42 protein-coding genes are annotated in these 49,032 nt (G+C 61.5%); 18 read left to right on the plus strand and 24 right to left on the minus strand.

Annotated features, from left to right (window positions below; translation table 11 throughout):
• The 7 genes from PMI16_RS05260 to PMI16_RS05290 form a co-directional block, all read left to right on the plus strand.
• The coding region (locus PMI16_RS05260; protein ID WP_007877152.1) for an ABC transporter substrate-binding protein at positions 1-865 on the plus strand (865 nt) is incomplete at its 5' end.
• Positions 866-1,022: 157 nt separating this feature from the next.
• Complete coding sequence (locus PMI16_RS05265) at positions 1,023-2,063, plus strand: branched-chain amino acid ABC transporter permease (RefSeq protein ID WP_007877154.1); 1,041 nt, start codon at positions 1,023-1,025, stop codon at positions 2,061-2,063.
• A 7-nt stretch (positions 2,064-2,070) separates the two neighbouring features.
• Entirely contained in the window at positions 2,071-3,873 is a 1,803-nt protein-coding gene (locus tag PMI16_RS05270) for a branched-chain amino acid ABC transporter ATP-binding protein/permease (protein WP_007877156.1), read from the plus strand.
• On the plus strand, positions 3,870-4,622 hold the full coding sequence (locus tag PMI16_RS05275; protein ID WP_007877157.1) for an ABC transporter ATP-binding protein: 753 nt from the start codon (positions 3,870-3,872) through the stop codon (positions 4,620-4,622). The genes PMI16_RS05270 and PMI16_RS05275 overlap by 4 nt, the downstream gene beginning before the upstream one ends.
• A 22-nt stretch (positions 4,623-4,644) precedes the next feature.
• On the plus strand, positions 4,645-5,220 hold the full coding sequence (locus PMI16_RS05280) for a DUF3237 domain-containing protein (protein ID WP_007877160.1): 576 nt from the start codon (positions 4,645-4,647) through the stop codon (positions 5,218-5,220).
• Between the two features lie 27 nt (positions 5,221-5,247).
• Entirely contained in the window at positions 5,248-7,032 is a 1,785-nt protein-coding gene (locus PMI16_RS05285) for an acyl-CoA dehydrogenase (RefSeq protein ID WP_007877161.1), read from the plus strand.
• The gene (locus tag PMI16_RS05290) at positions 7,022-7,516 is read left to right on the plus strand and encodes a MarR family winged helix-turn-helix transcriptional regulator (protein ID WP_007877162.1); all 495 of its coding nucleotides are present in this window, start codon (positions 7,022-7,024) and stop codon (positions 7,514-7,516) included. Before PMI16_RS05285 ends, PMI16_RS05290 begins: the two co-directional genes overlap by 11 nt.
• A 226-nt stretch (positions 7,517-7,742) precedes the next feature.
• On the opposite strand, the gene PMI16_RS05295 is transcribed toward PMI16_RS05290, so the two are convergent.
• From PMI16_RS05295 to PMI16_RS05320, 6 genes are all read right to left on the minus strand, one after another.
• Positions 7,743-8,162, minus strand: coding sequence for a DUF4148 domain-containing protein (locus tag PMI16_RS05295; protein ID WP_007877163.1), 420 nt, complete (start codon positions 8,160-8,162; stop codon positions 7,743-7,745).
• Positions 8,163-8,567: 405 nt separating this feature from the next.
• Positions 8,568-9,716, minus strand: coding sequence for a branched-chain amino acid ABC transporter substrate-binding protein (locus PMI16_RS05300; RefSeq protein WP_007877164.1), 1,149 nt, complete (start codon positions 9,714-9,716; stop codon positions 8,568-8,570).
• Between the two features lie 196 nt (positions 9,717-9,912).
• Positions 9,913-10,791, minus strand: coding sequence for an alpha/beta fold hydrolase (locus PMI16_RS05305; protein WP_007877166.1), 879 nt, complete (start codon positions 10,789-10,791; stop codon positions 9,913-9,915).
• 170 nt (positions 10,792-10,961) lie between these two features.
• Positions 10,962-11,438, minus strand: coding sequence for a hypothetical protein (locus PMI16_RS24950; RefSeq protein ID WP_051994591.1), 477 nt, complete (start codon positions 11,436-11,438; stop codon positions 10,962-10,964).
• A 93-nt stretch (positions 11,439-11,531) separates the two neighbouring features.
• Positions 11,532-11,858 carry a hypothetical protein gene (locus PMI16_RS05315; protein ID WP_007877175.1) on the minus strand — a complete coding sequence of 109 codons (327 nt, stop codon included), beginning with the start codon at positions 11,856-11,858 and terminating at the stop codon, positions 11,532-11,534.
• A gap of 7 nt (positions 11,859-11,865) precedes the next feature.
• Positions 11,866-12,804, minus strand: coding sequence for a DMT family transporter (locus PMI16_RS05320; RefSeq protein WP_007877177.1), 939 nt, complete (start codon positions 12,802-12,804; stop codon positions 11,866-11,868).
• Positions 12,805-13,023: 219 nt separating this feature from the next.
• Here PMI16_RS05320 and PMI16_RS05325 point away from each other — a divergent pair, with 219 nt between their 5' ends.
• The 3 genes from PMI16_RS05325 (at position 13,024) to PMI16_RS05335 (ending at position 14,951) form a co-directional block, all read left to right on the plus strand.
• Positions 13,024-13,395, plus strand: a complete 372-nt coding sequence (locus PMI16_RS05325) for a hypothetical protein (protein WP_007877179.1) — start codon at positions 13,024-13,026, stop codon at positions 13,393-13,395.
• A gap of 197 nt (positions 13,396-13,592) precedes the next feature.
• The gene (locus PMI16_RS05330) at positions 13,593-14,255 is read left to right on the plus strand and encodes an NAD(P)H-binding protein (protein WP_007877181.1); all 663 of its coding nucleotides are present in this window, start codon (positions 13,593-13,595) and stop codon (positions 14,253-14,255) included.
• Positions 14,256-14,399: 144 nt separating this feature from the next.
• On the plus strand, positions 14,400-14,951 hold the full coding sequence (locus tag PMI16_RS05335) for a flavin reductase family protein (RefSeq protein ID WP_007877183.1): 552 nt from the start codon (positions 14,400-14,402) through the stop codon (positions 14,949-14,951).
• A 91-nt stretch (positions 14,952-15,042) separates the two neighbouring features.
• Here PMI16_RS05335 and PMI16_RS05340 read toward each other — a convergent pair whose 3' ends face one another.
• Both PMI16_RS05340 and PMI16_RS05345 read right to left on the minus strand, forming a co-directional pair.
• A complete protein-coding gene (locus PMI16_RS05340) occupies positions 15,043-16,707 on the minus strand; it encodes a methyl-accepting chemotaxis protein (RefSeq protein WP_007877185.1) in 1,665 nt (554 codons plus the stop codon).
• A 222-nt stretch (positions 16,708-16,929) separates the two neighbouring features.
• Positions 16,930-18,099 (minus strand): patatin-like phospholipase family protein, encoded by a 1,170-nt coding sequence (locus tag PMI16_RS05345; protein ID WP_007877186.1) that lies wholly within the window; start codon positions 18,097-18,099, stop codon positions 16,930-16,932.
• 470 nt (positions 18,100-18,569) lie between these two features.
• Between PMI16_RS05345 and PMI16_RS05350 the strand changes: the two genes are divergently transcribed.
• Positions 18,570-19,517, plus strand: a complete 948-nt coding sequence (locus PMI16_RS05350; RefSeq protein ID WP_034379327.1) for a TIGR03571 family LLM class oxidoreductase — start codon at positions 18,570-18,572, stop codon at positions 19,515-19,517.
• 12 nt (positions 19,518-19,529) lie between these two features.
• On the opposite strand, the gene PMI16_RS05355 is transcribed toward PMI16_RS05350, so the two are convergent.
• The 4 genes from PMI16_RS05355 to PMI16_RS05370 all read right to left on the minus strand — a co-directional run bounded on the left by PMI16_RS05355 (position 19,530) and on the right by PMI16_RS05370 (position 25,829).
• On the minus strand, positions 19,530-20,468 hold the full coding sequence (locus tag PMI16_RS05355) for a dihydrodipicolinate synthase family protein (RefSeq protein ID WP_007877190.1): 939 nt from the start codon (positions 20,466-20,468) through the stop codon (positions 19,530-19,532).
• Between the two features lie 101 nt (positions 20,469-20,569).
• Positions 20,570-22,819, minus strand: a complete 2,250-nt coding sequence (locus PMI16_RS05360; RefSeq protein ID WP_007877191.1) for a putative bifunctional diguanylate cyclase/phosphodiesterase — start codon at positions 22,817-22,819, stop codon at positions 20,570-20,572.
• A 525-nt stretch (positions 22,820-23,344) separates the two neighbouring features.
• Positions 23,345-24,898: a methyl-accepting chemotaxis protein gene (locus tag PMI16_RS05365; RefSeq protein WP_007877194.1), complete on the minus strand. Its 1,554-nt coding sequence runs from the start codon at positions 24,896-24,898 to the stop codon at positions 23,345-23,347.
• A gap of 310 nt (positions 24,899-25,208) precedes the next feature.
• Positions 25,209-25,829 carry a TetR/AcrR family transcriptional regulator gene (locus tag PMI16_RS05370; protein WP_007877196.1) on the minus strand — a complete coding sequence of 207 codons (621 nt, stop codon included), beginning with the start codon at positions 25,827-25,829 and terminating at the stop codon, positions 25,209-25,211.
• Between the two features lie 203 nt (positions 25,830-26,032).
• Here PMI16_RS05370 and PMI16_RS05375 point away from each other — a divergent pair, with 203 nt between their 5' ends.
• The 3 genes from PMI16_RS05375 to PMI16_RS05385 are packed head-to-tail and all read left to right on the plus strand — an operon-like array spanning position 26,033 to position 30,307.
• Positions 26,033-27,490, plus strand: a complete 1,458-nt coding sequence (locus PMI16_RS05375) for an efflux transporter outer membrane subunit (RefSeq protein WP_007877198.1) — start codon at positions 26,033-26,035, stop codon at positions 27,488-27,490.
• A gap of 29 nt (positions 27,491-27,519) precedes the next feature.
• The gene (locus PMI16_RS05380; RefSeq protein ID WP_007877201.1) at positions 27,520-28,755 is read left to right on the plus strand and encodes an HlyD family efflux transporter periplasmic adaptor subunit; all 1,236 of its coding nucleotides are present in this window, start codon (positions 27,520-27,522) and stop codon (positions 28,753-28,755) included.
• A 13-nt stretch (positions 28,756-28,768) separates the two neighbouring features.
• Complete coding sequence (locus tag PMI16_RS05385) at positions 28,769-30,307, plus strand: DHA2 family efflux MFS transporter permease subunit (protein ID WP_007877202.1); 1,539 nt, start codon at positions 28,769-28,771, stop codon at positions 30,305-30,307.
• Positions 30,308-30,380: 73 nt separating this feature from the next.
• Here PMI16_RS05385 and PMI16_RS05390 read toward each other — a convergent pair whose 3' ends face one another.
• From PMI16_RS05390 to PMI16_RS05400, 3 genes are read right to left on the minus strand one after another with little or no spacing between them, the layout of a single operon-like run.
• A complete protein-coding gene (locus PMI16_RS05390; protein WP_007877203.1) occupies positions 30,381-31,829 on the minus strand; it encodes an efflux transporter outer membrane subunit in 1,449 nt (482 codons plus the stop codon).
• Positions 31,829-33,097 (minus strand): efflux RND transporter periplasmic adaptor subunit, encoded by a 1,269-nt coding sequence (locus PMI16_RS05395; protein WP_007877204.1) that lies wholly within the window; start codon positions 33,095-33,097, stop codon positions 31,829-31,831. Before PMI16_RS05395 ends, PMI16_RS05390 begins: the two co-directional genes overlap by 1 nt.
• A 16-nt stretch (positions 33,098-33,113) precedes the next feature.
• The gene (locus PMI16_RS05400) at positions 33,114-36,365 is read right to left on the minus strand and encodes an efflux RND transporter permease subunit (RefSeq protein WP_007877212.1); all 3,252 of its coding nucleotides are present in this window, start codon (positions 36,363-36,365) and stop codon (positions 33,114-33,116) included.
• A gap of 212 nt (positions 36,366-36,577) precedes the next feature.
• Here PMI16_RS05400 and PMI16_RS05405 point away from each other — a divergent pair, with 212 nt between their 5' ends.
• Positions 36,578-37,465: an oxygenase MpaB family protein gene (locus tag PMI16_RS05405; RefSeq protein WP_007877213.1), complete on the plus strand. Its 888-nt coding sequence runs from the start codon at positions 36,578-36,580 to the stop codon at positions 37,463-37,465.
• Between the two features lie 3 nt (positions 37,466-37,468).
• On the opposite strand, the gene PMI16_RS05410 is transcribed toward PMI16_RS05405, so the two are convergent.
• Positions 37,469-39,085 carry a DHA2 family efflux MFS transporter permease subunit gene (locus PMI16_RS05410; protein ID WP_007877214.1) on the minus strand — a complete coding sequence of 539 codons (1,617 nt, stop codon included), beginning with the start codon at positions 39,083-39,085 and terminating at the stop codon, positions 37,469-37,471.
• Between the two features lie 2 nt (positions 39,086-39,087).
• Positions 39,088-40,221 carry an HlyD family secretion protein gene (locus PMI16_RS05415; protein WP_034379317.1) on the minus strand — a complete coding sequence of 378 codons (1,134 nt, stop codon included), beginning with the start codon at positions 40,219-40,221 and terminating at the stop codon, positions 39,088-39,090.
• A 226-nt stretch (positions 40,222-40,447) separates the two neighbouring features.
• Here PMI16_RS05415 and PMI16_RS05420 point away from each other — a divergent pair, with 226 nt between their 5' ends.
• Positions 40,448-41,896 carry an efflux transporter outer membrane subunit gene (locus PMI16_RS05420; RefSeq protein WP_007877216.1) on the plus strand — a complete coding sequence of 483 codons (1,449 nt, stop codon included), beginning with the start codon at positions 40,448-40,450 and terminating at the stop codon, positions 41,894-41,896.
• Between the two features lie 138 nt (positions 41,897-42,034).
• Here the strand turns inward: PMI16_RS05420 and panE are convergent, their stop codons facing one another.
• The 4 genes from panE to PMI16_RS05440 form a co-directional block, all read right to left on the minus strand.
• A complete protein-coding gene (gene panE, locus PMI16_RS05425; protein WP_007877217.1) occupies positions 42,035-42,964 on the minus strand; it encodes a 2-dehydropantoate 2-reductase in 930 nt (309 codons plus the stop codon).
• A 2-nt stretch (positions 42,965-42,966) separates the two neighbouring features.
• Entirely contained in the window at positions 42,967-43,362 is a 396-nt protein-coding gene (locus PMI16_RS05430) for a winged helix-turn-helix transcriptional regulator (protein WP_007877219.1), read from the minus strand.
• Between the two features lie 25 nt (positions 43,363-43,387).
• Positions 43,388-44,197, minus strand: coding sequence for an SDR family NAD(P)-dependent oxidoreductase (locus PMI16_RS05435; protein WP_007877221.1), 810 nt, complete (start codon positions 44,195-44,197; stop codon positions 43,388-43,390).
• Between the two features lie 242 nt (positions 44,198-44,439).
• Entirely contained in the window at positions 44,440-45,000 is a 561-nt protein-coding gene (locus PMI16_RS05440; RefSeq protein WP_007877223.1) for a TetR/AcrR family transcriptional regulator, read from the minus strand.
• 215 nt (positions 45,001-45,215) lie between these two features.
• Here PMI16_RS05440 and PMI16_RS05445 point away from each other — a divergent pair, with 215 nt between their 5' ends.
• Together PMI16_RS05445 and PMI16_RS05450 are read left to right on the plus strand one after the other, a co-directional pair.
• Positions 45,216-45,842, plus strand: coding sequence for a glutathione S-transferase family protein (locus tag PMI16_RS05445; protein WP_007877225.1), 627 nt, complete (start codon positions 45,216-45,218; stop codon positions 45,840-45,842).
• A gap of 56 nt (positions 45,843-45,898) precedes the next feature.
• Entirely contained in the window at positions 45,899-46,873 is a 975-nt protein-coding gene (locus PMI16_RS05450) for a pyridoxamine 5'-phosphate oxidase family protein (protein WP_007877227.1), read from the plus strand.
• A gap of 56 nt (positions 46,874-46,929) precedes the next feature.
• Here the strand turns inward: PMI16_RS05450 and PMI16_RS05455 are convergent, their stop codons facing one another.
• From PMI16_RS05455 to PMI16_RS05470, 3 genes are all read right to left on the minus strand, one after another.
• Positions 46,930-47,265 carry an STAS domain-containing protein gene (locus PMI16_RS05455; protein WP_007877229.1) on the minus strand — a complete coding sequence of 112 codons (336 nt, stop codon included), beginning with the start codon at positions 47,263-47,265 and terminating at the stop codon, positions 46,930-46,932.
• A 405-nt stretch (positions 47,266-47,670) separates the two neighbouring features.
• Complete coding sequence (locus tag PMI16_RS05465) at positions 47,671-48,321, minus strand: 3-oxoacid CoA-transferase subunit B (RefSeq protein ID WP_007877231.1); 651 nt, start codon at positions 48,319-48,321, stop codon at positions 47,671-47,673.
• Between the two features lie 12 nt (positions 48,322-48,333).
• On the minus strand, positions 48,334-49,032 hold a 699-nt coding region (locus tag PMI16_RS05470; protein ID WP_007877233.1), incomplete at its 5' end, for a CoA transferase subunit A.

A 49,032-nucleotide genomic window follows, 5' to 3' on the forward strand; every position in this document is an offset into this window, starting at 1 on the left:
GGCTGCCGTACCGCCGACGCTGGCGATCGCCGACGTCGCCATGGAAACGCAAACCGTGCAGCTCGCCATCTCGCCGATCGAAACGCCCGAAGGCAAGGACGCCTGGACCTTCCGCCTGCCGCAGTCGACCGCCGTCATGGCCGGCGGGGTGGTCGATCATATGAAGAAGCACGGCGTGAAGACCTTCGCCTTCCTCGGTTACTCCGACTCCTACGGCGAAAACTGGCTCAAGGAAACCGTCCGCCTGACCAAGCAGGCCGGCATCAACATGACCGTCGCCGAACGCTTCGGCCGCGCCGACACCAGCGTCACGGCGCAGGCGCTGCGCGTGGTCAGCTCCAATCCTGACGCGGTGCTGGTGGTGGCTTCCGGCAGCGGCGCGGCGATGCCGCACAAGGCGCTGATAGAGCGCGGTTACAAGGGCAAGATTTACCAGACCCACAGCGCCGCCTCGCGCGACCTGATCCGTCTCGGCGGCAAGGACGTCGAAGGCTCGTTCGTGGTGTCCGGCCCGGCCGTGGTGCCGGAAGCGCTGCCCGACAGCAATCCGTCGAAGAAGCTGGCGGCAGATTTCGTGACGCGCTATGAAAAGCAATACGGCGTCGGCACGCGCAACCTGTTCGCCGCGCACATCTACGACGCGCAACTGGTGCTGCAACGCGTGGTGCCGGAAGCGCTGAAGAAGGCCAAGCCGGGTACGCCCGCCTTCCGCGCCGCGCTGAAGGACGCGCTGGAAAACTCCGGCAACATCCAGATCTCGCAAGGCACGATGCATTACACCGCCAAGGATCACTTCGGCCTGGGCGACGACGCCCGCATCATGCTGACGATCCAGAACGGCAACTGGAAAGCGGCAGCGCCTTAAGCGAGTTTGTCGTTCCCGCGCAGGCGGGAATCCGCTGCCGTTTTCTGCCGTTCTGCGAGACACAAGACGACACTGGATCCCGGCTTTCGCCGGGACGACGCTGCCGGTAATTACGCCGACAAGATTTTCTGACCGTTCTCTCTTTGACTGTCTATTCATGGATTCTTCTATTGCCGCCATCCTGCTGCTCGATGGCCTGACCAACGGCATCGTCTACGGGCTCATTGCGATTGCCCTGGTGCTGGTGTTTGCGGTGACGCGCATCCTGTTCATTCCGCAGGGCGAGTTCGTCGCCTTCGGCGCGCTGACGCTGGCGATGCTGCAGCAAGGCATGGTGCCGGGTCCGGTATGGCTGCTGCTGTTGCTGGCCGTTTGCGCAACCGGCATGCAGGTTGCGGCGCTGCTGCGCAGCGGACAACGCGCCGGCATCGTGCGCTGTATCGTTAAAAATTTGTTCTTGCCCGTGTTGATTTCCGCGCTGGTGGCATGGGCTGCGCCGCAGCAGTTTGCGCTGCCGGTGCAGGTGGCGTTGACGCTGCTGCTGATCACCGCGCTCGGACCGCTGATGTATCAGGTGGTCTACGAATCGCTGGCCGACGCCAGCGTGCTGGTGCTGCTGATCGTCTCGGTCGGCATCCACCTGGCGATGACAGGACTGGGCCTGGTGTTCTTCGGCGCCGAAGGCTTCCGCACGCCGGCGTTCTGGGATAGCCGCTGGTCCTTCGGCGCGGTGACCTTGAGCGCGCAGACTGTCGTCGTGGTGCTTGCGGCGCTGGCGTTGCTGGTGGCGCTGTGGCTGTTCTCCGACCGCACGCTGTACGGCAAGGCCTTGCGCGCGACCGCCGTGAACCGGCTCGGCGCGCGTCTCATGGGAATCTCGACCACGCTCGCGGGCAAACTCAGCTTTGGCGTGGCCGCCTTCATCGGCGCATTGTCGGGCGTGCTGATCGGACCGATGAGCACCATCTTTTACGACTCCGGATTCCTGATCGGCCTCAAGGGCTTTGTCGCCGCCACCATCGGCGGGCTGGCGAGTTTTCCGCTGGCCGCCTGCGGCGCGCTGTTCGTCGGCTTGCTGGAATCCTTCAGCTCCTTCTGGGCCAGCGACTACAAGGAAGTGATCGTCTTCATGTCCCTGCTGCCGGTGCTGTTGTGGCGCTCGTTCGTCGCGCCGGCACATGACGAAGATGAGGAATAGGCCGGCCATGAACATCATGCAATCACAGAAAAAAATCCTCTCCCTCATTCTGTTGCTGGCGGTGGTACTGTTTCCGCTGTTGCCGACGCCGCAGTTCTGGATCATCCAGGCCAATTACATCGGACTGTATGCACTGGTCGCCATCGGCCTGGTGCTGCTGACCGGCATCGGCGGCATGACCTCGTTCGGCCAGGCGGCCTTCGTCGGCATCGGCGCTTACACCACCTCCTACCTGACCACCGCCTGCGCCGTGTCGCCCTGGCTGACGCTGCCGATCGGCTTGCTGATCACCGGCGTGTCAGCCTACGTGCTGGGACGCATCACGCTGCGCATGTCGGGCCACTACCTGCCGCTGGCGACGATCGCCTGGGGCATCAGCCTGTACTTCCTGTTCGGCAAGGTGGAGTGGCTGGGCAAATACGACGGCATCGCCGGCATCCCGGCCCTGCAATTGTTCGGCTTCGATCTCGCGCAGGAGCGCCATCTGTATTTCCTGATCTGGGCCATCGTGCTCGGCGCGACCTGGCTGGCGCTGAACCTGCTCGATTCGCGCGCGGGCCGCGCCATCCGCGCGCTCAAGGGCGGCCGCACCATGGCCGAAGCGATGGGTGTCGACACCGGCCGCTACAAGATCCTGATCTTCGTGCTGGCGGCTTTGCTGGCGTCGGTGTCGGGGTGGCTGTTCGCGCACATGCAGCGCACCGTCAATCCGTCGCCGTTCAGTTTATCGATGGGGATCGAGTATCTGTTCATCGTGGTGGTCGGCGGCATTGCGCATGTGTGGGGCGCATTGCTGGGCGCAGGCGTACTGAAATTGCTCGCCGATCAATTACAGGTGCTGTTGCCGGCCTTGCTCGGCAGCGGCGGCAACTATGAGAGCATCGTCTTCGGCGTGATCCTGATCCTGTTGCTGAAATATGCGCGCGGCGGATTGTGGCCGTGGCTCTGTTCGCTGGCTGCGCGCGTCATGCCGGCGACGAAGAAGCCCGTGCTGCAACCGTCGGCATCCGCCATCGGCCGACGCGATGTACCGGCGAGAGGAAGCCCGCTGTTGCAGGTCGAACAGATTTCCAAACGCTTCGGCGGACTGGTGGCGGTCAACGATGTCTCCTTCGGCGTCAAGGCGGGCGAGATCGTCGGCCTGATCGGTCCCAACGGCGCCGGCAAGTCGACCACCTTTAATCTCGTGACCGGCTTGCTGCACGCGTCCGGCGGCAGCGTGAGCTTCAACGCGGAGAACATCACCGGCCTGCAGTCGCGCGCCATCGCCATGCGCGGCATCGCCCGCACCTTCCAGCACGTCAAACTGTTGCCGAGCATGTCGGTGCTGGAGAACGTCGCCCTCGGCGCGCACCTGCGCAGCGAACAGGGCTTCGTGCGCAATACCCTCAACGCCATGCTGCATCTGGAACGCAAGGAAGAACAGGAACTGCTCAACGAAGCGGCGCGCGCCCTCACCCGTGTCGGCCTGCAGCATCTGATGCACGAACAAGCCGGCAATCTGGCGCTGGGCCAGCAACGCATCCTTGAGATCGCCCGCGCGCTGTGCTGCGATCCCCTGCTGCTGTTGCTCGATGAACCCGCCGCCGGCCTGCGCCATCTGGAAAAACAGGCACTCAGCAAGGTCCTGCAAGAACTGCGCGAAAGCGGCATGAGCATCCTGCTGGTGGAACACGACATGGAGTTCGTCATGCAACTGACCGATCACATCGTGGTGATGGAATTCGGCGCCAAGATTGCCGAAGGCACGCCGGAGCAGATCCAGCAGCATCCTGCCGTGATCGAAGCGTATCTGGGTGGAATCGAATGAAGGACCAAATGAACGGCGCATTGAATAATCCCTTGCTGGAAGTGAAACAGCTGCGCGCCAGCTACGGCAAGGTGCAGGCGTTGTACGACATCGACCTGAAGCTGGAGCACGGTAGCATCGCCACCGTGATCGGTCCCAACGGCGCCGGCAAGTCGACGCTGCTCAACGCCATCATGGGCGTGCTGCCGTCGCAGGGCGGCATCCGCTATCGCGGCCAGGCGGTCGAGCGCACCAGCCTGGAGCAGCGCGTGATGGCCGGCATTGCGCTGGTGCCGGAGCGGCGCGAATTGTTTTCCACCATGACGGTGGAAGACAACCTGCTGCTCGGCGGATTTCGCCGCGTGCGTCTCGGACATGCGCAACCGCTGGATCAGCTGGCGACGGTGTTCGAGCTGTTCCCCCGGCTGAAGGAAAGACGCACGCAATTGTCCGGCACGCTGTCGGGCGGCGAGCGCCAGATGCTCGCCATCGGCCGCGCCATGATGGCCAAGCCGGATTTGCTGATGCTCGACGAACCCAGTCTCGGCCTGGCGCCGCGCATCGTCAAAGAGATTTTTCAGATCGTGTCCGAGCTGCGCCAGACCGGCCTCGCGGTGCTGCTGATCGAACAGAATGCGCGCGCCGCCTTGCAGGTGGCAGACTATGGCTACGTGCTGGAGCTGGGGCAGATTTCCATGCAGGGCGAATCGGAGAAACTGGCGAACGACAGCCAGGTGATTCAGGCCTATCTGGGTTTTGGAAAACATTAGACATCAAACAAGGAGACGAAAAATGAAAAAAATCATTCTGCTGCTGCAATCACTGCTGCTCGCCGCCGGCCTGATGGCAGCGCTGGCAAATTCAGCGCACGCCGCCAGCGACGCCGACAGCAACACCATGAATCCGCCCAAACCCAACCTGACTTTCATGGCGCGCTTCTCGGTCGATCTGATCGCGCCGATCTGGGAATTGGGCAAGACCTCCGACCTCGGCAAGCGCCGCATCATCCCGATCACCGGCGGCAGCTTCAAGGGCCCGCTGATCAATGGCGAGATCCTCAACAACGGCGCCGACTGGCAGACCGTCACCGCCGACGGTCTGGCCATCATCGATACGCGTTACCTGCTGAAGATGGACGACGGCGAACTGGTCTACCTGCAAACACGCGGCGTGCGTTACGGTCCGCCCGAAGTCATGGCCGAAGTCGCCAAGGGCAAGCCGGTCGATCCCAGCAAGTACTACTTCCGCCTGTACATGAACTTCGAGACCGCATCCAAGAAGTACGACTGGCTCAACCGCGCCATGGGCGTGGGCTATGCGATGCGTCTGGGCAATGCGGTGGTGTACGACGCTTACTTGTTGAACTGATGTTGCTGAACTGATCCTGTCGCACTCATGAATTATCACCCGCCACTGCGCGACATGGAGTTCGTGCTCAACGATGTGCTGGATGCGCCGGCGCGACTGTCGGCGTTGACCGCGCATGCCGACGTCGATGCCGAGCTGATGAAGCAGGTGCTGGAACAAGCCGGCCGCTTCGCCGCCGAAGTGGTCGCGCCGCTCAATGCCGGGGGCGATCGCGAAGGCTGTCGTTTTGAAGACGGCAAGGTGCGGACGCCGACCGGTTTCGCAGCTGCGTACCGGCAATTCTGCGACGCCGGCTGGCCGGCGCTGGCCTGCGCGACGGAACACGGCGGGCAAGGTTTGCCGCATCTGCTCAACTGCGCGCTGTTCGAAATGCTGAGCGCCGCCAATCACGGCTGGACCATGTATCCCGGCCTGCTGCACGGCGCGTATGCCTGCCTCAGCGAACATGCGAGCGATGCGCTCAAGACACGGTATCTGGAAAAAATCGTCAGCGGCGAATGGCTGGCGACCATGTGCCTGACCGAAGCCCATGCCGGCAGCGACCTTGGCTTGCTGCGCACGCGCGCAGTCAGGCAGGACGACGACAGCTATCGCCTTAGCGGCGACAAGATTTTCATTTCCGGCGGCGAGCAGGATATAACGGACAACATCGTGCATCTGGTGCTGGCGCGCCTGCCCGATGCGCAGGCGGGCAGCAAGGGACTGTCGCTGTTTGTGGCGCCGAAATTTCTGCCCGACGGCACGCGCAATGCCATGCACTGCACCGGTATCGAACACAAGATGGGCATTCGCGGCAGCGCCACTTGCAGCATGCATTTCGAGAACGCCGCCGGCTGGCTGGTCGGCGCGGAAGGACGCGGCCTCGCGGCGATGTTCGTGATGATGAATTCGGCACGCCTGCATGTCGGCGCACAGGGATTGGGGATCGCCGAGGCGGCGTACCAACGCGCGCTGGCCTATGCGCGTGAACGCATGCAATCGCGTGCGCCGGCGCGAACATCAACGGGCCGCGCCGCCGATCCCATCGTCATGCAGCCGGCGGTGCAAAAGCTGCTGATGGCGCAACGCTGCCGCATCGAAGGCGGCCGCATGCTGGCGTACTGGAGCGGCTTGTTGCTGGATCTGGCCGAGCACGACGTCGACGCCGATCGGCGACGCCTGCATCACGAGCGGTTGGAATTCATCACGCCGGTGATCAAGGCCATGCTGACCGACAACGGTTTTCAAAGTACCAGCCAGGCCTTGCAAGTGTTCGGCGGACACGGCTATGTGACCGAAACCGGCCTCGAGCAGCATCTGCGCGATGTGCGCATCACGATGATTTACGAAGGAAGCAACGAAATTCAGGCCGTCGATTTCCTGCTGCGCAAGACGCTTGCAGACGGCGGACGCCGCATGACGGATTTCCTTGCGATGGTGGAGCAGGAGCTTGAACCGATGGCCACGGCCGATGACGCATTGACTGCGCAAGGACAGCAGCTTTTGCAATTGACGCACTATCTGAAAAAAACGACCCACGCCATTGCCGCAGCAAGCACCGCTGCATCGCAACTGCCCTACTTCGTCGCCGAGGAAATGCTGCGCCTGACCGGACACGCCGCGATGGCGTGGCTATGGCTGAAAGCGGCGCGCAGTGCGACGCAGAAACACCCGGCTGACCCGCAGTTCCATGGCGGCAAGCGCGACAGCGCATGCTATTATTTCGCCTTCCTGTTTCCGGAAGTGCAGCAGCTGTGCGGCGTCGTCGACGCCTGTCTGGCCGGCGGCGCACCGGCGATGCCATCCGATCTGACCCTACACGATGCTGCCTAAGAAGCCGGCCGAATTTGACCTGGAAGATGCCGACGCGGCAGACGCTGCGCCGCCGCTCGACCAGAGCGTCCTGCTGAGCCTGGTCGGCTACAACTGCCGGCGCGCCTACATCACGATCATGCCGCTGTTTGAAAAGCGCATGGCGAAGTTCGAACTGCGTCCGGTCGACTTCACGGTGCTGAGCCTGCTCAAGGCCAATCCCAACATCAATCAGAAGCGCCTGTCGAAGGCCATCAATGTCTCGCCGCCGAATCTGGCGACCTTGCTCGATCGCCTGGAACAGCGCGACCTGGTGATGCGCCAGCGCAATCCCCAGGATCGCCGCTCGCAAACGCTGGTGCTGACGGCGGCCGGCAAGAGCATGTGCGTCAAGGCGGAAAAGACCGCCGCCGAGCTCGAAGAAAAAGCCACCGAAGCGCTCAACGATGCCGAGCGTGCCCAGCTGATCACACTGCTGCAGAAGATTTTCATCTCCAGCCTCTGAACAAAAAAGCCGAAGTCATCGTCGTAATGCCGTTCCGTTACGCCCATTGTCATCTTTCATCGTTTACCGTCGTCCCAGCGAACACTGGGACCCAGTGTCGGGACAGCCGTCGATACGACGCTGGGTCCTGACTTTCGTCAGGACGACGGCGATATAAGCTTTAGCAAAAGAAAGGATGTTTCACGCTTAACCACTCGGCATTAACGTCGTCGGCTACAGCAAGAAATCAACGCAGGAAAATCAGCTCAGCGTAGCCTGGATTGGCGTGCGCTTGTTGATACTGCTTCAGTTCTTCGACGACTTGCGCGCGTGTCTTGGTCGACACCGGTGCAGACGCGATTGCCTTGTCAGGATACGTAGCGTCGTTGATCGGCAGTTCGCCGTTGGCGCGCGCCTGCTTCAGTTCTTCGATGACTTCGGCGCGGGTCTTGGTCGATGTCGATGCGGCAGCAATGGTCTTGTCCGGATACGACGCATCGTTGATCGGCAGTTCGCCATTGGCGCGCGCCTGCGCCAGTTCGGCGATCACTTCAGCGCGGGTCTTGGTGGAAACGAATTTGCTGTCTTCCGGATAGGGTGCTTCTGCCAGGGCGGCGCCTGCAAGGCTCAACATAAGGACGGCTGCGGAAATTTTCTTGATGTTCATGATTGACTCCAATGGGTGCTGCTGCAGCCGGACCTTCACGCGAAGGTCCTGTTTCATAACTGCGTTCACCATGGAGAGCATCTTATTTGTTGCAACAGCAAAGAAAAACCGGGATGCGAGCAATGCTCTATTTCGATTCCTGAAATAATGCTGCTTTTAACAAAATGAGAGAAATGCGAAGAAGACTGCGGAGATAGTGCTGCAAACCTTGCAATACAGGGCTTTCCGGCAAATTGGAACATTCGCGGTTACGCGATTATTGCTTCCGGGAAGCGCACTGCGATGATCCCGGAATCAAAACCTGCGTGCCTTCTTCATACCGAATGCCGCAACAATCGCGTGACGTACGAGGGGCCATCGGGCAAGCACGGCGACGGCCATTTGCACCGTCGACCGCGTGCAGGTTCAACTGCCCGCGCCGACGTTGTACTGCTTGAACATCGTCCAGATCGAGTTCTTGACCTGAAAGGTGGAGAAGCTCAGTTCGCGCAAATCGCCATGGGCATCGAAGGCGATATTGCCGCTCAGGCCGTTGTATTTGATCGCGTGCAAGGCGCCGGCGACCTTGCGCGGATTGGTGGTGCCGGCGCGCGCCACGGCCGCCGCCAGCACCTGCACCTGATCGTAGGCAACCGCGGAATAGGGGCCGATGGCGGTGTTGTAGCGCTGCTGGTAATTCTTCTCGAAACTCTCCATCTGCTTGCTCTTGCGCTGGTGAGAACCCGGCATGATGGACACCGTTCCTTCGGCGCCCGGTCCGGCCGTCTGCAAGAACATCGGTCCGACCACCGATGCCGCGGTGATCAGCGTGATGCCGGTGCCGAGGCGATACATGTTCTGCGCGAACATGGCGCTTTGCGATCCGAGGCCACCGAAGAAAATGGCATCGGCCTTGCCGGTGCGTATCGCTTTGAGGATGTCATTGAAATCGTAGGTCGTGGCGCTGACGGCATTGACGCTGACGACCTTGCCGCCCATCTTGGTGAAGGCGCTCTCGAACTTCTCCTTGTAGTCGCGGCCGAAGACGCTGTCGTCATGGACGATGGCGACGCGGGTCTTGTGCAACTCTTGCGCGGCGTAGACGGCAAGCACATGGGCGCGCTGCTCGTCATAGGCGGCGAAGCGAAACGCCGTGTCATGTCCCTGCTGGGTAAAGCGCCGCGTGCCGGAGACGGCGAAATGGGGAATGCCGGCTTTCTGGTAAATCTCCGATGAACTGACCGCCACCGCGCTGTTGAAAATACCGACGACGCCGACGACGCCGCTCTTGACGAAATACTTGGCGGCGATTTCGGCGATACGCGGGTTGGACTTGTCGTCCTGGACCACCAGCTTGAAGCTGAGTTTTTCCCCGTTGATGCGCAGATCGGCGCCATTGACGTCGTCAACCGCCAACTTGGCGGCGTTCAGCATGCTGGTCCCGCTGGCGCCGCTCAGACCGGTCAGCGGTCCTGCAAATCCGATGGAGACGATCTTTTCTGCCATTGCCGCCGGCGATGCCAGCAGCGCTGCCGCGGCCAGCAGCATGGCGCTGCGTTTGCCTGTCTTCTCCATGTGTCCCTGTCCTTGTCGACATCGCGCTGGTTTATTGATGAAATGCGTTCTGTATGCGCGACCCGGATAGTTATATCACCCGGGCAAGGGAAGCCATAAGGAGAAAATGAAGCATAAAAGCCGGTGATTTCGACCTCATCGCCGATGTTGCAGAATTGACATGGCGGCCTTGCATCGGCCGGCGCCAGGCTGGAATTCAGTTGCCGAAGAAAGGCAGCACTTTCGCCAGCAATGCCTCCGGCGCTTCTTCGGGAATATAGTGGCCGCAATCAAGCGCCCCGCCGTCGAGCCTGTCGGAGAAGCGCGCCCACTCCTTGAGCGGTTCGAAGCATTTTTCAATCACGCCCTGCTTGCCCCACAAGGCCAGCATCTCGCAGCGAATCTTGTTGCCGACGGCGAGATCATGGCGTTCATGCTCCAGATCGATGCCGGCGCTGGCGCGGTAGTCTTCGCAAATGCCGTGGATGGTGGCCGGATCGCGCAGGCAACGCAGGTACTCCGCATACGCTTCCGGCGTGAATGGCTTCAGCCCGGCGCTGCGACCGCCGATGGTGTGTTTCAGATAGTCTTCGGGATGCGCACCGAGCAAGGTCTCGGGAAACGGCGCCGGACGAATCAGGAAGAACCAGTGGTAATACGCGATGGCGAATTCCATGCTGGTCTGTTCATACATGGCCAGCGTCGGTGCGATGTCGAGTACGACCAGCTTGCGGACTGCGTCGGGATGATCGAGCGCCATGCGGTACGCCACGCGGCCGCCGCGATCATGTCCCATCAGCAGGAATTGCGGAAAACCCAGCGACGCCATCAGGTCGACCTGGTCCTGCCCCATGACGCGCTTGGCGTAGTTGCCGTGATCGGGCAGGCCGGCCGGCTTGCCGCTGTCGCCGTAACCGCGCAGATCGGCGGCGATGACGGTATAGCGTTCGGCCAGCTGCTGCGCCACCTTGTGCCAGATGACGTGCGTCTGCGGATGGCCGTGCAGCAACAGCAAAGCAGGGCCGGAACCGCCGCGAACGTAGTTGATGTGCGTGCCGTTGACGTCGGCGACGTGACACGTGAATCCTTCGAACATGGCTGCTCCTCTGATTACCGCCCGTTGCCGCATGCTGCCATGCAGGCGTTGGGACATGGACTGATTGTACGTCCACGGAGGCCGTTCATAATTCACTTACATGAAGTCTATTATTTAATTAAATTAAATAATGAACAAAGACCGGAGATGTCCGGGGTCGGCGCTGCCGGTCAGTTGTCGAGGTACTCGAATTCTTCTTCCGGCAACGCGCTCGAAGCCGGCTGCATCGCGCCGTCCTGGGAGCACAGCCGTGTCGTCACGCTCTTGCCGTGCCGTGTGATGACGCCGGCGCTGAACTCGGGATTATTGGGACCGTTGCCGAAACCGGTGCGCACGGTGCGCTCGAACAGGAAGTAATCATAGTCGCCGTTCTTGAAACGGATGCGCTCCTCGCCGCCGCCGGAATAGCCGGTCTCGCTCCTGAAGAATTTTCCGTTCGCCGGTTGCGGCGTGTCGGGGTAACTCAGTTCAATTTTTTGCGCGGTGCCGAAGCGGTATTGCAGTTTGCCGGCGTCGTCCTTGCCAGCGCCGGATGAACACAAGGACACTTGCTTGCCCTTGATCGTGCATTGGAACAGCGGTGTTTCGCCGGCATTGCAGAGGCTCTTTTCCGGCGCGGCGGCTGATGCAGCATCAGATAACAGCATGATGCAAGCAAGAGCAGAGAGGGCGGCGAGCAATTTTTTCATGGCGTCAATGAAGGTAGGGACAATGCCATGGAGTATATAGAAGCGTCGGCTTCACGCCTGCCAGACGCCATAGCCCGCCTCACGCAGGCCGATGGCCAGCTCGACCTCCATGTCGCGCGCGCCGTCGTAGGGCATGGGGTTATACATTTCGTAGAGCTTGGGCAGCAGGCGCAGGCCGTATTCGCGCACGAAGCGGTTGGACTGGATGCCGGCCTTGTGCTTGTCGAAACGCTGATCGACGTTCAGTCCGGTCATGCCGACATACACGCAGGGCTTGCCGGTGACGTAGTCGGGATTGGCTTTGCGAAAGCGCGCCTCGCAGAGCACGTCCGTCGACAGTTCGATGACGTAGACGGAATAGTGATAGCGGCGCGCCATGACAGACTCAGTGCGCAGCGCCTGCAGAGGACTTGCCTGGCACCGTCACCAGCAGCATGCCGGCCAGTGCGACGGCGAAGGCGGCAAGCTGGATCATGCTCAATGACTCGCCGAGCGCCAGCACGCCGACCAGTGCGGTGCTGACCGGCAGCATGACGGTGAACACCCCGGCGCGCGACGCGGGGATCGATTTGAGGCCGGTCATCCACAGCCACACGCTCCAGACGCTGGCGGCCAGCGCGTAGAACAGCAGCAGCAGCCAGATGCCTTTGTGCACGGCGCCGAAGTCGAAATGCAGCGCCGCATAAAAACCCATCGGCGTCATCAGGATCAGCCCCCACAGATTGATGATGGAGCTGATGCGCTTGGGGCTGAGGACGGCGGTGAGTTTCTTGCCGATGACGGCGTACGAGGCTTCGCACAACACGGCGGCGAACACCAGCAGATTGCCGAGCCAGGCCTGATGGGCTTGAACAGCGTCCGCACCGTCGAGTCCGGGCGCGTGCGGGTTCTTCGCCAGCGACAGCAAGCCGATGCCGAGCGCACCGCAAACCACCGCCAGCCAGACGCGCAGGCCGATGCGTTCGCGCAGGAAAATCCAGCTCATCACGGCGACGACTGCCGGCATCGCCGACAAAATAACCCCCGCGGAAACTGCCGTCGTCATCTTCACGCCACTGATCATGCAGATCGTGAACAGGAAGTTGCCGAGGAAAGATTCGAGGAACACCAGCAGGCGCGTGCGCGACGTCAGCGGCGCTTCCATGCCGGGCTTCTTCAGCCAGCGCATCATGGCGACGGCGCCGATGCCGAAACGCAGCCACGCCAGCAGGAACACCGGCAACGCCGCCGCCAGCGGTTTGGTGAGCGCGACGTAGGCGCCGACCATGGACATGCTCAGCGCAAGACAGACATAGGCCATCATGCGGCCGGGGGTGTAATTCATCGGATAGGGAGAGTGAAGTTGTGCTTTCCTGCGGGAAAGCCGGTCGTGCATTCTAATATGAAGGCGGCCTACAGGCAGCGACGCACGGAAAATTCACAGAAATCGCCAACTTGGTAAGAATTGTAAGCAAGTAATGCCAGGCCTTTCGCGGCGACCGAAATGCCCTATATTTGAATCGTGGCGACAAATCAGATGCGCCTCACCTGAAAGGACATCATCATGATCACCAAAAAAATTATTCCCGCCCTGCTCATCACTGCAGTACTGGCAGCGTCGGTATCGACTTCCGCTTCCGCGCATGACCGCGGCGGCAACAACGGCCTCGCCATCGCCGCCGGCATCATCGGCGCGGTCGCCATCGGCTCGATGATCGCCAACGCCAACTCGGGCCCGAGCTATGCGCCGCCGCCGCAACAGGTCTATCAACCCGCACCGCAGCCTGTGTATTACGAGGCGCCGCAGCAGGTCTACTATCAGCCGGCACCGGTTTATGTGCGTCCGGCTCCGGTGTATGTGGAACGTGAATATCGCGAACGTCCGGTCTATCATGAATACCGTCGCGAATACCGCGACGTGTACTACACCCGCTAAGCACCGACCGCGGCAAGTCGGCAAGCAAGTCAACACAACTCGGCAAGCAACACCACGGCCGGGGCGGCGGACAGAGCAATCTACCGCCGCCCCGGCCGTTTTCATTATTGCGCCGGGAAGAGCCGATCTTTCCCCATGCGCCCTTGTGCAATGGCAAACTGCTCCCAGATAGCCATGAACTCCAGGGAGAATTGCACATGAACGTTCTGATTTTCGGCGCCACCGGCATGATCGGCCAGGGCTTGCTGCGCGAATGCCTGCTCGACCCCGCGATCGCCTCGGTGCGCGTGGTCGGCCGTACGCCGGTCGGCGTGCAGCATCCCAAGCTGAGCGAATTGCTCCATGCCGACCTCTATCGCTACGATGCCGTGGAAGAGCAACTGCGCGGTTTCGACGCCTGCTTCTTCTGCCTCGGAGTTTCCGTGAGCGGCAAGACCGAAGCGCAATACACGCGCATCACCTACGACCTGACCATGGCGGCGGCGCAAACCTTGTGCCGGCTCAATCCCGGCATGCGCTTCATCTACATCTCCGGCGCCAGCACCGACAGCACCGGGCAAGGCAAGGTCATGTGGGCGCGCGTCAAGGGGAAAACCGAAAATGCCCTGCTGGCCCTGCCGTTCAAAGGCGCCTTCATGTTCCGTCCCGGCGCGATCCAGCCCATGCACGGCGAAGTGTCGAAGACGCCGGCCTATCGCTGGTTCTACACGCTGGCCGGTCCGCTGCTGTCGCTGGCGCGTGCGCTCTTTCCGCGCCATGTCACCACCACCGAACAACTGGCGCGCGCCATGATCAACGTTGCGCGGCACGGGCACGACAAACCCATCGTCCATAGCGCCGATATTGCCGGACTGGCATAACGGGATGGCAACTTACTTATCCTATGGATAACGAAATGCCCGATTCCGTCGTCAAAAAACATTGAAATGAGATTTTGTCCTACAGAAATCTTGCCGGCGACGGACATAAAATGAATCACCTTCGATCCCCAATGGTGAGCCGCCATGAGCAAGAAACTCGATTATCCCGTCGCCGACATCCGCCACTACCTGGAGCCGGGACCGGTCGTGCTGGTCACCTCGCGCTGGCGGGATGAAACCGATGTCATGACCTTGGGCTGGCATACGGTGATGGAATTCACGCCCTCGCTGGTCGGCTGCATCATCGCCTCCGGCAACCACAGCTTCGAACTGATCCGCGGCAGCCGCGAATGCGTGATCAACATCCCGACGGTGGAGATGCTCGACACCGTGGTCGACATCGGCAACTGCTCCGGCGCCGAAGTCGACAAGTTCAGCCGCTTCGGCCTGGCGACGAGTGCCGCAAGCAAGGTCGGCGCACCGCTGATCGACGATTGCTTCGTCAGCCTGGAATGCAAGCTCTATGACGACTGCCTGATCGACACCTACAACTATTTCATCTTCGAAGTCGTCAAGGCGCACGCTGCGGCGAGTCCGAAACATCCACAGACGGTCCACTACACCGGCGAAGGCGAATTCATGGCGGCGGGCAAACACGTCAGCCGGCGCGGTCGCTTCGCAGCGCAAAACCTGTAATTACCTTCCCCTCGCTCAAAACAAAAAGACCGCACGGTTGCACGTGCGGTCTTTTTTTACAGCACCTTTTTCTGCTCATCCCCGAGCGGGATCAGGCATCCAGTTCATGCTCAATGCGACGCAAGGAATCCGACGACGACAGCCGCGCTGCCGACGGCGTGATGTCGATGGCGCGCTTGGAAGATTGCGAAGCGGCATTCGTCACGATGCGCGCGGCGTCGAGCTTGAACACGCCGACCACCTGCTCCAGCGTCTCGGCCTGATCTTGCAGCGCTTGCGCGGCGGCGGCGGCTTCTTCGACCAGCGCGGCGTTCTGCTGCGTGACGTCGTCCATTTGCGAGACGGCCTGGTTGACCTGGCTGATGCCGCTGCTTTGCTCTTCGCTGGCGCTGGCGATTTCGCCGACGATGTCGGTGACCCTCTGGACGCTGCTGACGATGTCGCTCATGGTGGTACCGGCCTGCTGCACCAGTTTGCTGCCGGAGCCGACCTTGTCGACGGAGTCGTCGATCAGCGTCTTGATCTCTTTTGCCGCTGCCGCCGAACGCTGCGCCAGGCTGCGCACTTCGGATGCCACCACGGCAAAGCCGCGGCCTTGTTCGCCGGCGCGCGCGGCTTCCACGGCAGCGTTCAAGGCCAGGATGTTGGTCTGGAAGGCGATGCCGTCGATCACGCTGATGATGTCGACGATCTTGCGCGACGAGTCGTTGATGGAGTTCATCGTGTCGACCACCTGGCGCACCACGTCGCCGCCTTGCGAAGCGATGTGCGATGCCGACAGCGCGAGCTGGTTGGCTTGCTTGGCGTTCTCGGTGTTTTGCTTGACGACGGAAGTCAGTTGCTCGAGGCTCGATGCGGTTTCTTCCAGCGACGCGGCCTGCTGCTCGGTGCGCGACGACAGGTCGGTGTTGCCGACGGCGATCTGCTTGGCGGCGACGCTGACCGAATCGGTCGAGGTGCGCACCGTGCCGATCACGTCGACGATGCGCGCGCGCAATTTGTTGAAGGCGGTCGCGGCGTGGCCGATTTCATCCATGCGCTCGACGTGCATCGGCTTGGACAGGTCCAGCGAGGCGCTGACTTCCTCGAAGGTATTTTTGATGTTGCGCAGGCTGCCGCTGATGTTGCGATACAGCGTCAGCGCCAGCGTGCCGGTCAGCAGGATCGCCACGACGATGACGGCGACCATGCTCTTGAAGGCGAACTCGTAGGCGGCGACGCTTTCCGCGCGCACGTCGTCGACCAGCTTGTTGTTGTAGGCGATGTGATCGTCGATGCCCTTCTTCACGCCTGCCGCCGAAATCGCCAGCGGACTGCCAGCCACCAGCGTGGCCCGCACGCCGTCCATGTCGCCGGCATGCGCGGCGGCGAAGAACGGAATCAACGCCTTGCGATAGGCTTCCATGTTGGCCTTGTCGGCTTCCAGCATCTTGCCGTCGGTCTCGTCGTAGATCTGTTCTTTCGCATACTTGGCGACCACGTCGTCAAACGCCTTGTTGGCGTCGGCCACGGCCTTGTCCAGCGCCGTCTTGTCGCTCAGGTTGGAGAACACCGACAAGCGGTAACCGGCCAGACGCGTATCGGCGAGGAAACCCTTGGCGGCGTTCAGGCCGCTGATGCTGGGGATGATGCGGTTCTGCACGGTATCGAAGCGCACCTGTGCGCGCTGCAACTGCACAAGGCCGTCGATGCCGACGAACAGGAGAGCCAGCAGGGCCACCGACAAGGTAAGAAGCAGGCGTTTGGTGATTGTCATGGTCGTATCGTTTCTCAAGAAAGTGGATGGGATCCGAAGCTGCGTTGGCTCCGGGGCTGGCGTTGTCTCCTCCCGCGATGGCTGCGGAGGTGCATGCTGGCAAATGTGTTGCAAACAGACTACTGCGCCGCCGCATGACGATCCCGCCTGACCGACGGGACCAACATGATAGCGGCGCGGTATGACTGCTTGATGAATCAGGTATTCAGGCGAGCCCCACGCTTAAGCCGCCAGGGAAGCGCCCTCAAAGGCGTCCTGCAGCGATTCGCCGTGCTCGCGGCAAAACTTCTGTCCGGCGCGGTAGCCGACGTCGAACAGCAACTGCATGTTCGACGACGACCAGTCCAGCACTTCCGGCCAGTGTTCTTCCGGAATGCCGCTCATCAGATCGACCTTGAGCAGGCGGCGCAGCGGTTTCCCGGTTTCCGGATGTGTGTTGTGTTCGAGTTCGAACAGACGCATTTCGGTTTTCGATATCTTCACCAGCGGCGTGATGATGGAACGCACCCAGGCGTCGTACAGATTGCGCGGTTTGCGGATCAGGCGGTCTTCGCCGAGGATGTCGAGCACCACCAGCGTCTCGATGTCGTCGTGCTTGCCGGGCTTGCCAGGTGTGGACGTCAGCGGATCGAAATTGAGCGTATCGAGCGCCGCGCCTTCGATGTAATCGTCGCCGTCGATTTCCGTCGGCGGATACAGGAAGGGGAAGGACAAGGCGGCACGCACATGGATGGGCGCAATCTCCGTCTTGTCCCAGATCTGCATCTCGCCCTTGCTCATGTTGTAGGCGTTGATGTAGAACTCCGGCTTCATGCGCGCGATGGCGTCGAAGTCGATCGATTGTTCGAGGAAAGGGTGATGCGCGCACAGGCCCAGGCTCTTGGACGACAGATCCGACGGCGACATGGCCGACAGCATCAGGTGCATCCAGTCGTTCCAGGCGCCGGAGGCTTCCGCAAAACGCTGCGTGAAGACGTCGAGGAAAGGATTGCCGGCGGCCATGGAGGACATATTCGGCATACCGGGCATCGCGGTCATGGACGCCATCCCAGGCATACCCGGCATGGAAGGCATCTGCGACGGCACGTTGTCGCGGAAGCTGCGCGCTTCCTGGCCCGGCTTCTTGAAGATCTTGTAGTTGATGGGGAACATCTTGTAGATGCTGTCGGCCACGCCGACTTCGGCCCAGCGCATCAGCGCCTCGCGCGGCGAACAATCCAGAGGCGCCTGGTACAGCAGGCCCATCAGCACGCCTGCGCCCGACGCCGAGATGACGTCGAATTCGATGCCCTCGTCCAGAAACGCCGTCAATGCGCCGGCGATCAAGGTGGAGTTCGGCGCGCCGCCGCCGATCACCAATGCTTTTTTTCCCGCCCGATACTGATTGGTCATGTGAGCCTCTCAGGTTCCCGTTGTGTTTGGAACAATGCGCATTTCGTAAAAAACCAAAATGATGCACTGCAAAATTTTTCTTCGTGAGGGAAATATAGCTGCAAAGAAACAGAAAGGAAGGACTTGCCGTAATTTAATTAACGCATATCAGGTATTCAACAAGCTGATATGGGGATGCATGCTGCACTTGCGCGGCGCATGCTGTCGATCTTGCAAGACGGGCAACGCGGAATTTCTTTACAAGATGGTGGAAAATATCCGATCGAGTCACGCGTTTATCATGAATCAAAGTCACGCGACGGCCAGATTCGTGTCGATCGGTGCGACGTCAAATATGAAAGTACCTACCTATTCCATTGACGCTTTTTATCCGACAAGACGGCCGGAATATCCGCCCTCCATGCGCCTGCCGATTCCCGCGCAATCAAGGACAATGAGCGCATCCGATGATCCCCGACAGAATTGCGCGCATGTTCAATCAAGCTTATTCACAGGTATTCCCCGACGACCGCCTGACGCTCGGTCTGATGACGCCGCTCATCCCTCCTGCCGGCGTGCTCGCCGATCCCGTCACGGAGAAAGAACTCGCCCGTCGTGCCGAAGCCTGCGGCTTCGCCGCGCTGTGGACGCGCGACGTACCGCTGATGATTCCCCAGGCCGGTGAAGTCAGTGCACTGGACGATCCTTTTCTCTGGCTGGGCATGCTCGCAGGCGCCACCAGCACGATCGCCGTCGGCACCGCCGCCGCAGTGCTGCCCTTGCGTCATCCACTGCTGCTGGCCAAGAGCGCGCTGACCCTGGACCGCTTATCCGGCGGCCGCTTTTTGCTCGGCGTCGGATCGGGCGATCGCGCAGAGGAATTTGCCGCATTCGGCATGACGGCGGAACAAGGCGGCGAGCGTTTTCGCGCGCATTGGGAAGTCGTGCATGCTGTGCTGAATGATGCGCTGGACGATGCGCCGAATGAAGCGGCACGACAGCAGCTGATGCGCGCCACCGGCGGTTATCAGGTGCTGCCGCAGCCTGCGCAGCGCATCGCCATGCTGGCGGTCGGCTCGGCGCGGCAGTCCTTGCAATGGATTGCCGCCAACGCCGACGGCTGGGCCTCCTACCATCGCGAAGAACAACGGCAGCAGGGACGCATCGGATTGTGGCAACAAGCGCTGGCGCAACGTGCAGCCGGCGCAGCCAAACCCTTCATCCAGTCGTTGAACCTGGATTTGCTGGACGATCCGGACGCCCCCTCCGAACCGATCACGCTGGGCATGCGCGGCGGCCGCCATGCCTTGCTCGAGTATCTGCGGAGACTGCACGGCTACGGCGTCGGCCACGTACTGTTGAATCTGGCGCGCCAGGGACGGCCGCGCCGCGATGTGATGGATGAAATCGGCCGCGAGGTCATCCCGCAATTGGGATGACCGGCGGGATGCTTATTTACCCCAGCGCAGCACCAGCGGATCGAGACGGCGCGCGATCCTGATCAGGCCTTCGCGCGTGGCCGGATGCATCGCCGGCAACGGATGACGCACGGCGTCCGATTTGATGATGCCGCCTTCTTTCATCAGCGCCTTGCAGGAAGCCAGGCCGCCCTGGCGGTTTTCGTAATTGATCAGCGGCAGCCATTGCTGATAATGCTGCGCCGCCAGTTCGGCATCGCCGGCAAAGTAGGCATCGAGGATGCGACGAATGCCGTCCGGATAACCGCCGCCGGTCATCGCGCCGGTCGCACCGGCATCCAGGTCGGCCATCAGCGTGATCGCCTCTTCGCCGTCCCACGGACCGATGATCGCGTCGCCGCCAAGCGCAATGATTTCGCGCAGCTTGTTGGCCGCCTGCGGCACTTCGATCTTGAAGTAAGAGACATTGGAGATCTCTTGCGCCATGCGCACCAGCAGCGACGGCGACAGCGTGGTGCCGCTGACCGGCGCATCCTGGATCATGATCGGAATGCCGATCGCATCCGATACCGTCTTGAAGAAATCGACAATGCCGGCCTCGCCGATGCGAATCGTCGCACCGTGGTACGGCGGCATGATCATGACCATCGCCGCGCCGGCGTCCTGGGCGATGCGGCTGCGCTGGGCGCAGATGCGCGAACTGAAATGCGTGGTGGTGACGATCACCGGCACGCGTCCGTCGACGTGATCCAGCACCGTGCTGATGAGCGCATTGCGCTCGTCGTCGGTCAGCGCAAATTGTTCGGAGAAATTGGCCAGAATGCAGATGCCGTCGGAACCGGCATCGATCATGAAATCGATGCAGCGGCGCTGTCCCTCGAGATCGATGTCGCCGTGGTCGTCGAAGATGGTCGGCGCCACGGGAAAAACGCCGCGATAAACCGGCGTGCGCGCATTCTTGTTTTTGCTCATGATCGTGTGTCCCTCTCTTGATGATGCGGACGGCCGCTTGATGACGTTGCCTTTGCGGCGTCGATCCCAAGGCGAACCAAGGCGGACGATGGAGCAAAGCGTCAACGACCTTTCAGCAACTGATTGACTTGCTGAAACTCCATCGGCGGATAGTAATAGAACCCCTGGAAGAACTGGCATCCGATGGCCTTGAGAAATTTCTCCTGCACCAGGGTTTCCACGCCTTCGGCGACGGTCGTGCAGGAAAGGATTTTCGCCAGCGACACCACCGCGCGGATAATCAGCTCGCTCTTCTCGCTGATCCCGATTTGCGCCACGAAGGACTGGTCTATCTTAATACTTTTCGTCGGAAAGCGACTCAGCTTCTGCAAAGAAGAGTAGCCGGTGCCGAAATCGTCGATGGTAATGCCGTAACCTTTCGCATTGAGCGCCTCGAGATGGCTGATGGCCAGGTTTTCGTTGCCGACCAGGCCGGTCTCGGTGATTTCGAACTCCAGATAGTCGGAACTGACGCGGTGCTTCAGGCAGGAGGCGTTGACCAGGTCGAGCAGATCGGCGCGCACGATGTCGATGGCCGACAGGTTGATGGCGATCGGCAGGCAACGATCGCCCGCATCCAGCGTCTGGCGAATATAAGTGCAGACGCTGTCGACCACGAACGCCGTGATGAAATGGATCGCGCCGCTGCTCTCCGCCACGGGGATGAATTCGGCCGGCGATACGTCGCCCAGCGTCGGCGAGCGCCAGCGTATCAGCGCCTCGAGACCGACGATCTCGCCGTCGCGCGTCACCTTGGGTTGATACACCAGACGCAGTTCGTTCTCGCGCAAGGCCATGAGGATGGCCTGTTCGATATTGAGGCGGCGACGGATTTGCGCGGCGGCTTCGTCGTCGAACACGGCGACGTTCTGACCGCCGGATCGGCGCGCCGTATCCAGCGCCAGCTTGCCGCGCTGAAGCAGCTCGTCGCCGCTGGTTTCGCCGGGACGCGAGAACGCCACGGCCATCGAAATCTGCACCGGCTGACGCTCGCCGTTGATCACCAACTCTTCGGGCAAACTGCGGCGGATATGTTCGATCTGCGGAATGGCGTCGCGACGGCCATGCGTGCTTTCGATCGTGAAGCCGAACACCACGCTGCGCAACCGGCCGCACAGACTGGCGTCCGGCAGCAGGCGCCGGAGCACATCGGCAAAAGCCACGATCAGGTCATCGCCCGCCGCGTTGCCATGCGCGTCGTTGACGTATTTGATGCTGTCGAGCCGGATGATGATCAACGCCAGCTGGCGGCGCGGCGGCATGGTGCTCAGGGCTGTCCCCAGCTGCTGCAGCATCAGGTCGCGATTAGGCAAATGGGTGAGCTGGTCGTGGCTGCTGAGGAAGGATTCGCGTTCCTTGCTGCGGGTCAGCGCTTCCTGGATGCGGCGCATCTGCGAGATGTCGCGCAGCAGGACGATGTAGTGGTTCTCCGACGTCGGCGAGATGGTTTCTATCGAGATGAGCCGGCCGTCCCGCGTCTCGAATTCCTGCCCCGGTTTGAGCGCGAGAATATCGGCGGTCTTTTCCTCTCTGTCCTTGCACTTGTGCGCCAGCAGCGCGAACAGGCTTGCGCTCTTCCTGTCCTGGCGGCCGATGATGGCGTCGGCCAGCGAATTGGCTTTGAGGATGCGCGCCTGGGCGTCGCACAACAGAATCGCGCCGCCGGCGTTTTCGAAGATTTCCTGATATTGCGCATGGCTGCTTTCCAGCTCGCTGCTGGCCGTGCGGTGGCGCCTGATCGCCGCGTCAAGCGCATGCAACAGGCGAAACACGCCCAGCGGCACGCAGATGTTGAAGAACAGGAACAGCAAGGCCTGGATGTAGGCATGCGCATTGGCCAATGGCGTCACCAGGCCCGGATAGCTCGGCAGCGGCTCGTTGCGAAGCAGCAGCATGAACGGAAACACATTGACCGCCATCAGCACCAGCGCCAGGCGGGAGCCGAAGAAGATGCGCGCGATCAGCGGTGCGGTATAGACGAACATGATGCCCAGCTTGGCGATCTCGGCGTCGTTGATGAAATAGACGATGCAGAACGCCGCCGCATAAATCGTCGCGATCAGCATGGCGCTGCCGATCACCGGTCGGCGCACGGAAGCGAATACCGCCAGCGACAACGCGAGGAAAAAACCGGTCACGATCACGACGATGTAATAAGCGCCGACCTTGACGGCATCGATGGCGCTGAGCAGGCCGATGCCGAATTCAAGCAGCAGGCCCGACACCAGGATGATGCGCAGCGCGCTCTCTTTCCAGACCGTGTTCTCCGCTGCGCTCAGCGCATTTTCTTTAAGCAGTAGCCACTGGAACATTGTATTTTTCTTGGTGAGTTTGGGCGTTTGCGGACTGCCGCTGCCGTTAACGGCATTCAAGTCGCATTGCGTTGCCGGCAGACGAGGGGGATATTTTCGTCATGGCGGCATGCCATCGCGGCACGCTGGTCGCATGTCGCCGGCTCTTGCCGCGTGCCGCACCGGTGATTCGCTGGCTATAACCCGGTTACGAAGTTAATTAGTAACAAGCTTTCATTCCGCTTCGCATAGTCTCACAAACAATTTCCATTAAGCAATAACAATCAGTATCGGCGGCACCGGATTTTTATATGACGGCTCGCATATGGAAAGAGGTCGCCGACAATGCGCAGGCCGATGTTGCATGGCTGTCAATAAAAAACCCGCCGGTTGCTGCCGATGGACTTGCATTATTTACATTGCTGAGCGTATCGCCGCAGGTGCACGGACAAAAAAACCGCGGGCAGATTCGATCTGCATCGCGGTTTCTTCTCCGGGAAATCCGATGGCCGGATTCCCCTTGTGCTGCCTGGCTGAACGCCGGGATTAACGCCGGGACAGCTTGAACACGCTGACCACCTGCGTCAGTTTGCTCGCCTGCTCTTGCAGGGACTGTGCGGCGGCGGCGGCTTCTTCCACCAGCGCGGCGTTTTGCTGCGTGGTTTCGTCCATCTGCGTGATGGCGCGATTGACTTCTTCGATGCCGGTGCTTTGTTCGGTGCTGGCGGCGCTGATTTCGCCGACGATGTCGGTCACGCGACGCACGCTGGCAACGACTTCGGTCATGGTTGCGCCTGCCTGCACCACCAGTTTGCTGCCGACATCGACTTTCGACACCGAGTCGTCGATCAGCGCCTTGATTTCTTTCGCGGCGGCGGAAGAACGTTGCGCCAGGCTGCGCACTTCGGACGCGACCACCGCGAAACCGCGCCCCTGTTCGCCGGCGCGCGCAGCTTCCACTGCAGCGTTCAAGGCCAGGATGTTGGTCTGGAAGGCGATGCCGTCGATCACGCTGATGATGTCGACGATCTTGCGCGACGAGTCGTTGATCGAGCCCATCGTATCCACCACCTGCCCGACGACATCGCCGCCCTGCTGCGCGACTTCCGACGCCGACACGGCCAGTTGATTGGCCTGGCGCGCGTTGTCGGCGTTTTGCTTCACGGTCGAGGTCAGCTCTTCCATGGCCGAGGCGGTTTCTTCCAGCGAGCCGGCTTGCTGTTCGGTGCGCGAGGACAGATCCATGTTGCCGCTGGCGATTTGCGTGGAAGCAGTGGCAATCGTGTCGGTGCCGATGCGAACTTCGCCAACGATCTTCAGCAGGCTGTCGTTCATGGCGCGCAAGGCTTCCATCAGGCGGCCGGTCTCATCTTTGCTTTCGGAACGGATATCGGCGCCCAGGTCGCCTTCGGCGACGCGCTGCGCAATATCCACCGCCTTGTTGAGCGGCACCGACACGATGCGTGCAACCCAGATGGCCAGTCCCAAAGCGATGATCACGATGGAGATCAGCAGGCCGAGAATCCAGCCGCGCGCCACGTTGAAAACCTTGTCTGCCTCATTGTTGGAACGCGTCGTCCCGTCTTCGTTGATCTTGACGAGACCGCCGAGCTGTTCGACGGCCTGGCGGAACAGCTTGTTCGACTCGCCCTTGTACTGCGCCCGCGCTTCGTCTTTCTGGTTGGCGCGCGACAGCGCCAGGATCTTCTTATTTTCCGCCAGATACTTTTGCATGGTCTGCTGGAATTGCGGATATTGCACGCGCTCTTCCGGTTCGGAAATCATGCCCTCATAGCTCTTGAGGTCCTTGTTGATGATCTCCATGCGCGTCTTCATTGCCTTTTCGGCATCTTCGTAATCCTTCTCTTCCGTCGCAATGATGTGCTGCAATTCGGAAATGCGAAAGCGCGCCATCGATGTCTGCAATTGCAGGCCGACCTTGATGCTCGGCATCCAGTTGGTCGCGATTTCGGTGGACGCCTGATTGACCTTGACCAGCTCGACGATGGAAAAAATACCGAGCGATGCGGTAAGAACAATGACGGCGAGAAAGGAGAGGATCAGTTTTTTGGCTATGTTCAGGTTATAGAACCAGGTCATGATGATTGCCTTAGGTGAAGATATGAATTGCTGTTTGTTTGACGTTTTATTTTGGTTTGACGTTTTATCTAGGACCGCGGCACAGTCGGCACCAGTATCCCGTGAATGGTACGCACCCTGCCCCCTTCTTCATCATGGAAGAAGGAGGTTGTTTACTACCCATTTGTAGTGACGGGAATGTCCTGAAGCGGTGCCCTGCCGGGCCTGCTGGAGATGTCTGCCGCCAATTTTCACATGGCAATGTGATCGGGATGTGACGCAATGCCGGACTTTGCGCCTGACGGGTTCCTGACGGCGCCGCCGCTCCGGTTCAGGCCGGCCCGGCGGCGTAAATGCGATAAAACGCATCGAGGGCGCGCTCGACCGACTCTTTGACCTTGGCCGGCGGCAACGACGTGATCACGTTGAGGATACGCCCCTCGGCCCATTCGGCCTCGATCAGCACGCGGAACTGAATGCCGGCCAGCCATGGGTCGGCTTCGCGAAAGATGCCTTTTTCCATGGCGCGTTTCATGAAATCGGCAATGGCGAGCCAGCCGCGCCTCGGGCCGTTTTCGTAATACATGCAACCCAGCTCGGAGCGCTCCGCGTTGTAGTACAGCAGGCGCCGGACCGCGATCACTTCCGGCGACAACACCAGATGCAGGTATTTGTTGGCAAACAGTTTCAGCGTCGCGCGCGCCTGATCGGGGCCCTTGCTGTCTTCTGCAAGGATGGCGAACAGCGACTCGAACTGCATGCCGGCCTGCTGCTTCATGACCGCCAGAAAGATCTCTTCCTTCGATGAAAAATAGTTGTACAGCGTCGCCTTCGAGCCGCCCAGGCGCGCAGAAATCTCGGCCATCGACGCGCGGTCGAATCCTATCTCGTTAAACAATTCCGCCGCGACATCGATGATGGCCTGGCGCCGTTCTTCACTTTTCTTGCGCATGTAAATCTTTGTCTGTATGGCTGGACGGCAATCTCGGCTATTGCCTCGACCTTGACCGCCTCCCACCTGGTTTCCCCGGAGGCTGTTGCTTTTTTTTGCGACTGCAACATTTGCCCCGGTATTTTCGCCTAGTTTTGCTTGACGCTCGTTAAAAGTCAATACTATACTGAACTGTACAGTTTAATTATGAGTGGATTTACATCATGGAAGTTCAATCCGTTTCCTTCAGGAAAAACCGTCGGCGTTCGTTGCCGACCTTGTCCGCACTGGCGATGGCGGCGCTGACGCTGGCCGGTTGCGCGCAGTTTTCCGACCTCGGCCCGCGCGCCGAACCCAAGGCGGCAGACGCCTATCAATCGTCGCAATCGCTGGCAGGTACGGCGGTCGCCTGGCCCGACGACAACTGGTGGACGGCCTACGGCGACAAGCAGCTCAACACGCTGATCGGCGAGGCTTTGCACGGTGCGCCGTCCATGGCCGTGGCGCGAGCGCGCCTGCTGAAGGCCGAAGGCGCAGCGCAGCAGCAAGGCGCAGCTTTGCTGCCGCAGGTCAGCGCGAACGCCTCGCTGGACCGCATGAAACAAAGCTATAACAACGGCGTGCCGCCCGACTTCGTGCCGCGCGGGTACAACAACGAAACACGCGCCACGCTCGACTTCAGCTACGAAATCGACTTCTGGGGCAAAAACCGCGCCGCACTCGCCGCCGCCACTTCCGAGCTGGAAGCCGCGCGCGCCGATGCCGCACAGGCGCGCATCACGCTGTCGACCTCGATTGCCGCGGCCTATGCCGAACTGGAACGCCTGTTCAGCCAACGCGACACCTCCGAAGCTGCTTTGCAAGTCCGCGTGGAAACCGAAAACCTGTTCCGGCAGCGTCGCCTCAACGGCCTGGAAACCGAAGGCAGCGTCAAACAAGTGACCGCCCGCCGCGCCCTGGCCGAAGCCGATCTGCTGAGCCTGGACGAATCGATTGCGCTCCAACGCAACAAGCTGGCGGCGCTGGCCGGCGCCGGTCCGGATCGCGGCCTGCAACTGGCGCGCCCGGTGATCGACATGTCCAAGCCGTTCAACCTGCCGAAAGAATTGCCGGCCGAATTGCTGGGGCGCCGTCCCGACATCGTCGCTGCACGTCTGCGCGCCGAATCGGCCGCCAAGCAGATCAAGGTGGCGCGCGCGCAGTTTTATCCCAACGTCAATCTGAGCGCTTACTTCGGCTTCCAGTCGCTGGGCACCAACCTGCTGACGCAATCCGGTTCGAGCATCGGCAGCTTCGGCCCGGCGATCTCGCTGCCGATTTTTGAAGGCGGCCGTCTGCGCGGACAGTTCCGTTCGGCCAGCGCCAGCTATGACGAAGCCGTCGCCAATTACGACAGCGCGGTCACGCAAGCCCTGCAGGATGTCGCCGACGTCGCCGTCAGCGAGAAGGCGCTCAGCGGTCGCCTGAACAAGACCGAAGAAGCCGCGCACGCCGCCGAAGAAGCCTATCGCATCGTGCGCAATCGCTACGAAGGCGGCCTCACCAATTACCTCGACGTGCTCAATGCGCAAGATGCGCTGCTGACCAATCTGCGCGAACTGTCGACCCTGCGTTCACGCATGTTCGCCCTCGACGTCTCGATGGTGCGCGCACTCGGCGGCGGCTATCAGAACGCCAGCTAATCAAATTCAACAAGATACAAGGAACCGTCATGTCACACAGTGATTCCCAAGCAATTCAAACCATCGTCGCCACCACCGACAAGGCGCCGGGAAAGCGCAAAAAGATGTTCGCCATTTTTGCCGGCGTGGTCGCCGTCGCCGCCATCGGCTACGGCACTTACTGGTATTTCATCGGCTCGCGCTACGTCACCACCGACAACGCCTACACCGCCGTCGAAGTGTCGCAAGTGACGCCTGCCGTCAACGGCATCGTCTCGGAAGTCAAAGTCGTCGACACCCAATACGTCAGGCAAGGCGACGTGCTGGTCGTCATCGACAAGCGCGATGCCGTCCTCGCGCTGGCGCAGGCCGAAGCCGACCTGAGCCGCGCCGAGCGCCGCGTGCAAGGCTACTTCGCCAACGACACAGGTTTCGTGGCGCAGGTTCAGGCGCGCGAAGCCGAACAGAAACGCTCGGCCGCGCAACTGCTGTCCGCGCAAGCCGACCTGCAACGCGCCGAACTGGATCTGCGTCGCCGCGAAGCGCTGGAAAAATCCGGTTCGGTCTCGGGCGAAGAACTGACCAATGCCCGCACCACCGTGCTGACCATGCAGGCCAACCTGAAAGCCGCCGAAGCCGGCCGCATCCAGGCCGACGCCAACCGCAACGCCACCATCGGCGCGCAAAAGGCCAGCACCGTGCTGACCGCCAACACCACCGTCGACAGCAATCCGGAAGTCACGCTGGCGCGCGCCAAGCGCGACCAGGCAAGACTCGATCTGGAACGCACCGTGCTGCGCGCGCCGGTGGACGGCGTCGTCGCCCGCCGTCAGGTACAGGTCGGTCAACGCGTGCAAGCCGGCACCGCCCTGCTGTCCGTGGTGCCGACGCGTTTGATGCACGTTGACGCCAATTTCAAGGAAGGCCAGCTGGCGCAGGTACGCCTGGGTCAACCGGTCACCATGAAGGCCGACATCTACGGCAGCGCGGTGGAATACCACGGCACCGTCATCGGCGTGGCCGGCGGTACCGGTTCGGCCTTTGCGGTCATCCCGGCGCAGAACGCCACCGGCAACTGGATCAAGGTCGTACAACGCCTGCCGGTGCGCATCTCCATCGACAGCAAGGAACTGGTGGCGCAGCCGCTGAGCGTGGGCCTGTCGATGGACGTCTCCATCGATACGCGCGGCAAGAGCGGTAGCGGCAATGCCGGCAACACGGCAATGACCTCCAACGGCGCATTGACTGTTGGCGAAAATAAAGCGGCCAACGCATCGACTCTGTAATCAGGCGCCCATCATGTCATCCAACTTTTCCGACGCGGCCATGAAGCCGCTGGAGGGCGCGCAGCTGGTCGGCGCCGGCTTGCTGCTGGCGGCCGCCAACTTCATCGCGGTGCTCGACACCACGATCGCCAACGTCTCGGTGTCGACGATCTCGGGAGCGCTCGGCGCCTCGTCGAGCCAGGGCACCTACGTCATTACTTCCTACGCGGTGGCGGAAGCGATCACCGTGCCGCTGACCGGCTGGCTCGCCAACCGCTTCGGCACGGTGCGCGTATTCATCACCTCGATGATCCTGTTCGGCCTGTTCTCCGCGCTGTGCGGCCTGGCCAATTCGCTCGGCATGCTGATCGCCTTCCGCGTGTTGCAAGGCCTGGCCGGCGGTCCGCTGATGCCCTTGTCGCAAACCCTGCTGCTGCGCATTTTCCCCAAGGAGAAAGCGCCCGCCGCGGTCGGCTTGTGGGCCATGACCACGCTGATCGCGCCGATTGCCGGACCGATCCTCGGCGGCGTGCTGTGCGATCAATACAGCTGGCCCTACATCTTCTTCATCAACGTGCCGGTGGCGCTGCTGTGCGGCTACATGGGCTGGAAGATGCTCAAGCGCTACGAATCGCCGTTGCTGAAGCTGCCCATCGACAGGATCGGCCTGATCCTGATGATCGTCTGGGTCGCCGCCTTGCAACTGATGCTCGACGAAGGCAAGGAAAAAGACTGGTTCGCGTCCAACGAAATCATCATCCTGGCGCTGGTGGCGGTTGCCGGTTTTATCGCCTTCATGATCTGGGAGCTGACCGAGCGCAATCCGATTGTCGACCTGCGGGTGTTCCGCCATCGCGGCTATTCCGCCAGCGTGACGACCATCTGCCTCGCCTTCGGCGCCTTCTTCGGCGCCACGGTGCTGACGCCTTTGTGGCTGCAAGGCTATATGGGCTACACGGCGACGCATTCGGGCGAAACCACGGCGATGAGCGGCATCCTCGCGGTGATGACGGCGCCCTTCGTGGCAAAGATGTCGACCAAGGTCGATCCGCGCAAGCTGGTCTTCATCGGCGTGATGTGGCTGGGTGCGGTGACGCTGTTCCGCAGCTTCAACACCTCCGACATGACCAACTTCCAGATCGGCTGGCCGCTGCTGCTGCAAGGCATCGGTTTGCCGTTGTTCTTCGTGCCGCTGACCGGACTGGCGCTGGCCAGCGTGGATGAGTCGGAGATGGCGTCGGCGGCAGGTCTGATGAGCTTCTGCCGCACCATGTCGGGCGCGATCGCTACTTCGCTGGTCAACACCAGCTGGGAAAACAAGTCGATCTACTATCACGCCGAGTTGTCCGGCCTGGTCGACCAGTTCGGCGATGCGGTCAATGCGCTGACGCAGGCCGGCATGTCGCTGGACCAGGCGCGCGCCAGCATCGAGCAGACCTTGCAATCGCAAAGCATCATGCTGTCGACCAATCATATCTTCATGATGGCGGCGATCTCATTCGGGCTGGCGGCGACGGCGGTGTGGTTTGCGCCGAAACCGACGCGGGTGGCGGATACTTCGGCGGCGCATTGACCGCGCATTGACGGTACTTGGCCAAAAAGAAAACGGGACCCGCGGGTCCCGTTTTTCATGCCTGCTCGTCAACTCATTTTTGCGCCACTTTTTCCTCGGACCAGTCGCCGCCCAAGGCCTTGATCAGGAACACCGACGTCAGCATGCGCTGCCCCATCAGCTGCGCCGCCTGGCGTTCGCTGTTGAGCAACGACTGCTGCGCGGTGATCACGTCGAGATAGGTCGCCACGCCGCCTTCATAACGGCTGTTGGCAATGTCGAGCACGCGACGTGCTGAAACAATCGCGGCCTGTGCCTGCGCATACGCACGGTCCAGCGCCGAGACGCCGGTAATGCCGTCTTCGACTTCCTGCATCGCGGTCAGCACGACCCGGCGGTAATTCGCCACGGCGACGTCATAACCTCCTTTGGCGAAATCGACGTTGGCGCTGATGCGGCCGCCATCAAACAAAGTCTGCGTTGCCGAAACGCCCAGCGACCACAGCACGCTCGGCGCATTGAACAAGGTCTCGATCGCGCGGCTGTCGACGCCATACGACGGCGCCAGAATGACGCTCGGGAAAAACGCCGCGCGCGCGACACCGATCTGCGCATTGGAGGCAGCCATGGCGCGTTCGGCGGAAGCAATGTCGGGACGGCGTTCCAGCAGGTCGGACGGCATGCCGATCGGCACCGCCGGCGGCGTCATTGGCGCCAGTGCAGGCGGCAATGAGAAGTTCGGCGCCGGCGTGCCGGTCAGCGTGGCGATGGCATGCTCATATTGCGCGCGCGCCTTGCGCAAGACGTCGACTTGCGTCAACGTGGTGTCCAGCAAAGCTTGTTGCTGGGCGACGTCCAGGCCCGATGTCGCACCGAGGTCATGGCGCGAAGTCGCCAGTTCCAGCGCCTTGCGTTGCAGCTCGATGGAACGCGACAGCACGTCGAGTTCGACATCCAGCTCGCGCAGGTTGAAGTAGTTGCTCGCCAGATCGGCGCTCAGCAGCAGGCGCGTGTTTTCCAGATCGGCGACGGCTTGCTCGGCCGAGGCGCGCGCGCCTTCGACGCTGCGCTGCACGCGGCCAAACAAATCGACTTCGTAGCTGACGTTGACGCCCAACGCAAAATCGTTCTGCACCGTTGCGAAGTTCGCCGCGTTGTAGTTGGTCAGCGGACGGTTGCCGGAGATGCGCAGGCGCGAAGCGCGCACACCGGCACTCACTTGCGGATACATGCCGGCCGAGACGGAATTGGCCGTTGCTCGCGCCTGCGTCAGACGCGCAGCGGCAACCGCCAGCGTCTGGTTGCCGTCCAGCGCCTGTTGCTGCAAGGCGTTCAATTTGGCGTCGCCAAAACGTTCCCACCACGCGCCCTTGACTTGCGTGTCGCTGGGCGTGCTTTGCCGCCACGGCGCGTCGAGCTGCCAGGTCACCGGCATGTCGACCTCGGGCTTGCGATAGTCGGGACCGGCCGCGCAACCCGCCAGAACGGCGCTCAGCACAATGGCAGAGGCAGCCACAGCAATCGGATTCAGGCGCAGCTTCATCACGACTTGCCTTGTTCAGCTGGTTTGCCGTCCGCCTTGGTTGCCGGATTCGCGGCAGGCTTGGTTTCCGGCGCCAAGGCGACTTCATCGCCTTCCGCCACCGAGTCGGACGGATTGAGGATCAGGCGTTCGGCACCGGTAATGCCGTCGAGCACTTCCACGGTCTGGCCGTAGTTGCGGCCGAGCTGCACGCGCTTCAGATGCACGCGGTTCTTGTCATCGACTGCAGCGACCAGGGTACCGTCACGACGGAAGATCAAGGTATCGGTGGACACCACCAGCGCGCCGCTCGGTTTCAGCGGCAAGGCGACCTGGACGAAGGCGCCCGGCAACAAGACGCCATCGGCGTTCGGCAACGACACTTCCACCTGCATGGTGCGCGTGGCGGTATCGATGGAAGCGGCGGTGCGCACCACTTTGCCGTCGAAGCGCTGGCCGCGCAGTTCGGATTGCGTCACCACGACCTTCTGGCCCTGCTTGATCAGGTTGGCGTAAGACTGCGGCACGTTGATGTAGACGCGCAGCGGATCGGTCTGCGCCAGCGTGAACAGGGCGCGTCCGACGCCGCCGCCGGCGCCCGGATCGATCAGGTCGCCGACGTCGACGTTGCGGCGCGTGATCACGCCGGCGAACGGCGCGACGATGCGCTTGAAGCCTTCCACCTGGCGCAGGCGTTCGACGTTGGCATCGGCGGCGGCCAGATTGGAACGCGCTTGCGAATAGCCGCTGCGACGCTCGTCGAGTTCCTGTTGCGAGACGGCGTCTTTCTTGCGCAATGCCTCCCAGCGGTCCACGGTGCTCTTGGCCAGTTCCAGGCTGGAAGCGGCCTGCTGGCGCGCGGCGATGGCTTGCGACAATTGCTGATCGATTTCCGGCGTATCGAGTTCGGCCAGCAACTCGCCCTTTTCGACGCGACTGCCGATGTCCTTGTGCCAGCGCTTCAGGTAACCGCCGGCACGCGCCGAAATCGGCGACTGCACATAACCTTGCAGCGTACCGGGCAATGACAGCGTCTGGCCTGCGTCGCTGCTTTTGGCGATGGCGGTCTTGACGTATTGCCTGGCGCGTTCGACGGTGCCGGCTTCCAGCTCGCGCGCATTGAAGACGCGGCTGATGACGGTGCGGGCGGCGCCAGCGGCGAGCAGCAGCAGCACCACGACCATGACGATCTTGGTGCGGCGTACGATCTGCTGACGTTTCAGCAGCTCTCCGGAGGCATCCGGATCCACGGGATGGATGCCGAGTTGAGAATGACGTTCTTGCGACATTGCTTCCTATCTCCTGTTACGGCTGCTGGGGCTGAGGGGGCTGGGGTGGCGTATCACTGCTATCGGCAGGCCCGTGCCCGTGATGCCGGCGCGCTTCTTTGCGGCGCGCCAGTCGTTGATGAACGCCGGCGAAAACGACGGGAACGAAAAATAAAGTCGACACGGTGGCAAAGATCAGGCCGCCGATCACGGCACGGCCGAGCGGCGCGTTTTGTTCTGCGCCTTCGCCCAGACCGAGCGCCATCGGGATCATGCCGATGATCATCGCCAGCGCCGTCATCAGCACCGGACGGATACGCGTGGCGCCCGACTCCAGCGCCGCCGCCAGCGGCGTGGCGCCTTCATCCTTGCGCTGGCGCGCGAACGACACGATCAGGATACTGTTGGCGGTCGCCACCCCCATGGTCATGATGGCTCCCGTCAAGGCCGGCACCGAGAGCGTGGTGCCGGTGATGAACAGCATCCAGGCAATCCCCGCCAGCGCCGCGGGCAAGGCGGCAATAATGATCGCCGCGTCGATCCACGACTGGAAGTTGACCACCACCAGCAGGTAGACCAGCACGATCGCCATCGCCAGGCCGACGCCCAGGCCGATGAACGATGCCTGCATGGTCTGCACCTGACCGCGGATCGCAATCTGGCTGCCGCGCGGCAGCCTGGGCTTCATTTCCTCGACCAGCTTGCTGACCTTGCCGGCAACGGTGGCGAGATCGGTGCCCTGCACGCTGACGAACACGTCGACCGCCGGCAGGATGTTGTAGCGCGACGAGATCGCGATCTGGCGGCCTTGTCTGACGTCCACCAGATTGCCCAGCAATTGCGTGTTGCTCGGAGCTCCGCTTGCCGTGGCCGCACCGCCGGCACCGACAGGAATGTTCAACAACGCGTCGAGCGAATCGACGCGATATTGCGGCGACTGCACGGCGACGTTATAGACCACGCCGTTTTGCGGATTGAGCCAGAAGGCCGGCGTCGTCTGCGAGCTGCCCGACAAGGCGATCAGCACGTTCTGGCCGACGTTGGCGGCGGACAGGCCGAACTGCTGCAGACGGGTGCGATCCATCTGCATGTCCAGCGCCGGACCGTCCAGGCGTTGATGCACGTGGGCGTCGACCGCGCCTGGGATCTGGCGAATTTTCCTGGTCAGTTCGGCGGCCAGCTCGGCGTTCTTTTCCAGGTTCTGTCCGGTAAACTGCACATCGATCGCCGCCGGCAGACCGAAGTTCAGAATCTGCGTGACGATGTCGGCCGGCTGGAAGAAGAACTCGATGCCGGGGAAGCGCTTGGGCAATTCGGCGCGCAGCATGCTGACCAGTTGCTCGGTCGGACGGTGTCCTTCATGCAGCGACATCAGGATTTCACCGTCGAGCGTGCCGATGGTGCCGGCGTTGCTGTACGACAGATTGATGCCGCTGTTGGGCACGCCGATGTTGTCGAGTACGGTTTCCAGTTCGCTGGCCGGGATCATTTCGCGGATGGCGGACTCCACCTGATCGGCGATGCGCGCGGTCTCTTCAATGCGCGTGCCGGTCGGCGCGCGCATGTGCAGGCGGATCTGGCCGCCGTCGACGTTCGGGAAGAAGTCGCGGCCGAGGAAGGGATACAGCAGGCAGGACAGCACGCAGAAACCGAGGAAGGCCAGCGCGAAACGACGGCGATGCGCCAGCAACGAGGACAGCACCAAGGTGTAAGCGCGGCGCACGCGTTCGAAGCGCGCATCGAAACCGCGGTACAAGCGTTGCAACAGGCTCGGCTTGCCGCCGCTGCTTCCCCCCTCGGCGCCGTGCGCATTGTTCATCAACAGCATCACCAGCGTCGGCACCAGCGTACGCGACAGGATATAAGACGCCGCCATCGCGAACACCACGGCTTCGGCCAGCGGCACGAACAGGAAGCGCGCCACGCCCGACAGGAAGAACATCGGCACGAACACGATACAGATGCACACGGTCGAGACGAAAGCCGGCACGCCAATTTCGCCGGCGCCGACGATGATGGCGTCGTGCAAGGGCTTGCCCATGTGCATGTGCCGCTCGATGTTCTCGATCGTCACGATGGCCTGGTCGACCAGGATGCCGACCGAGAGCGCCAGCCCCCCCAGCGTCATCAGGTTGAGCGTCTCGCCCAGCATGTAGAGCACCAGGATCGACGCCAGGATCGACAAGGGGATCGTCACCGCGATGATCAGCGTGCTGCGCCAGTTGCCGAGGAACAGCAGCACCATCGCCGCGGTCAGGCCGGCAGCGATCAGCGCTTCGGCGACCACGCCTTTGACCGCCGCTTTCACGAACAGCGACTGGTCGAACAGCGGCGTGATCTTGACGTCGGCCGGCATGGTTTGCTGCGCCTGGGGCAGCAACGCGCGCAGGTTGTTGACGATGTCCAGCGTGGACGCGCCGCCGTTTTTCAGCACCGACAGCAGCACGCCGCGCACGCCATCCTGGCGCACCACGTTGGTCTGGGGCGAGAAACCGTCGCGCACGTAGGCGACGTCGCGCAGGTAAGTCGTTGCGCCGTTGGCGGCGGTGCGCACCGGCAAGTCATTGAGACCGGCGACCGCTTCCGGCGAACCGTTCATCTTGATGGTGTATTCGGTGGCGCCGAACTTGGCGGTGCCCGACGGCAGGATCAGGTTTTGCGTATTGACCGCGTTGACGACGTCGACCGGCGACAGGCCGCGCGCCTGCAGCGCCTGGGTATCCAGATCGACCGAGATCAGGCGTGTTTTACCGCCGTAAGGAAAAGGCACGGCGACGCCGGGAATCGTGATGAGTTGTGGGCGCAGCGTGTTGACGGCGGCGTCGAACAGCTGTTGCTCGGGCAAGGTCGGGCTCGACAGCGCCAGTTGCATGACCGGGATGCTGGACGCGGAATACTTGATCACCAGCGGCGGCGTGATGCCGGGCGGCAGTTGGCGCAGCTGCGATTGCACCGAGGCGACCACCTGGGCGATCGCGTTCTGGATGTTGGCGTTGGGCTGGAAGAACACCTTGATCACGGCGACGCCGGCCAGCGATTGCGATTCGATGTGTTCGATGTCGCTGACCACGGTGGTCAGGCCGCGCTCGTTCTGGGATGCGATGCGCTGCCCCATTTCCTGCGCGGACAGGCCGTTGTAGTTCCAGATGATGCTGATCACCGGAATATTGATTTCCGGGAAGATGTCCGTCGCCATTTTCATGAGGACCAGCGGCGTGGACAGCACGATCAGCATCGCCATCACAATAAAGGTGTACGGGCGACGCAGCGCCAACTCGACCATTGACATGAACTTTGGTTCCCTGAAATGAGACTTTTATTATACTCAGAATAATTTGCCGTAAAGCTACTGTCCTTGCGCCTTTTCCTTCCGTTCTTATTCTTTTCTTGCTCTTTTTGTTCTTTTCATCCCGCTTTTGCCGTCTTTCTGCGTCCAACCGACAAAAGCCTTACCATTTCACTGTCTCGTTTCACCGCTCCGCCGTCAAAGCCACGAAAGCCATGGAAGTCATCGAAACATTACGCTCCCGCATCGAAACCAGCGTCATCAGCATCAGCCGCCCTCCCGGCAGCCCTGATTTTCGCTCTCCGCCGGGCGATCCCGGCCTGTTCGGCCCCGATTCCGCCGCCTGGCTGGTGCACGGCGACTTCACCGCGATGCTGATCGGCGGCGTCGGCGCGCTGCTGATGCAGATGCTGCATCCATTGGCGCTGGCCGGCGTGTGGGATCATTCCACATTTCAGCAAGACATGCTTGGCCGCTTGCGGCGCACCGCGCAGTTTATCGCAGGAACGACCTATGGCAGTCGCCAGGATGCAGAGAAACTGATCGCCCTGGTGCGCCGTATCCATCATGGCGTGCGCGGCGTCGCGCCGGATGGCCGCGCTTATTCGGCGGACGATCCGGATTTGCTGACCTGGGTGCATGTGGCGGAGGTGTCGAATTTCCTGCGCGCATATCTGCGCCATCGCAATCCGCAACTGGGCATGGCGCAGCAGAACCGCTACCTCGACGAAATCGCCCTGATCGCGGAACAACTCGGAGCAAGAAATGTGCCGCGCACTCTGGCGGACATGGATGACTATATAGAGAAGATGCGCCCGCAACTGCATTGCGACGAACGCACGCTGAAAACCCTGGAACTGGTGATGAACGCACCGGCGCCGAACGCGCTGGCGGTGCCGTGGACACGGCTGATGATGCGTGCCGGCGTTGACCTGCTGCCGGACTGGGCCAAGCTGCAACTCGGCGTGAAACCCTTAAGCCCGTTGCAGCAGGTCATGTTGCAACGGGCCGTCGCGGTGGCGGCGAAGCCGATACGCTGGGCGGTCCGGCAAAGCTCCGCCCAGCTGGCCCGCCAGCGCATGGCGCCGACAGAGCCGATGTGAAACTTAATGAGCGTCGGCTGATGGCGCTTTAGGTGGCGCCACTTTGTGCATGAATGGAATCAGCACAATCGCCACCAGAAAACACACCATCACCGCCAGGAAGGCATCGGCAAAAGTCTGGGTCTGCGCTTCGCGCATGGTCAGTCGCCACAACTGCTGCAAGGCGCCGGTCGACGCGCTGCCGCCATCGAGTCCCCATGCCAGCATGTTGGCGCCGGTGTTTTGCACCAGATTGTTCATGGATTCGTTGGCGCTGTTGAGATGTTCCGCCAGACGCAGGAAGTGCAGGTTGGTGCGGTCGTTGAGGATGGTGCCGCACACGGCGATGCCGATCGCGCCGCCCAGATTGCGCATGAGGTTGAACAAACCCGAAGCCTGCTTCAGCCGCTCCGGCTTGAGCGCACCCAGCGTCAGCGTCACCACCGGCGCCACCGCGAACTGCTGTGCAAACCCGCGCAGCGCTTGCGGCAACATCAGCTCGCGCCAACCCCAGTCGTGCGTGATCGGCGTGAAGTTCCACATGCTCAGTGCGAAGCAGGCCATCCCGAACATCATCAGCCAGCGCAGATCGACGCGCCGTCCCAGATAGGTATAGAACGGAATCGCGCAGATCTGGAACAGGCCGGTCGCGAAAATCGCCAGGCCGATGTCGAGCGCACTGAAGCCGCGCACGTGCGCCAGGAATACCGGCGTCAGATACACCGTGGCGAAGATGCCGATGCCGGTGACGAACGAGAAGAAGCAGCCGAGCGCAAAGTTGCGGTCCTTGAGCGCGCGCAGATCGACCACCGGATTTTCATACGCCAGGCTGCGCCAGATGAATCCGATGCCGGCGACGATGGCGATCCAGACCGTGGTGCGGATCACGTCGTCGCCCATCCAGCCCAGCCGCGGACCTTCTTCCAGCGAATACTCCAGGCAACCGAGACTGGCCGCCAGCAGGATCATGCCGAGATAGTCGGCGCCCTTGAGCAGCGACAGATTGGGCTTGTCGATGCGCACCAGCATCGGCACCACCACCGCGACGAAAATCCCCGGCACGAGGTTGATGAAGAACAGCCAGTGCCACGAATAATTGCTGGTGATCCAGCCGCCGACGGTAGGCCCCAGGGTCGGCGCCAGCGACGACAGCGCGCCGACGGTTGCCGCGGCAATCACGCGCTGATGGCCGGAAAAATAAAAGAACGCCGAAGTGAACACCATCGGAATCATCGAGCCGCCGAGGAAACCCTGCAGCGCGCGGAAGAAGATCATGCTGTTGATGTCCCAGGCCATGCCGCACAACATGCTGGCGACGGTGAAGCCGACCGCCGAGGCGCTGAACAGCCAGCGCGTCGACATCACGCGCGCCAGCCAGCCGGACAAGGGAATGACGATGATCTCGGCGATCAGGTAGCTGGTCTGCACCCAGGCGGTTTCATCGGCGCCGGCCGACAAGCCGCCGCCGATGTCGGCCAGCGAAGCCGACACGATCTGGATATCGATCAGGGCGATGAACATGCCGACGCACATGGTGGCGAAGGCGAGGATCTTGGCCTTTTGCGTGAGTTCAGCAGGCGAAGATTGTGGCATTGGCGACGGTGTCGGCGGTGCCATGGTGGTACTGGCGACGGCACTCATGCTCAGCTCCGTTTGACGTTATTGGCGTTGTTGGCGCCGGAGGCCGGCATGCGCTCGTCGACTTCCGCCGTCACCGACAGACCGGGCCGCAATTTTCCAAGCCGCGCCGCTTCACCGTCGAGCAGAATCCGTACCGGCACACGCTGGACGATCTTGGTGAAATTACCGGTGGCGTTTTCCGCAGGCAGGATGCTGAATTGCGCGCCGGTTGCCGGTGCAATGCTGGCAACATGACCTTCGAAAGTCTCACCGGGCAATACGTCTGCCTTGATCTTGACCGCCATGCCGGTCTGAAAACGGGCGATCTGGCTTTCCTTGAAATTGGCGTCGACCCACAAGCCTTGCGCCGGCACCACCGACAACAGTTGGGCGCCGGTAGCGGCATACGCGCCGAGACGTGCGCGGCGGTTACCGACCACGCCGTCAACCGGTGCGCGCAATTCGGTATAGGCGACATTCAGTTCGGCCAGATTGCGTTCGGCGATGGCTTGTTGCAATGCCGCCTGCGCTTTTTGCTTTTGCGTGGCGAGCACGTCGAGTTGACGCTGCGCGGCGTTCAGGCCGGCTTGCGCCTTCTGACCGTTGGCGACTGCCTGCTTATAGTCGGCGTCTGCTTTCTGGAAGCTCTGCACCGATACCGCCGCCTTCGACGACAGGCTCTGGTAGCGCGTCTGGTCGTCATGCGCGCGCGAAGTTTCGGCGCCGGCGGCGGCGACGCCGGCCTTGTTTTGCTCGATCACGGCTTCCTGCAAACGGCGCTCGGCGTCGATGTTGGCCAGCGTCGCTTCCTGCGCCTGCACGGCGGCTTTCAGTTTGTTCAATACCGCAACGTAGTCGCGGTCATCCAGTTTGATCAGCAAGTCGCCGGCTTTGACGCGCTGGTTGTCGGTCACCAGCACTTGCGCGATGTTTCCCGACACCTTGGGCGCAATCACGGTGATGTCGCCGCCGACATAGGCATCGTCGGTGTGCTCCCAGTAGCGGCCTTCGGCGAACCAGTAAATCAGATAACCGACGACCGCGGCGATCACGACGATCGCCACGAGGATTTTCACCGCGCCGTTTTTGCCATTCTTTTTTGCGGTGGCTGACTGCCCGATGTCGTTCGCCGTCGCAACGATTGTTGGATTGCTCATGTTGTACCCCAGTCTTTCTATCGATAAGCCCGCGCGGGGCCGGTTATGAAAAATGCCGTTGGTCCTGCAAATCTTGAGTCCTTGAAAGCCTTTGCCGGCAACGTGTTGCGACTCGAAAAAATATTTCAGACGGCTAGTTGCTTTCATTTTGATAGTTAGATTAAACTAGAGACTATCATTTTGCAAGTAACTTTTTAAAAGATGGTTTTTTCCAAGGGAGTCAGCGATGGACGGCAACAAACTGATGGGATCGGCAAGCCTGAGCGCGGTGGCGCTGGCGGTCGGCGTATTTCTGACGGGCTGCGCCAGCGGCCCCGATTACCAGGCGCCGGCGGTGACCGGCGGCGCGTTCCACAATGCAAGCCTGCTGGAGCAACGCAACGCTGTTGCGTCGATGCCGCAACTGGATGAATGGTGGAAAGGTTTCAACGATCCGGTACTGAGCCGGGTCGTGCAGCGCGCGATCGAGCAAAACCTCGACCTCGCCGCCTCGGTCGCCCGCGTCGAGCAGGCGCGTGCCGCAGCGCAGGAAGCCGGCGCGCAGCGTCGTCCGCAAGTCGGCCTGGAAAGCCAGGCGGCGCGCACCAGGCAATCGCTCAACAGCCCGCTCGGCAAGATTGCCAGCAGCTTCCCCGGTTATGAACGCACCCAGACCTTGTATGACGTCGGCGTCGGCGCCAGTTGGGAACTGGATCTGGCAGGGTCGCTGAAGCGCGGCGCCGAAGCCGCCGATGCGGAACGCGACGCCGCCGAGGCCGATCACATGGGCGTGCGCATCTCGATCGTCGCCGAAGCAGCGGACGCCTACTTCCGTATTCGCAGCGCGCAATCCCGTCTGCGCATCGCCGAAGATCAGGTGCAGACCACCAGCCAACTGCTCGACCTGGTGCGCCTGAGGTTGCGCGACGGCATGTCGAGCCAGCGTGAGAGCGCGCTGGCCGAAGCGCAACTGTCGCAGGCGCGCTCGGGTATTCCGCCGCTGCGGATCGAACTGGAACGGCAACTGAACCGGCTCGATGTCCTGATGGGCGCCGTACCGGGGACCTATGCCAAGGAATTGAGCGACGATACATCGACCGTTGCAACAGTCCCGGCCATCATCGTCGCCGACGGTAGCGCTGCGTTGTTGCGTCGCCGTCCCGACGTGCTGGCGGCGGAACGGCGTCTTGCCGCTTCCAATGCGCGCATCGGCGTGGCGATGGCGGAGTATTACCCCAAACTGTCGCTGTCGTCCTTGCTGGGATTTGAAAGTCTGGGCGCAAGCGGATTGTTCACCGCCAACAGCTTCCAACCGCAGGCGGCACTGGGTCTGCGCTGGCGCCTGTTCGACTTCGGCCGCATCGATGCCGAAGTCGCGCGCGCCAGGGGCGCCAACCAGGAGGCGCTGGCGCGTTACCGGCAAGCTATCCTGCGCGCCACCGAAGACGTGGAAAATTCCATCGTCACGCTGGTGCAGCTGGAAAGACAAAGCGTCGAACTGAACGATGAAGTCGCCGCCCGCCAACGCGCACGCGGCGCCGCGCAAGACGCTTATCAGGGTGGTGCATTGAGCCTGACGGAAGTATTGGAGGAGGATCGCCTGCTGCTGCATGCACGCGATCAGCTGGCGCAGGTGCGCGCCGACGATGCGCGTGCCGCGGTGACGACCTTCCGCTCGCTGGGCGGCGGCTGGTAATGCGCAGGGAAATGCGTAAAGCCGTGCTGCTGTCGTCCTGACGAAAGTCAGGATCCAGTGTCGTATCGACGGTCCTTACGACACTGGGTCCCAGCGTCCGCTGGGACGACGGAAAAAATCAGAAGCGTGATCGACCTCTCAGCTCGCGCGTTGATTACGGGCTTCGTAAGTTTTGAGATGGGTATAGACGACTTGCAAAAGATCCGTCTTGGTCCCGGCTTCGCGGCCGCGACGCAACAGATCGCCGATGATGTGATCGGCTTCGATGCGCGCGTTGTTGCTGATGTCGCGGAACATGGAGGCGGTCAGCGTCGAGCCGGCTTCGGTCAGCATCTTGCGCGTGCGATCGTAGAAAGGACCGCCCGGCGCATGATCGTTGGCGGCGGCGATGGCGGCATTTTCCTCCAGCAAGGCGGTGATGAATTGCTCGCCGCCCGGCGCCTGCAAAATATCGCCGACGCTGGAACGCATCAGGCTGGTGCTGCCGGCCAGCGATGCCAGCATGATCCATTTTTCCCACATCGACTGCAGGATGGCGGGACTGACGTTGACGTCGAAACCGGCGCCGGCGATTTCCTTCTCGATCTGTGCGAGGCGCGACGACGATGTGCCGTCGCGTTCGCCGAAGGTCATGCCATGGAAAGTATTCAGATGCTTGATGGCGCCGTCGGCGTCGATGGTGCTGGCGATGACGCATTGGCCGCCGAGGATTTTTTCCGCGCCGAAACGTTGCGACAGGATGTCCAGGTGCTGCATGCCGTTGAGCAGCGGCAGGATGACCGTGTCCGGTCCGACTGCGGCAGCGAAGGATTCGATCGCGTCGGCCAGGTCGTAGGCTTTGCAGCTGAGGATGATCAGGTCGTAGTGCCGCTTCAGGTTTTCTTTCAGGACGGTCGGTGGATTTTCCAGCGTCAGATCCCCGACCGGGCTTTTGATCCGCAAACCGTTTTTCGCCAGCAGCTCGGCACGTTTCTCGCGCACCAGGAACGTCACGTCGCGCCCTGTCGCCAGCATGCGCCCGCCGAAATATCCGCCGACTGCACCGGCGCCCACTATCAAAGTTTGCATCTTCACGTCTCCTCGTTTTGTTCCCGTATCCGGTCCTGCAAATAGTCGTCCGCGCTACCCTGCCTGAGTTGCTGCGCCGGGTCGCCGAAGTTGCGCAGGCCCCAGTCGTACATCGCCGCAATCACGACGCGGAAGTCGCGACCGCGTTCGGTCAACAGGTACTCATAACGCGGCGGATGCTGACGGTATTGACGACGTTCAAGCAAGCCGGCGTCGACCAGTGTCTGCAATCGACGCGCCAGCATGTTGGGCGATATTGCCAGATTTTTCTGAAACTGGTCGAAGCGGGTCAAACCGCGCAGGCAATCGCGCACGATCAGGATGCTCCACCACTCCCCCACCACTTGCATGGTGCAGGCAACGGGGCAATCCTGATCGTCGAGACATTTGCGGCGCATGCGGGCCTGGTGCGGTGGCTTTCGATTACCGGGTGTAGCGGCCTGCGGGATGTTTGAGCGACAGGTTCGGTCCCATGGCGTGACGTGCCGCGGTCAGCGCGGCCCATTGGCCAACGTCCGGCAGCGGCGGAATGGTGACCGGTTCGCCCAGGTCCAGACCGGCCAGCGCCGCGTCGACCAGATCGTCCACATCCATCACCATGGCGTCGGGCAGAGCGTCGATGTCGGAGCCCGAACGTTCCCAGATCTCGGTGCGGGTGGCGCCAGGCAGGACTGCCTGCACGCGCACGCCATGCTTGCCCAGCTCGTTTTGCAGCGATTGGGTCAGGTTCAGCACGAACGCCTTGGTGCCGCTGTAGGCACCGTTGAACAGTTCCGGCGCCAGCGCCAGCACCGAGGCGAGGTTGATCAGCGTGCCGCCCTTGCGCTGGATGAAGCCCGGTGCGACGGCGGCGGCCAGGCGCATCACGGCGGTGATGTTGAGCTGGATCATGGCGTCGTATTTATCGATATCGCCGTCGGCCAGTTCGCCGGCGATGCTCATGCCGGCGTTGTTGACCAGCATCGTCACGGAAGCGTCGGTGCGCAGGCGTTGTTCGACTTTCAGCAGGTCGGCCTTGTTGACCAGGTCGGCCGGCAGGATCTCGACCTTGACCGAGGTTTCCTTGCGCAGGCGTTGCGCCACTTGTTCCAGACGCTGCGCGTCGCGCGCCACCAGGATCAGGTCGTAGCCGCGGCGGGCCAGACGGTCTGCATAGGTTGCGCCGATACCGGTGGATGCGCCGGTGATGAGTGCCGTGCCGGGTTTTGTGCCGCTGTTTGCTGCATTGCTCATGTTGTTCTCCGAAAAGGTAGCGTCCGACCATTCGGACAGTTACTTTCATAATAATAGTTACTTGGGAAATGTCAAGCAAGCGCTTTGTTTCGATCAAGGCGATAGGCAAAAGCTAATGCGCTTTCGTGGTTGGCGAGGTTCGATGGCAACAGAAACGAGACGACAGCGACAAGGCATGGAGCTGTCGCCGTGGAAGGAAAGAATGAGAGAGAGCCGGCGCGCGGAAACCGCCGGCAAGACCGCTATTCGCCGAGCAGGACGCCGGGAAAATTGCGCATGGTGCGCACGAACGGCGCAGTGGTGCCGAGGGCACGCGAGACCACCAGCGAACCGTGCATGGTGATCATCGCATCTTCCGCGCGACGTGACGCTTCTTCGGCAGGCACGCCGGTTTCAACGACGACGGCGGCAAGCGCCTTGATCAGCCCGCCAAGGCGCTGCTTCAGGTATTGCTGGAAGAACTCGCCCGCTTCGCCGATGGTGAACAGATCCGTCAGACAAGGCTTGGTGCCCTTGGCGTAGAACTCGCTGAGCGCGGCGCTGAATTTCTTCAGACGCTTTTCGGCCGGGGCATCTTCGGCCAGCGTCGGCATCACATGCTCGCCGAACCACACGCCGACGGCCTCCAGCGCTGCCGTGCCCATGTCGGTTTTGCCATTGGGGAAGTAATGATAGAGGCTGGACTTGCCCAGGCCGGTGGCTTCCGACAGGCTCGCCAGGGTCGCGCCCTGATATCCCGAGCGGCGGAATTCGGCAAGGATGCGTTGGGCGACTTCTTCGCGGGACAGGCTTGGAGCAGGCATAGGTGTTCTTCGGTAAGTGGCGGCACAGCGTGAAATACGCACCAGTAGCGATCTACATGGCGGCCTCGCTGTTGTTTTCAAGGATTATAAATTTATTTGACAGGCTTCTTGGGATTGTTTATTGTACCGAACGTTCGGTACAGTTTTTGTATTTTACGCCGAGATGTTCCGACGGTATCCATTTTTCTCGCCTTGCCATTCACCAGGAGATACACATGCAATCCGCCCAGCCTATCCGCCTCTACGGTTTTCCCTTGTCCGGCCACAGCCATCGCGTCGAGTTGTTCTTGTCCCTGCTCGATCTTCCGTATGAGTTCATCTACGTCGATTTGCCCAACCAGGCGCAGAAGGAAGCCGCCTTCCTGGCCAGGAACCCGCGCGGCCAGGTGCCGGTGATCGAGGACGGCGACGTGACTTTGTACGATTCGACGGCGATCCTGGTGTATCTGGCCAAGCGCTACGGCAACAGCGGCTGGCTGCCGGACGACGCGACCAATGCCGCCAAAGTGCAACAGTTCCTGTCGCTGGCTTCGGGCGAGGTGCTGGAAGGTCCGGGCAAAGCACGCCTGGTGAAGCTGTTCAACGCGCCGCATGATTATGAGCTGGCGAAACGGAAGGCGGCGACGCTGCTGCAACTGCTGGAAACACACCTGGGCGGCGGTCGCAGCTTTCTGGTCGGCACGCATCCGACCATCGCCGACATCGCTTGTTACAGCTATGTCGCGCATGCGCCGGAAGGCGGCGTCAGCCTGGCGCCGTATCCGCAGTTGCGCGCATGGATCGCCCGCGTGGAAAGTTTGCGCAATTTCTTGCCGATGCAGGCCTCGCCGATTGCGGCATAGACTGTCTCGCATCTTCACATCCAGGCAATAACAGACCATCAGAACCGGAGTTTGTCATGAGCGAGTCACAGCAGTCCGTCCTGCAAGACGTCACCTTCCATCCGGGCGAACTGCTTGCCCAGCAACGCGCCGGCGTGCTCGAAAAAATGGCGGCGGTCGGCCCGCGCGTGATTCGCGATTACATGCCCGACCAGCACCGGCAGTTTTTTGAGCAGTTGCCGTTCATGCTGGTCGGCAGCCGCGACAAGAGCGGTCAGCCGTGGGCGTCCATCATGGTGGGCGAGCCCGGTTTTGTGTCGTCGCCCACCGAGCGGCGACTCGAGGTGCGCGCCCGCGCCCATGCATCCGATCCCCTGCACGCGAATCTGCGCGACGGCGCGGCAATCGGACTGCTCGGCATCGAGCCGCACACGCGCCGGCGCAATCGCGCCAACGGCATCGTGGAACAGTTGAGCGACGAGGGATTCTCGATCGTCGTCACCGAAAGTTTCGGCAATTGTCCCAAATACATCCAGGCGCGCCGACCCGAACTGATCGACATGGATCCTGCCGCGCCGGCAAGCGAAGAGACCGGCGCGGTGCTTACGCCCGCGATGATGGAATTGATCGGCAAGGCGGATACTTTCTTCATCGCCACTGCCGCCGACGAGAACGCCGACCATGTGGCCGGTCGGCACGGCACCGATGTCTCGCATCGCGGCGGCAAACCAGGATTCGTGCGAATCGACGGAAATCACACGCTGACCGTGCCGGACTTCATCGGCAATTTTTTCTTCAACACGATCGGCAACCTGGTGACGCATCCGCGCGCCGGCCTGTTGTTCGTCGATTTCACCAACGGCGACCTGCTGTATGTCGCGGTCACGGCCAAAGTGATCTGGGACGGCCCCGAAGTGGATGCCTTCGCCGGCGCGCAGCGGCTGCTGCAGTTTTCCGTTGCCCAGGCGCGGCACGTGAAGTCCGTACTGCCGTTGCGCTGGGGCGAAGCGGAGACGTCGCCCTACCTGGCGCCGATGGGTAGCTGGAATTAAGGCCTGTTCACATTAAACCCAGGTCGACGATGGAACAGGCAACGGCGACGCCAGGTTCAACGAACCGCGGCCAGGGCTTCGTCGACGCTGCCGAGGATTTTGTACAGCGCGACGAAACCGCTGCTGTGGAATACTTCATGCACCTGGGGACGCAAGCCCACCACCACCAGGCGCCCGCTACGTTCCCGGGCTTTCTTGCTTAATATGTACAAGGCCTTCAATCCTGGCGGACCAAGCTCGTCGAGCCCGGAAAAGTCCAGAATCATCGTCTGCAAACCGGGATGGCACCGGTCATGCAATTGCCGGGCGAATTCGGCCGTACCGCTGGCATTCAGACTACCGATCGCGCGCACAATCAAAACTTCGTCATTTTGGATCGCTTCGACTTTCATGATTTTTCTTTGTATCAGGCAATTCGGCCGGCCATTATAAAACTCGCCGCGGCTCCCACCCAATCTCAAATGGTTACCAAATGTTGCTTACAACCTTTATTTGTATCCATATGCTATTCATTTCCCATCATTTATAAAAATGACCGGTTTTAACTCGAAAACCTTCGTTGTTCTGCGCGATACCAGACCGAAGACAGGCGTTTGCTCAGAACAAAGAATGTATATCGCAATATGATATACAGCGATCTGGTCAAGCCTGCGCATACGGTCTTCCACGAAGAACACGTACGCGAAAAACTCGCACAGTAATTCGACTGACATAAAAAACGGCACAGGCTTCGACCCCTGTACCGTCCGCTCTCCGAAGAGAACGCAGAACAAACTTTGATGCTTGGCGCCGATTGATCAGACTGCGCTGACGTCGAGCTCCGCTTCGGTATTGGCAATGACTTCTTCCTTCGTCACGCCGCTCGCCAGCTCGATCAGCTTCAGGCCTTGCGGCGTCACGTCGATCACACCGAGGTCGGTGATGATGCGATTGACCACGCCCACGCCGGTCAGCGGCAGGTTGCATTGCTTCAGGATCTTTTGCGAGATGCTGCCGTCCTTGCCCTTGGCGACATGCTCCATCAGCACCACTACGCGACCCACGCCGGCCACCAGGTCCATCGCGCCGCCCATGCCCTTGACCATCTTTCCCGGAATCATCCAGTTGGCCAGGTCGCCCTGTTGCGACACTTGCATCGCGCCCAGGATGGCGATGTTGATCTTGCCGCCGCGGATCATGCCGAAGGAATCGGCCGAGCTGAAGAACGACGAGCCGGGGATGGTCGTCACGGTCTGCTTGCCGGCGTTGATCAGGTCGGCGTCGACCTTGTCTTCGGTCGGGAAAGGACCGATGCCGAGCAGGCCGTTTTCCGATTGCAGCCAGACTTCAATGTTGTTGGGAACGTGATTCGCCACCAGGGTCGGCAAGCCGATGCCGAGGTTGACGTAGAAGCCGTCCTGCAATTCCTTGGCTGCGCGCGCAGCCATTTCGTCTCTGGTCCATGCCATGGTTATTTCTCCTTATTTCGCCGCAGCAGAAACCGTGCGTTGTTCGATGCGCTTTTCCGGCGTGGCGTTGACCACGATGCGGTGCACGAAGATGCCGGCGGTGTGGATCTGGTCCGGGTCGAGCTGGCCGACTTCAACCAGTTCTTCGACTTCGACCACGGTGATCTTGCCGGCCATGGCGACGTTGGGGTTGAAATTGCGCGCGGTCTTGTTGAAGACCAGGTTACCGGCCTTGTCGGCCTTCTGTGCCTTGACCAGAGAAATATCGGCCACCAGCGAGCGTTCCATGACGTACTTGGCGCCGTCGAAGTCGCGGATTTCCTTGCCTTCGGCCACCAGCGTGCCGACGCCGGTCTTGGTGAAGAAGGCCGGGATGCCGGCGCCGCCGGCGCGCAGCTTTTCGGCCAGCGTGCCTTGCGGGGTGAATTCCAGTTCCAGTTCGCCGGCCAGGTATTGGCGTTCGAACTCTTTGTTTTCGCCAACGTAGGAGGCGATCATCTTCTTGATCTGGCGCGTGCTCAGCAGTTGGCCCAGGCCGAAACCGTCGACGCCGGCATTGTTGGAGATCGCCGTGAGGTTCTGCACGCCGGAGTCGCGCAAGGCCGCGATCAGCGCTTCAGGAATGCCGCACAGGCCGAAACCGCCGACGGCAATCGTCTGGCCGTCCTTGACGATGTCGGATAACGCGCTGGACGCGTCGGGATAGACTTT

It is taken from the genome of Herbaspirillum sp. CF444 (genome assembly GCF_000282135.1).
In the GTDB taxonomy this organism is placed as follows: domain Bacteria; phylum Pseudomonadota; class Gammaproteobacteria; order Burkholderiales; family Burkholderiaceae_D; genus Herbaspirillum.

Excerpts from the sequence above, each read along its gene's own strand:
- PMI16_RS05350 (WP_034379327.1), top strand. The coding sequence starts at position 18,570 with ATGTTCAATCAAGCTTATTCACAGGTATTCCCCGACGACCGCCTGACG.
- PMI16_RS05365 (WP_007877194.1), bottom strand. The coding sequence starts at position 24,898 with ATGACCTGGTTCTATAACCTGAACATAGCCAAAAAACTGATCCTCTCC.
- PMI16_RS05450 (WP_007877227.1), top strand. The coding sequence starts at position 45,899 with ATGAGCGAGTCACAGCAGTCCGTCCTGCAAGACGTCACCTTCCATCCG.
- PMI16_RS05320 (WP_007877177.1), bottom strand. The coding sequence starts at position 12,804 with ATGAATTACACCCCCGGCCGCATGATGGCCTATGTCTGTCTTGCGCTG.
- PMI16_RS05385 (WP_007877202.1), top strand. The coding sequence starts at position 28,769 with ATGTCATCCAACTTTTCCGACGCGGCCATGAAGCCGCTGGAGGGCGCG.
- PMI16_RS05275 (WP_007877157.1), top strand. The coding sequence starts at position 3,870 with ATGAAGGACCAAATGAACGGCGCATTGAATAATCCCTTGCTGGAAGTG.
- PMI16_RS05380 (WP_007877201.1), top strand. The coding sequence starts at position 27,520 with ATGTCACACAGTGATTCCCAAGCAATTCAAACCATCGTCGCCACCACC.
- PMI16_RS05435 (WP_007877221.1), bottom strand. The coding sequence starts at position 44,197 with ATGAGCAATGCAGCAAACAGCGGCACAAAACCCGGCACGGCACTCATC.
- PMI16_RS05270 (WP_007877156.1), top strand. The coding sequence starts at position 2,071 with ATGAACATCATGCAATCACAGAAAAAAATCCTCTCCCTCATTCTGTTG.
- PMI16_RS05400 (WP_007877212.1), bottom strand. The coding sequence starts at position 36,365 with ATGTCAATGGTCGAGTTGGCGCTGCGTCGCCCGTACACCTTTATTGTG.
- PMI16_RS24950 (WP_051994591.1), bottom strand. The coding sequence starts at position 11,438 with ATGCTGTTATCTGATGCTGCATCAGCCGCCGCGCCGGAAAAGAGCCTC.
- PMI16_RS05395 (WP_007877204.1), bottom strand. The coding sequence starts at position 33,097 with ATGTCGCAAGAACGTCATTCTCAACTCGGCATCCATCCCGTGGATCCG.
- PMI16_RS05455 (WP_007877229.1), bottom strand. The coding sequence starts at position 47,265 with ATGAAAGTCGAAGCGATCCAAAATGACGAAGTTTTGATTGTGCGCGCG.
- PMI16_RS05370 (WP_007877196.1), bottom strand. The coding sequence starts at position 25,829 with ATGCGCAAGAAAAGTGAAGAACGGCGCCAGGCCATCATCGATGTCGCG.
- PMI16_RS05420 (WP_007877216.1), top strand. The coding sequence starts at position 40,448 with ATGGACGGCAACAAACTGATGGGATCGGCAAGCCTGAGCGCGGTGGCG.
- PMI16_RS05410 (WP_007877214.1), bottom strand. The coding sequence starts at position 39,085 with ATGAGTGCCGTCGCCAGTACCACCATGGCACCGCCGACACCGTCGCCA.
- PMI16_RS05345 (WP_007877186.1), bottom strand. The coding sequence starts at position 18,099 with ATGACCAATCAGTATCGGGCGGGAAAAAAAGCATTGGTGATCGGCGGC.
- PMI16_RS05430 (WP_007877219.1), bottom strand. The coding sequence starts at position 43,362 with ATGCGCCGCAAATGTCTCGACGATCAGGATTGCCCCGTTGCCTGCACC.
- PMI16_RS05280 (WP_007877160.1), top strand. The coding sequence starts at position 4,645 with ATGAAAAAAATCATTCTGCTGCTGCAATCACTGCTGCTCGCCGCCGGC.
- PMI16_RS05360 (WP_007877191.1), bottom strand. The coding sequence starts at position 22,819 with ATGTTCCAGTGGCTACTGCTTAAAGAAAATGCGCTGAGCGCAGCGGAG.
- panE (WP_007877217.1), bottom strand. The coding sequence starts at position 42,964 with ATGCAAACTTTGATAGTGGGCGCCGGTGCAGTCGGCGGATATTTCGGC.
- PMI16_RS05300 (WP_007877164.1), bottom strand. The coding sequence starts at position 9,716 with ATGGAGAAGACAGGCAAACGCAGCGCCATGCTGCTGGCCGCGGCAGCG.
- PMI16_RS05405 (WP_007877213.1), top strand. The coding sequence starts at position 36,578 with ATGGAAGTCATCGAAACATTACGCTCCCGCATCGAAACCAGCGTCATC.
- PMI16_RS05330 (WP_007877181.1), top strand. The coding sequence starts at position 13,593 with ATGAACGTTCTGATTTTCGGCGCCACCGGCATGATCGGCCAGGGCTTG.
- PMI16_RS05305 (WP_007877166.1), bottom strand. The coding sequence starts at position 10,791 with ATGTTCGAAGGATTCACGTGTCACGTCGCCGACGTCAACGGCACGCAC.
- PMI16_RS05440 (WP_007877223.1), bottom strand. The coding sequence starts at position 45,000 with ATGCCTGCTCCAAGCCTGTCCCGCGAAGAAGTCGCCCAACGCATCCTT.
- PMI16_RS05445 (WP_007877225.1), top strand. The coding sequence starts at position 45,216 with ATGCAATCCGCCCAGCCTATCCGCCTCTACGGTTTTCCCTTGTCCGGC.
- PMI16_RS05265 (WP_007877154.1), top strand. The coding sequence starts at position 1,023 with ATGGATTCTTCTATTGCCGCCATCCTGCTGCTCGATGGCCTGACCAAC.
- PMI16_RS05285 (WP_007877161.1), top strand. The coding sequence starts at position 5,248 with ATGAATTATCACCCGCCACTGCGCGACATGGAGTTCGTGCTCAACGAT.
- PMI16_RS05390 (WP_007877203.1), bottom strand. The coding sequence starts at position 31,829 with ATGAAGCTGCGCCTGAATCCGATTGCTGTGGCTGCCTCTGCCATTGTG.
- PMI16_RS05340 (WP_007877185.1), bottom strand. The coding sequence starts at position 16,707 with ATGACAATCACCAAACGCCTGCTTCTTACCTTGTCGGTGGCCCTGCTG.
- PMI16_RS05355 (WP_007877190.1), bottom strand. The coding sequence starts at position 20,468 with ATGAGCAAAAACAAGAATGCGCGCACGCCGGTTTATCGCGGCGTTTTT.
- PMI16_RS05415 (WP_034379317.1), bottom strand. The coding sequence starts at position 40,221 with ATGAGCAATCCAACAATCGTTGCGACGGCGAACGACATCGGGCAGTCA.
- PMI16_RS05315 (WP_007877175.1), bottom strand. The coding sequence starts at position 11,858 with ATGGCGCGCCGCTATCACTATTCCGTCTACGTCATCGAACTGTCGACG.
- PMI16_RS05335 (WP_007877183.1), top strand. The coding sequence starts at position 14,400 with ATGAGCAAGAAACTCGATTATCCCGTCGCCGACATCCGCCACTACCTG.
- PMI16_RS05375 (WP_007877198.1), top strand. The coding sequence starts at position 26,033 with ATGGAAGTTCAATCCGTTTCCTTCAGGAAAAACCGTCGGCGTTCGTTG.
- PMI16_RS05465 (WP_007877231.1), bottom strand. The coding sequence starts at position 48,321 with ATGGCATGGACCAGAGACGAAATGGCTGCGCGCGCAGCCAAGGAATTG.
- PMI16_RS05290 (WP_007877162.1), top strand. The coding sequence starts at position 7,022 with ATGCTGCCTAAGAAGCCGGCCGAATTTGACCTGGAAGATGCCGACGCG.
- PMI16_RS05325 (WP_007877179.1), top strand. The coding sequence starts at position 13,024 with ATGATCACCAAAAAAATTATTCCCGCCCTGCTCATCACTGCAGTACTG.
- PMI16_RS05295 (WP_007877163.1), bottom strand. The coding sequence starts at position 8,162 with ATGAACATCAAGAAAATTTCCGCAGCCGTCCTTATGTTGAGCCTTGCA.